Source organism: Streptomyces sp. NPDC029122 (assembly GCF_055569445.1).
On record NZ_JBVHWK010000021.1, the window covers coordinates 1 to 41,936 of the forward strand.

37 protein-coding genes and 3 pseudogenes are annotated in these 41,936 nt (G+C 71.4%); 25 read left to right on the top strand and 15 right to left on the bottom strand.

Annotation, left to right across the window (positions count from 1 at the left end):
* Positions 1 to 21: 21 nt before the first annotated feature.
* The 3 genes from ACZ4WZ_RS22940 to ACZ4WZ_RS22950 all read left to right on the top strand — a co-directional run bounded on the left by ACZ4WZ_RS22940 (position 22) and on the right by ACZ4WZ_RS22950 (position 3,231).
* The gene (locus ACZ4WZ_RS22940; RefSeq protein ID WP_467892973.1) at positions 22 to 360 is read left to right on the top strand and encodes a helix-turn-helix domain-containing protein; all 339 of its coding nucleotides are present in this window, start codon (positions 22 to 24) and stop codon (positions 358 to 360) included.
* Between the two features lie 159 nt (positions 361 to 519).
* Complete coding sequence (locus ACZ4WZ_RS22945; protein WP_467892975.1) at positions 520 to 1,221, top strand: hypothetical protein; 702 nt, start codon at positions 520 to 522, stop codon at positions 1,219 to 1,221.
* Positions 1,222 to 2,412: 1,191 nt separating this feature from the next.
* Positions 2,413 to 3,231 (top strand): lipase family protein, encoded by an 819-nt coding sequence (locus ACZ4WZ_RS22950; protein ID WP_467892976.1) that lies wholly within the window; start codon positions 2,413 to 2,415, stop codon positions 3,229 to 3,231.
* A 132-nt stretch (positions 3,232 to 3,363) separates the two neighbouring features.
* On the opposite strand, the pseudogene ACZ4WZ_RS22955 reads toward ACZ4WZ_RS22950, so the two are convergent.
* A pseudogene (locus ACZ4WZ_RS22955) lies at positions 3,364 to 4,065 on the bottom strand (helicase associated domain-containing protein); the annotation flags it as partial.
* 12 nt (positions 4,066 to 4,077) lie between these two features.
* On the opposite strand from ACZ4WZ_RS22955, the gene ACZ4WZ_RS22960 reads away from it, so the two are divergent.
* On the top strand, positions 4,078 to 4,365 hold the full coding sequence (locus ACZ4WZ_RS22960; RefSeq protein ID WP_467892978.1) for a DUF998 domain-containing protein: 288 nt from the start codon (positions 4,078 to 4,080) through the stop codon (positions 4,363 to 4,365).
* Between the two features lie 11 nt (positions 4,366 to 4,376).
* Here the strand turns inward: ACZ4WZ_RS22960 and ACZ4WZ_RS22965 are convergent, their stop codons facing one another.
* A complete protein-coding gene (locus ACZ4WZ_RS22965) occupies positions 4,377 to 4,712 on the bottom strand; it encodes a hypothetical protein (RefSeq protein WP_467892979.1) in 336 nt (111 codons plus the stop codon).
* A gap of 804 nt (positions 4,713 to 5,516) precedes the next feature.
* On the opposite strand from ACZ4WZ_RS22965, the gene ACZ4WZ_RS22970 reads away from it, so the two are divergent.
* Positions 5,517 to 6,398, top strand: a complete 882-nt coding sequence (locus ACZ4WZ_RS22970) for a helix-turn-helix domain-containing protein (RefSeq protein WP_467892980.1) — start codon at positions 5,517 to 5,519, stop codon at positions 6,396 to 6,398.
* 825 nt (positions 6,399 to 7,223) lie between these two features.
* Here ACZ4WZ_RS22970 and ACZ4WZ_RS22975 read toward each other — a convergent pair.
* Positions 7,224 to 7,508: a chaplin gene (locus ACZ4WZ_RS22975; protein ID WP_467892208.1), complete on the bottom strand. Its 285-nt coding sequence runs from the start codon at positions 7,506 to 7,508 to the stop codon at positions 7,224 to 7,226.
* A gap of 257 nt (positions 7,509 to 7,765) precedes the next feature.
* Here ACZ4WZ_RS22975 and ACZ4WZ_RS22980 point away from each other — a divergent pair.
* Together ACZ4WZ_RS22980 and ACZ4WZ_RS22985 are read left to right on the top strand one after the other, a co-directional pair.
* Positions 7,766 to 8,015, top strand: a pseudogene (locus tag ACZ4WZ_RS22980) (helicase associated domain-containing protein); the annotation flags it as partial.
* Positions 8,016 to 8,192: 177 nt separating this feature from the next.
* A complete protein-coding gene (locus tag ACZ4WZ_RS22985) occupies positions 8,193 to 8,642 on the top strand; it encodes a spore-associated protein (RefSeq protein WP_427708856.1) in 450 nt (149 codons plus the stop codon).
* 188 nt (positions 8,643 to 8,830) lie between these two features.
* On the opposite strand, the pseudogene ACZ4WZ_RS22990 reads toward ACZ4WZ_RS22985, so the two are convergent.
* Positions 8,831 to 8,962: pseudogene (locus ACZ4WZ_RS22990) on the bottom strand (DUF4158 domain-containing protein); the annotation flags it as partial.
* A gap of 172 nt (positions 8,963 to 9,134) precedes the next feature.
* Complete coding sequence (locus tag ACZ4WZ_RS22995; protein WP_467892981.1) at positions 9,135 to 10,502, bottom strand: serine/threonine-protein kinase; 1,368 nt, start codon at positions 10,500 to 10,502, stop codon at positions 9,135 to 9,137.
* 321 nt (positions 10,503 to 10,823) lie between these two features.
* On the opposite strand from ACZ4WZ_RS22995, the gene ACZ4WZ_RS23000 reads away from it, so the two are divergent.
* From ACZ4WZ_RS23000 to ACZ4WZ_RS23010, 3 genes are all read left to right on the top strand, one after another.
* Complete coding sequence (locus tag ACZ4WZ_RS23000) at positions 10,824 to 11,474, top strand: TOPRIM nucleotidyl transferase/hydrolase domain-containing protein (RefSeq protein WP_467892983.1); 651 nt, start codon at positions 10,824 to 10,826, stop codon at positions 11,472 to 11,474.
* 69 nt (positions 11,475 to 11,543) lie between these two features.
* Complete coding sequence (locus ACZ4WZ_RS23005) at positions 11,544 to 14,006, top strand: protein kinase domain-containing protein (protein ID WP_467893168.1); 2,463 nt, start codon at positions 11,544 to 11,546, stop codon at positions 14,004 to 14,006.
* 17 nt (positions 14,007 to 14,023) lie between these two features.
* Complete coding sequence (locus ACZ4WZ_RS23010) at positions 14,024 to 16,330, top strand: protein kinase domain-containing protein (RefSeq protein WP_467892985.1); 2,307 nt, start codon at positions 14,024 to 14,026, stop codon at positions 16,328 to 16,330.
* 189 nt (positions 16,331 to 16,519) lie between these two features.
* Here the strand turns inward: ACZ4WZ_RS23010 and ACZ4WZ_RS23015 are convergent, their stop codons facing one another.
* Positions 16,520 to 17,545 carry a methyltransferase gene (locus ACZ4WZ_RS23015; protein WP_467892987.1) on the bottom strand — a complete coding sequence of 342 codons (1,026 nt, stop codon included), beginning with the start codon at positions 17,543 to 17,545 and terminating at the stop codon, positions 16,520 to 16,522.
* 86 nt (positions 17,546 to 17,631) lie between these two features.
* A complete protein-coding gene (locus tag ACZ4WZ_RS23020) occupies positions 17,632 to 17,784 on the bottom strand; it encodes a hypothetical protein (protein ID WP_467892989.1) in 153 nt (50 codons plus the stop codon).
* A gap of 737 nt (positions 17,785 to 18,521) precedes the next feature.
* On the opposite strand from ACZ4WZ_RS23020, the gene ACZ4WZ_RS23025 reads away from it, so the two are divergent.
* The 3 genes from ACZ4WZ_RS23025 to ACZ4WZ_RS23035 are packed head-to-tail and all read left to right on the top strand — an operon-like array spanning position 18,522 to position 20,797.
* The gene (locus tag ACZ4WZ_RS23025; protein ID WP_467892990.1) at positions 18,522 to 19,055 is read left to right on the top strand and encodes a nitroreductase family protein; all 534 of its coding nucleotides are present in this window, start codon (positions 18,522 to 18,524) and stop codon (positions 19,053 to 19,055) included.
* Positions 19,033 to 19,347, top strand: a complete 315-nt coding sequence (locus ACZ4WZ_RS23030) for a DUF6092 family protein (RefSeq protein ID WP_467892992.1) — start codon at positions 19,033 to 19,035, stop codon at positions 19,345 to 19,347. Before ACZ4WZ_RS23025 ends, ACZ4WZ_RS23030 begins: the two co-directional genes overlap by 23 nt.
* Positions 19,340 to 20,797, top strand: a complete 1,458-nt coding sequence (locus tag ACZ4WZ_RS23035) for a tRNA-dependent cyclodipeptide synthase (protein WP_467892993.1) — start codon at positions 19,340 to 19,342, stop codon at positions 20,795 to 20,797. The genes ACZ4WZ_RS23030 and ACZ4WZ_RS23035 overlap by 8 nt, the downstream gene beginning before the upstream one ends.
* 5 nt (positions 20,798 to 20,802) lie before the next feature.
* Here the strand turns inward: ACZ4WZ_RS23035 and ACZ4WZ_RS23040 are convergent, their stop codons facing one another.
* Positions 20,803 to 21,870, bottom strand: a complete 1,068-nt coding sequence (locus ACZ4WZ_RS23040; RefSeq protein WP_467892995.1) for a methyltransferase — start codon at positions 21,868 to 21,870, stop codon at positions 20,803 to 20,805.
* 347 nt (positions 21,871 to 22,217) lie between these two features.
* On the opposite strand from ACZ4WZ_RS23040, the gene ACZ4WZ_RS23045 reads away from it, so the two are divergent.
* Positions 22,218 to 22,865, top strand: a complete 648-nt coding sequence (locus ACZ4WZ_RS23045; RefSeq protein ID WP_467892996.1) for a hypothetical protein — start codon at positions 22,218 to 22,220, stop codon at positions 22,863 to 22,865.
* A gap of 114 nt (positions 22,866 to 22,979) precedes the next feature.
* On the opposite strand, the gene ACZ4WZ_RS23050 is transcribed toward ACZ4WZ_RS23045, so the two are convergent.
* Positions 22,980 to 23,861: a GNAT family N-acetyltransferase gene (locus ACZ4WZ_RS23050; RefSeq protein WP_467892997.1), complete on the bottom strand. Its 882-nt coding sequence runs from the start codon at positions 23,859 to 23,861 to the stop codon at positions 22,980 to 22,982.
* Between the two features lie 353 nt (positions 23,862 to 24,214).
* Positions 24,215 to 24,649 (bottom strand): VOC family protein, encoded by a 435-nt coding sequence (locus ACZ4WZ_RS23055; protein ID WP_467892998.1) that lies wholly within the window; start codon positions 24,647 to 24,649, stop codon positions 24,215 to 24,217.
* A gap of 344 nt (positions 24,650 to 24,993) precedes the next feature.
* On the opposite strand from ACZ4WZ_RS23055, the gene ACZ4WZ_RS23060 reads away from it, so the two are divergent.
* Together ACZ4WZ_RS23060 and ACZ4WZ_RS23065 are read left to right on the top strand one after the other, a co-directional pair.
* Positions 24,994 to 25,641, top strand: a complete 648-nt coding sequence (locus ACZ4WZ_RS23060) for a TetR/AcrR family transcriptional regulator (protein WP_467893170.1) — start codon at positions 24,994 to 24,996, stop codon at positions 25,639 to 25,641.
* 146 nt (positions 25,642 to 25,787) lie between these two features.
* Positions 25,788 to 26,567 carry an SDR family NAD(P)-dependent oxidoreductase gene (locus ACZ4WZ_RS23065; protein ID WP_467893000.1) on the top strand — a complete coding sequence of 260 codons (780 nt, stop codon included), beginning with the start codon at positions 25,788 to 25,790 and terminating at the stop codon, positions 26,565 to 26,567.
* Positions 26,568 to 26,875: 308 nt separating this feature from the next.
* On the opposite strand, the gene ACZ4WZ_RS23070 is transcribed toward ACZ4WZ_RS23065, so the two are convergent.
* Positions 26,876 to 27,400: an EF-hand domain-containing protein gene (locus tag ACZ4WZ_RS23070; RefSeq protein ID WP_467893002.1), complete on the bottom strand. Its 525-nt coding sequence runs from the start codon at positions 27,398 to 27,400 to the stop codon at positions 26,876 to 26,878.
* Between the two features lie 232 nt (positions 27,401 to 27,632).
* Between ACZ4WZ_RS23070 and ACZ4WZ_RS23075 the strand changes: the two genes are divergently transcribed.
* From ACZ4WZ_RS23075 to ACZ4WZ_RS23085, 3 genes are all read left to right on the top strand, one after another.
* On the top strand, positions 27,633 to 28,172 hold the full coding sequence (locus ACZ4WZ_RS23075) for a hypothetical protein (RefSeq protein WP_467893003.1): 540 nt from the start codon (positions 27,633 to 27,635) through the stop codon (positions 28,170 to 28,172).
* Positions 28,173 to 28,183: 11 nt separating this feature from the next.
* Positions 28,184 to 29,248 carry a cobalamin-independent methionine synthase II family protein gene (locus ACZ4WZ_RS23080; RefSeq protein WP_467893172.1) on the top strand — a complete coding sequence of 355 codons (1,065 nt, stop codon included), beginning with the start codon at positions 28,184 to 28,186 and terminating at the stop codon, positions 29,246 to 29,248.
* Positions 29,249 to 29,589: 341 nt separating this feature from the next.
* Positions 29,590 to 29,883: a hypothetical protein gene (locus tag ACZ4WZ_RS23085; RefSeq protein ID WP_467893005.1), complete on the top strand. Its 294-nt coding sequence runs from the start codon at positions 29,590 to 29,592 to the stop codon at positions 29,881 to 29,883.
* 72 nt (positions 29,884 to 29,955) lie between these two features.
* Here the strand turns inward: ACZ4WZ_RS23085 and ACZ4WZ_RS23090 are convergent, their stop codons facing one another.
* Positions 29,956 to 30,324, bottom strand: a complete 369-nt coding sequence (locus ACZ4WZ_RS23090) for a PRC-barrel domain-containing protein (protein ID WP_467893007.1) — start codon at positions 30,322 to 30,324, stop codon at positions 29,956 to 29,958.
* A 511-nt stretch (positions 30,325 to 30,835) separates the two neighbouring features.
* Here ACZ4WZ_RS23090 and ACZ4WZ_RS23095 point away from each other — a divergent pair.
* Positions 30,836 to 31,093, top strand: coding sequence for a hypothetical protein (locus ACZ4WZ_RS23095; protein ID WP_467893008.1), 258 nt, complete (start codon positions 30,836 to 30,838; stop codon positions 31,091 to 31,093).
* Between the two features lie 697 nt (positions 31,094 to 31,790).
* On the top strand, positions 31,791 to 32,312 hold the full coding sequence (locus tag ACZ4WZ_RS23100; RefSeq protein WP_467893010.1) for a hypothetical protein: 522 nt from the start codon (positions 31,791 to 31,793) through the stop codon (positions 32,310 to 32,312).
* A gap of 346 nt (positions 32,313 to 32,658) precedes the next feature.
* Here ACZ4WZ_RS23100 and ACZ4WZ_RS23105 read toward each other — a convergent pair whose 3' ends face one another.
* The 3 genes from ACZ4WZ_RS23105 to ACZ4WZ_RS23115 all read right to left on the bottom strand — a co-directional run bounded on the left by ACZ4WZ_RS23105 (position 32,659) and on the right by ACZ4WZ_RS23115 (position 37,473).
* On the bottom strand, positions 32,659 to 33,693 hold the full coding sequence (locus tag ACZ4WZ_RS23105; RefSeq protein ID WP_467893012.1) for a YncE family protein: 1,035 nt from the start codon (positions 33,691 to 33,693) through the stop codon (positions 32,659 to 32,661).
* A 321-nt stretch (positions 33,694 to 34,014) separates the two neighbouring features.
* Positions 34,015 to 36,063 carry an NAD-dependent DNA ligase LigA gene (ligA, locus tag ACZ4WZ_RS23110; RefSeq protein ID WP_467893174.1) on the bottom strand — a complete coding sequence of 683 codons (2,049 nt, stop codon included), beginning with the start codon at positions 36,061 to 36,063 and terminating at the stop codon, positions 34,015 to 34,017.
* A gap of 189 nt (positions 36,064 to 36,252) precedes the next feature.
* Positions 36,253 to 37,473: an alpha/beta hydrolase family protein gene (locus tag ACZ4WZ_RS23115; protein ID WP_467893013.1), complete on the bottom strand. Its 1,221-nt coding sequence runs from the start codon at positions 37,471 to 37,473 to the stop codon at positions 36,253 to 36,255.
* Between the two features lie 564 nt (positions 37,474 to 38,037).
* Here ACZ4WZ_RS23115 and ACZ4WZ_RS23120 point away from each other — a divergent pair.
* The 4 genes from ACZ4WZ_RS23120 to glgX all read left to right on the top strand — a co-directional run bounded on the left by ACZ4WZ_RS23120 (position 38,038) and on the right by glgX (position 41,749).
* Positions 38,038 to 38,394, top strand: coding sequence for a hypothetical protein (locus ACZ4WZ_RS23120; protein WP_467893015.1), 357 nt, complete (start codon positions 38,038 to 38,040; stop codon positions 38,392 to 38,394).
* A 215-nt stretch (positions 38,395 to 38,609) separates the two neighbouring features.
* Complete coding sequence (locus tag ACZ4WZ_RS23125; protein ID WP_467893016.1) at positions 38,610 to 39,134, top strand: NUDIX hydrolase; 525 nt, start codon at positions 38,610 to 38,612, stop codon at positions 39,132 to 39,134.
* A gap of 162 nt (positions 39,135 to 39,296) precedes the next feature.
* Positions 39,297 to 39,443 (top strand): hypothetical protein, encoded by a 147-nt coding sequence (locus tag ACZ4WZ_RS23130; protein ID WP_467893017.1) that lies wholly within the window; start codon positions 39,297 to 39,299, stop codon positions 39,441 to 39,443.
* Between the two features lie 167 nt (positions 39,444 to 39,610).
* Complete coding sequence (gene glgX / locus ACZ4WZ_RS23135; RefSeq protein ID WP_467893019.1) at positions 39,611 to 41,749, top strand: glycogen debranching protein GlgX; 2,139 nt, start codon at positions 39,611 to 39,613, stop codon at positions 41,747 to 41,749.
* Positions 41,750 to 41,936 lie beyond the last annotated feature (187 nt).

The window sequence follows — 41,936 nt, forward strand, 5'->3', positions numbered from 1 at the left end:
TGCGTTCCACAGAGAGGTGCAATGACAGCAGACGACTCCTACGGCCGTCTCGACGACGACGACTACCCCGCCTACACCATGGGCCGGGCCGCCGACATGCTCGGCACCACACCGAACTTCCTCCGCGCCCTGGGCGAAGCCCGCCTCATCACCCCCCTGCGCTCCGAGGGCGGACACCGCCGCTACTCCCGCTACCAGCTGCGCATCGCCGCTCGGGCCCGGGAACTCGTCGGTCAGGGCACCCCTATCGAGGCGGCCTGCCGCATCGTCGTCCTCGAGGACCAGCTCGAAGAAGCCCAGCGCATCAACGCCGAGTACCGCTGCGACGCTGAAGCGGCCAACCCGCCAACAGCAGCCTGAAACGGTGGCGCGCCCGCCGGATACCGGCGGGCCCGCGCACGCGCATCGGCTCCGAGCGGGAGACGGCCCTGCTGGTCAGCCTCCGGGCCTGGCCCCTGCTCGCCGTCCGCATGGCCGGCATTGCCCGCGGCCTTGTCGAGCGTGAAGGCAGCGGGGACGATGAAGGTGACGGTTTCTGGCGGCCGGCGGGTGGGGGCACGGGTGTTGGCCGAGGAGTTCGGATATGCGGTGTCGCCGGGCCCGGCAGGCCAGATGCCCGGTGTGATGGAGAAGGTCGTTGGGGGCGACAGGCATTGGCGTAAACTCCGCCGCACCAACGCCGTGTTCGCCAGCCTCGTGTCGGCAGGCGTCTGCGGCGCGCTCTTCAGCGCAGTGCCGGGGATCGCCGTGTTCGCGGCCGTGGCGGTGGGGATCTGCGTGGGCGTCGCCGTGTGGCCCTCCGGACTGCCAGCCCGCCGCCGCGAGGCTGTGGAGATGGTCCGCAGTCGCCCGTGGCAGGTGTGGCCGTGCCGGCTGGCGGCAGTGGGCGGTGACGCGTCCTCGCTGATGGTTGCTGCCGATGTCCTACTGCTGGCGCCGGACCGGAGCGCGGCCGCTGCGCTGCGGGGCTTCATGCCGCGGTCGCACTGGCTTGCCATAGCGGACGGACGCGGACTGCTCTGGTTCTGCGGCGACCTGCGCGTCGGTGGCTGGATTGCGCGACCTGCCGACATCGTGGGTTCGCTGACCTGGATGGACAAGGTCGATGTGCCGGTCCGGGTCCGCCCTGTGGAGTTGACACCCCGTGAAATCGCTTTGGAAGATATCGCGATTCAGGCCGCCACCAGCGAGCCGGCCTGGAGCTTCCTCTTTGACCTGTAGCCGTCCCAGCTGACGATCTCCGACGCTGTACGTCGTGCCGCCCAGAAACCGCGCCAGGGCGAGGAGGCCGGGCTCGCCGAGGGCGAGGAGAAGCTCGCCCCGGGCTGGGCCGCCGCCGCGCTGCGCCCGCCGCGCGACGACCGGGTGCCGGCCAACCCATGGCCCTCCTCGACCAGCGCGGTGTCGACGTCGCCGGGTTCCCCGCTTGAGCAGGTTGGCGGCGATGCCCTGGCGCGGGCGTGTTCGGCGACGGCCAGGCCGTGGATCTTGGCGACAACAGGCTCAGGGCCATGGCCATGGCCCTGGCTGCCGGGTAGCCGTTGTTCATGGCCATGTCGATGGGGGTGCCGGGGGCGGTGGCGGAGAGCACGCCGACGGTGCGGTCCAGAAGACGCGACACCACTGAGGCGGTCGTTGGCGCGATCACGGGCACCCTTGCCCGCCCGCAGCTTCTCGTTCTCGGCCTCCGTGACGCGCACGGCCGGCTGACGGGCGTGCGCTTCGCGGCCACATGGGGGTCCCGCGACGTCCTGGACGCGGTCCTGGTCCGCCCGGAGGTGGTGGCGGAGATCAGAGCGGACCGGGCGACCGACCGGGGCGGCGCCTACCAGCACCCGGTCCGGTTCGAGCGGCTCCGCTGGACGTGGGGCGGAGAGGCGCGCCCTGCTGGAGATCCGGTTCACCGACCACGCCCGGCCGCCCCGCGGAGACCGGGCCCTGCGTGCGGGCCAACGGCGAAACTGCGCTGTCCGCAGTACAGGCACGGACAACAGCTCCGCGAGAACGCCGAACGCTGACCGGGGGCGGCGGACCGGTCCAGGACGAGAGCGTCAGTACCGCACTTCTCCTGCGCCAGCGGCCATGCGAGGTGGCGGGTTGCTGCCAGCGGCCCGGCGTCGCTCGAGGCCTGAACCAGCGGTGCTTGCGGCTATCTAGGTGAGGGGGAATCGTTCCTTCGTTCGGGCCGGACGATGTCTGCGCTGACCGCACCCTGTCTGTCGCTACCGTCACCCCGACACCCGCCCCTCTCCCCGCAGGCAGCATCTCCCGGTGGTCGTAAGGTCCTTCCCACTCGGAGCCCCGCTGGCCGGGCAGATCCGATCGCGATGTCCGTCCGACGTTCGCCCCGGACACCGGACGTCAGGACGGCGCTGCGGGACGGGGCGCAAACGTGAACCGCGAAGGAGTGCCATGGCCCCGGCGACGATCGACCACACTGCCCGCAAGCACAGCCCGCTACTCGCTTACACGATGGTGCAGGCCGCAGCTCTCGCCTACAAGGACGAGCCAACGATCGAGAAGACCGCCAGGGAGTGGGGTTTCGATCGCGTCCGTCACCACCAGACCCGGTTCACGCCGCCGTTCCCGCTGCAGGACACCCAGGCGTACACGATCGCCAGCGACAAAATGATCATTACCGGGTTCCGGGGGACCGAACCGGCGCAGATCAAGGACTGGCTCTCCGACGCCACCACCCCGCCCCACCCGGGCCCCGGCAAGACCGGCTACGTCCACTACGGCTTCGGGCAGGCCCTGGACTCCATCTACCCCACGGTCAAGGACGCCCTCGCCGACCTCCTGGACAATGACCAGAGCATCTGGTTCACCGGACACAGCCTTGGCGGGGCCCTGGCCATGCTGGCCGGCTGCCGCATGTATCTGGAAGCCCCGCACCTGCAGGCTGACGGCATCTACACCTACGGCCAGCCCCGAACCTGCGACCGCCTCCTGGCCACGGCTTGCAACAAGGGCTTCAAGGACCGCCTGCACCGCTACGTCAACAACAACGACATCATCCCTCAGCTCCCTCCAGAGCCGGCGTACACCCATATGGACACACTGCACTACATCGACTCCAGCGGCCGTGTCCGCTCCAGCATGCCGCTGATGGGCGCGCTCACCGACCGGGTCAAGGGCGCAACCGCCGACCTCCTCGCCCCGGCCAGCGACGCTTTGCGCGACCACCCGATCAAGCACTACGTGGCCGCCATGGAGAAGAACCTCACCTGATCCTCCAGGCGCACGTGCACGACCGCTCACCTGCGCCGTGCGGGACACCGTGGGCCCGGGCGGCCGCAGGGGTGCTTGTCCGGAACCTGTTTTCTGCGCCGGGCGGGTCGCTGGCGCAGGACCGGTTCCGGGACCTGGTGGCCGCCGCCGGGCAGCTCCCGCATCCCGCGCGACCCACTGCGTGAGGGCCTTCAGGCCCCGCTGGAATGCCTGCTGCGCCTTGCTCGGCCCCCTCCCGCCCCCGCGGCTGGCCGCGCGGGGGCGGGAGGGGGCGGCTGGCCGGGTCGTATGCCGAGCTTGGTCAGCCGCTTCTGCTGTTCGGGCAGGAGTCGCGTCCAGGTGGCCGGCTGCTTCTGCTGCTGGAGCCACTGTCCGATGCCGTTGCTGTCCATGAGCACGCCGGGGGCGATGTCGGGCAGGACGCCGTCGGCGTCGACCAGGTCGGCCAGGACGCGTTGGCGGCGCTGCCAGTCGAGTGGCCAGGGGCAGTTGCAGTCCTTGTCGATCGCGGCGAGCTGCGCAGCCCGCGTGGCCGCGACGTCCTCGTTCTTCCCGAGCCCGTTCTCGGCGCCCTTGCGGCGGAGGTTGGCCATGTGTTGTCCGATGGGCACCATCTCGTCGTCCTCGCCCCACACGGCGTCCTGTCGCTGCGCGAGGTGCCTGGTGGCCCGCCGGTACGACCTCAGGACGGCGAGCTTGTTCTCCCATGCCTCTTGACCGGGTTCCCACACCATTCCGGTCTCGGGGGGCGTCCAGCAGGGTTTTGCGCCGGTCCTCGAGTTCCCTGGCGCGCAGGGCCTCGCGCTGCTGGTGGACCCACCGTCCGAGGGGGAAGCCGTACACGGGTTGCACGCGATCGCCGCGGGACGGTTCGTCATGGACCCGGTCGACGGCTTCCCCACAGGCGCCCCCGACGCGGAGTCCGCCGCGCTCACGTGGCACAGCTGCGCCCACTTCGCCGCGGGATCGGTCACCTTCACCTCGCTGATCGCCGCCTGCTACGTGCTGGGCCGTCACTTCGGCCACGTCGGTCACCGCGGCTACGCCATCGCCTCCCGCGTCGCCGGAACCGCGCCCCGTACTGAACGGCCATCGACGCGGGACGTGTGCAGCTCGAGCTGCGTGGCCACGTAGCCGTGGATCGCTCAGCCGCTGGTCTGCCAGCGCCAGGTCCCACCTGTGCAGACGAGCGTCGAGCCGCCGTCCCGCACATGGAGAAGGTCCTGTGTGTCATCCCACGTCATCCGGACCTCGCCGTACGGCTCACCATGCAGGACCCGCTTCCACAATGAGCCTGCCGGAGGCTCCGGCGTACGGAACTCCAGCGAGCGCACGTCCTCCAGCACCAGAGTCACCGGGCCCAGCGGACGATACGACTCGGTCGGCGACTCGACATACCCGCCGGCGAACACGAGCTCCGCCCGGAGGGTCTCGCCCGAAGGCAGTACCGTGAGCCGGAATCCCTCCGACTCGATGTCCATCTCCCCGAGGCCCGGAATCCGCCAACCGGTGACCTCCCACCCGGCCAGTCCGGACTCCGCCTCGAGCAACGGTGTGCATGCATGCCACATGGGACAAGCATTCCACCCCGGGAAACAGCGGCTGCGGTGCACCGCCTCTCATCCCCGGCGACAGAGTCCGTCCGTGAGGTGCCGGGGCGTGTGCCCCCCCATCGGACCGGGCCGGCCACGAAGCCACTGTAGTCGCGGCGAATGGATGTGCATGGCTCCGGCGTTGGGGGCACCCCGGGCTCGTCAAGGGCATCGAGCCCTGCCCCTATTGCAGTCCCGAGAACACTCGGCATGACCGGCTGACGGCGGCGTCCAGGCGGCGGGTACGTTCGGAGGTAAGGGGTGCGGCCCTGGCCAACCGACCAGAACGTAGATCACTCCCCGCTCGCAGAGCCCGACTCGGGATGCAGCCTCCATGGCGCGGCTGTCGGCCACACGCTGCCCCGGCGTCTTGGCCCGGGCAGCAACCTCCTCGGTCGCCATACCCGTCACCACCCCGTGCGGGGACGCAATGGCACCCAGTCACGGGCGCCGCCCCCACCAGGGCACCAAGCAGTGCACCCGACCAGCTCAGTCCTTCGCTTCCAGACAGGTGGAAGGTCGTGGCATCCGGGTGAAATCTGCCCGGGCAGTGCACGCGGCTGCACTCGCGCGAGTTGACACTCGTCTACAGGGCCCGTTGATCATCACTGCGCGGCGGATGCGTTCGCCCGGGGCCCGGCCGCGGCAATTCCCGTGGCTGACAGTCAGTCCCGAGCCGGAGGTAGACCGCCCGTGGCGGTGAGCGGAAACCCGACCGTCAGACGACGCCGGCTGGGCGCGGAGCTGCGCCGGCTCCGCCTTGCCCGTGGCCTGACCAGTACGCAAGTGGCTGAACGCCTCTTGATCTCCCAGCCCAAGATCAGCCACTTGGAGAACGGCCGCCGTGCCATCAAGCCCCGCGATGTGCGGGACCTGTGCGCCCTCTACGGAGTCACCGACCCGCAGGTCGTCGACGCGTTGAGCCAGATGGCCACGGAAGCGGACCGGCAGGGCTGGTGGGTCGCCTGCGGCGAGGTCCCGTACGCCGCCTACATCGGCCTGGAGACGGAAGCTTCCTCTATCCGCTCCTACGAGCCCCTGCTGATCCCCGGCCTGCTGCAAACGCCCGCCTACGCCCGGGCTGTCATCGAGGAAACCATCCCTCAAGCGACGCCTGAGCAGATCGCCTTGCGCCATGAGGTCCGGCTGCGCCGCCAGTCCCGGGCCCACCACCCGGCCCGCCCCTTCCGCCTATGGGTCGTGCTGGACGAATCCGCCCTGCGCCGCGTCGTCGGCAGCCGGCAGGTCATAGGTGAACAGCTCCAGCACCTGAACCGTCTCGGCGCGCAGCCGCACATCACGGTGCAGGTCCTCCCACACGACGCGGGAGCCCATCCGGGCATCTCGGGACAGTTCTCCATCCTCGACTTCCCAGACGCCGCCGCGGGGACGGTGTATCTGGAACGGTTCACCAGCGACCTCTACCTGGAGAAACGATCCGACGTGCAGCACTACAGCGTCATGTACGAACACCTCCAGGCCCAGGCCCTGAACCCGGAGCACACCCGCCACTTCATCACCACCCGCGCCGCCCAGGAGCTGACGGCCGCCGCATCGCTGCCCGGCCGGCGGTGACCACCACAGCCGGAGGTCACTGCGTCGCGTACAGGCGCGCGCGCAGGTACAGCAGGGCGGCGGTGTCCGCAGCGGCGGCCAGGTCGGCAGCAGGGTACGGATGGCCGCGTCGTCGCCGTCGCGGACCGCCTGGAGGACCTGCTCAACCGTCTCGCATATGGACGGATCCATGCCGGCCGGACCGGCCGGAGCCGAGGCCGAACGGTCCGGCAGCCTCGCCCGGCCCGGCGCCCGCCGGGGAACCTGGCACTGCCCTCACGTCATCCCCTAACCGATCGCCCGCCTCAAGTCGCTGCCCACACGACAGGCCGGCGAAACCGGCACGCTCGCGTGCACCGGTAGCCCCGCCAGCGCGGAGAGCACGGTGCCAGATGCTGACGCGGGAGAGGGATCCGCGGGGCCGGGTTCTCATGGAAGGGGCAGTGTCAGCGTCGGGCGTCAACGCTAGCCTCCGCGTTTCACACAGGATGCCGAACTCTGTGGTTGTGCTGCGGGGCGCTGGCCGGCCGCGGATGTGGTCGGGCGCAGTCCGCGCCGATAAGGCGTGCGCGGGCGAGGCCCGGTGACCAGAGCGCTCTGGCGGCAGTAACACCGGGCCGCCGCACGCGACAGAGGTCCGGCACGCGGACCGGGAGGAGCGGAACCCGCTCCGCGTGGCCTGGCTCGGCTGGTCGGCTGGCTGCACGAGCTGGCCCCGCCATCAGAACGGCCTCCCCTTGGAGGACGAGGGGAGGCCGTTCTACCGGCTGTGCGCTGCGGCTGGTTCAGATGACGGTGCTGGATGTTCCGGGGCGACGAGCGCGCCGGGTCCAGGCCCTGGTGCTGTCAGTGCTTGCCGTGGTGGTCGGCCTTGTGGTGCCCGTCGGAGCCGCCGTTGTTGATGCAGGTGTTGCCGAAGGCGGGGTTGAGGATGCCGACGATGTTGACGGTGTTGCCGCAGACGTTGACCGGGATGTGGATGGGCACCTGGACGACGTTGCCGGACAGGACACCCGGAGAGCCGATGGCAGCGCCCTCTGCCGTGGCGTCGGCGGCGGCCATGCCGGCCCCGCCTGCCAGGACGGCACCAGTGGCGGCGGTAACGGCTACGGCCTTGGCAATACGGGACATCAAGATCTCCTTGAACTCACTCTGCCGCAGGGAGGTACGGCACGGACGACGACCCCCACAACGGCCGCAGGCGCCCGCCCGTCACGGACGATGGGCCGAACCGGTGAACTCGAGAAGCATCCGTCCAGCCTGACCCAGGCCACGACCGCCGAGCCGGCATCCGCGCCGCCATCGCCTTGCGGGCCTGGCTGCGCGGGCAGGACGTCGAACTCGCGCGATGCACCCACGGCTGGGCATCCATCCCGTCTAGGCTCGGAAAGGCGTTTCCCCTCGGGCGGTGGGTGCACCAGCAGCGCAAAGCCCTGCGGGCCGGGGAGCTCGAGGACCGGCGCCAAACCCTGCTGGACGCGCCGGAGGCCGGGATGGTCTGGGAGCCGGGTGAGGAGGCGTGGGAGGCCGAGCGCCGCGCTCCGGTCGTACCGGCGGACCACCGGCCACCTCACACCCCGGCAGGAGGCAGTATGGGGCGAGGACGACGAGATGGTGCCTGTCGGGCAGTCCATCGCGGCAGGGCCGAGCGGGTGCGGCTCCCCGGGTGCGGCTGTCGGAGGCCGTCCGTCGGCCGGCGGGCGGGGTGGTCAGGCGGCACGGTCACATCTTTTGCGGGCGATGCGCAACCGTTCCGCCGTCCTGCATGTCACACCATGCAGGAGCGACCAACTCCAATGACCAGCAGGGGGAAACATGAGGTTCACCCGTTCCGTCGTCACCACCACCGCATTCGCAGCCCTGGCGCTGGGGGCCACGACCGCGCTGGCGGCGCCCGCCACCGCCGCGCCCAACACCACGCCGCAGAAGGTCTGCGGAAGCGCCTACAAGACCGTGAACTCGGCCGCCATCGGCTCGCTGGGCACCGTCTACCTGACGTACAACGCCTCGAACGGCAAGAACTGCGTCGCGACCATCCGCAACAACCCCGGTGCGGCCGTGGACATGGCCCTCTGGATCGAAGTCCCCGAAACTTGGGAGCGGGGCGAGGACTACGGCCGGTACACGTCGTACGCGGGCCCGGCCTACGTGTACGGCAAGGGCCACTGCGTCGACTGGGGCGGGGGCATCAGCAACGTGCACGTGCAGGTGTACAACTCCAACTGTGGCGCGCGCAAGGAGCACCGGGTCACCGAGGTCCGCTGACCCGAGCTCCTCCCGACCGCGACTGTGCCGGCGTGCGGTCGTCGGGGGCAGGACCGACGGCCCGGCGGCCGCGCGGAGCCGCCGTGGTCCGGCTCGCTCCGGCAGACTCGCCGAGTTCTGCCGGGGCGAGGGCGCGTCCGGCCTCCTCCCTCGGGTGCGCGGCCGTCCGGTCGGCGTGTCGCCGCAACACGGACCACCGTCTCCGGGACCACGGACAGGTCCTCGGTGGGGAACACCCCGAGCATCCGTACGCAGCCCCACTGCACCGCCCACCCCAGCCGGTGCGCCGGCGCCCGCTTCGACCGCGCCGCCTCCAGCGCCTGCGCGCCGAGCTGTGGCGGTAGCTCGCGACGCCCCGCCTTGGCGAGCGTGACAGCATGCGGTCATGCGGCCCGCACCCACATGGCCGCTACGCGATCACCGCGATGTACTCGCCCACGTTCGGCCTGAACCAAGCCGGTCCGGGCGGGGCTTCTGCCATGAGCTCACCGTCTACTGATCGCGGACCGGGATCTTCCACCACATCAGCCACGCTCCGGTGCCCATGATCAGGGCGTTGAGCAGGATGGGCACCACCCCGGCATAGCCGGGTCCGCCCAACGCCCGCGACCCGGCGAACAGCATCAGGTCGAGCAGCACGGCATACCCCCAGACGACCGCCGGACGCAGACGGGGCCGGGGGAAGGCGTTCAGGCACGCGATCACGAGCATGGCGAGGAGGCCGATGGCAGTGATGCCCTTCATGTTCCACGGCAGCAGGAATCCGATGGCCGCCAACCAGGCGAAGCACCCCACCAGCCGGAGCCACCTCGCCTGGTTCGGGCGCATCCCCGTCCGCGACGGCCGCGGACCGCTTGACGCCGAGGCCGCGGGTGCGCCGGGGGTGTGTTCCGGCGGGCCGGGCAAGGCCGCCGCGCTCACGGTGAGGGCATCGGGCGCAGGCCCGTGGCCGGGCGGGGTGGCAACGGGTACGGGCCCGGCGCCGGCGCGTGTCCGGCCGGGTCGTTGAGCGGCCGCCGCCGGGGAGGGCCCTGGTGTGAAGGCGGGGGCGGCACCGGGGTCGACCTGCGTCGGGAACGTGGGCTGTGCAGGGTGGGACGGAAGCGTCGCGCCGCCCAGTACCCCAAGCAGCCCCATTCGCGCCTTTGCCGCGTCCGCGCGGGTTTGTGGGTCCTTCGTCAGGAGCCTGGCGAGCAAGGGGCCCAGGACGCCGGCCCGTTGGGGCGGGCGCGGCTCCTCGGTAGCCACGGCGATGCACAGCGCCGTGAAAGTCTCCGCGCTGAACGGAGGCTGCCCCTCCACCGCGCTGTAGAGCGTCGCGCCGAGCGCCCAGAGATCCGTCGCCGGCTCGGGAGGCCTGCCTACCAGTTGCTCGGGGGCCATGTACGCCGGTGTACCGATGATGGTGCCCGTGTGGGTGAGCGACATGGTGGCGTCCGCCATGTGCGCGATGCCGAAGTCCGTGAGGATCACCCGGTCGTCCATGAGGAGGACGTTGTCGGGCTTGAGGTCGCGGTGGACGATGCCCGCCGCGTGGGCGCGTTCGAGTGCCTCCAGTATGGCGACGCCGATCTCCGCGACCCGCCTCACCGGCAGGCCCCCGTCGCGCGCGATGGCTGTGGCGAGCGAGACCCCGGTGACGAACTCCATGACGATGACCGGTGCACCCGCGTGCTCGACCACGTCGTGCACAGTGATGATCCCAGGGTGGTTGAGCCGCGCGGCGGCGCGCGCCTCGCGCATCACGCGCTGGAGGAGTACCTCGCGCTGTTCGGCGGTGATGCCCTGGGGCAGCAGCACCTCCTTGACAGCGACCTCTCGCCCGAGGGTCTCGTCCAGGCCCCGCCAGACCTGGCCCATACTCCCCGGCCGATCAACTCCTGGAGCCGGTAACGGCCCCCGATCAGCACCTCGTCCGCTTCAGCCACGTGGCTCACCCTAGGACAAGGGGACGGGTGGAGTGCCGTCATCAGTGCGGAAGTCACCTCCCTCACTAGCGGTGATTCCGCCGGAGAAACCGGCCCCGGGCGACACACTCCTGTTCTTCACCGACGCCCGGCCGAACCGGACGGCCGACGTCCGGCCAGGCACCGATAGCCGCATCTTCCGCACCCGCGTGAGCGTCCCCGGGGGCGGGGAAAATGCGTGCCGGCCCGCCCCGGGGTGCAGCAGAATCACCGCATGACAGACAGAGGAGTGTTCCGGAACGCGGTAGCAGACTGGGCCGCGGGCGGCCCCGGCGGGCAAGCCGGGGAGCTGGCCGCGGAACTGGGGGTCGCGGCGGTGGTGCTGGTCGAAGGGCCCAGCGACCTCGCCGCCGTCGAGACCCTGGCGGCACGCCTGGACCGGGACCTGGCCGCTGAGGGCGTCTGCGTCATCTCCATGGGCGGAGCGATGAACATCGGCCGCTACGCCCGGCTCCTGGGCCCGCCCGGACTCGGACTGCGCATCACCGGGCTGTGCGACGAGCAGGAGCAGCCGTTCTACGACCGCGCCCTCCGCCAGGCCGGCGCCCCGGCCCACGACGTCTTCGTCTGTGTGAAGGACCTCGAAGAAGAACTCATCCGCGCGCTGGGCGTGCCCGGGGTGGAAGAGATCATCGAGGCCGAGGGCGACCTCGTCCCGTGGCAGACGTTCATCCACCAGCCCGCACAACGCGGCCGCGACCCGCACCACCGGATGCGGCGCTTCCTCGGCACGAAGAAGGGCCGCAAGATCCGCTACGGTCACCTCCTCACCCAGGCCCTCGACCTCGACCTCGTTCCCGCGCCCCTCGACGCCCTGCTCACCACCCTGCGCCACGCGGAAGGCGCCGAACGCGGGATACGTTGACCCGTCGCGGTGACCGATGGGTTGCGCGACCGCGCGCAGGCGGCAGTGGCGGCTGACGGGCCACCGACGGTGGGGGCAGCCACCCCAGCCGCACCACCTGAAGGAATCCCCCTCCCGGTCCGTCACCCTCCGCAAGGCCCTACGGCTGAGGCCCGGCAGCGGCTACGCTCGTCTGCCGGGGAGCGATGGGGGGCTTCGGCTTTGGGTGAGGAACAGGCGGAAGGCGGGGCGGCCGGGTCCGCGGCACGCCGCGTCGGGCCGTACGTACTCCAGCGATTACTCGGGGAAGGGGGCATGGGGCGGGTCTACCTGGCTCGGCTCGCGAGCGCGCCCGACGGTCCCCCGGCCGCGCTGAAGGTCGTCCGGGACGAGCTGGCGCGCGATCCTGAGTTCGCTGCCCGGTTCCGGCGTGAGGTCGCCGCCGCGCGGGCGGTCGTCAGCGACCACGTCGTGCCGCTCGTCGACGCCGACACCGAGGCCGCCCCACCGTGGCTCGCGACCGCCTTCGTGCCCGGTCCAACGCTCGAGGAAGCGGTCACACGGTCGGGGCCACTGCCCCAGGAACAGCTGTACCAGCTCGCCCGGGCCGTGACGGGAGCCCTGGTCGACATCCACGCCGCAGGCCTCGTCCACCGGGACCTCAAACCCTCCAACGTGCTGCTTGACCCGCGCACCGGCCCCCAGGTGATCGACCTGGGCATCGCACGGGCGATGGAGGGGACGCGGCTGACGCGGACCGGCCTCGTGGTCGGCACGGCCGGTTTCATGGCCCCGGAGCAGTTGAAGGGGACCGGGGCGGCGCATCCGTCCGGCGACGTGTTCTCGCTCGGCGCACTACTCGCGTACGCCGCCACCGGCAGGCCTCCGTTCGGAGTGGGACCCGCGCACCGGGTCGGCTACCGGACGATGACGGAGGAACCGGATCTGGAAGGGGTGCCGGCCGGCCTGCGTCCCCTGCTGGTCTCCTGTCTCGCCAAGGAGCCCTCCGAGCGGCCGGCTCCACAGCAGGTGAGGGACGCCCTCGCGGGCCCTTCCGCGGGCCAGGCCACGCGTCCGGCGCAGGTGGTGCGCCCCGCCCGTCGGCCCGCCCGGCGCCGTTTGCTCCGCATCGGCGCGCTGATCGCCGTCGCCGTGGCCGGCGGTCTCACCGCCGTTGCCCTCGCACTGCGCGACGACTCCCCCGGCACCGACGCGCGTGACCCGTCGCCATCCGGTGCCTCGCCTTCGGTTCCGCCGCTCGCCGCGCCCGTCGGCGCTCTCGGTCCGGCCGCACCCGTCGGCGTCTGGACGTCCGCCTGGCAGGACACGATCATCTGGCAGGAGGAGAACGGGGCCGAATACGAGAAGGCGACGGCGGACGGCAACCAGTACGCCTCCGAGGTGTGGCTCACCGACGCGGTGCTGGTCCGGGTCCGGCCCACCGGAGTGGAGGGGCTGTCTCCGGACACCGGCCGGGTCCTTTGGACGCTCAAGCCGCCGACACCCGGAACGGTCCCGTGCGCGGCATCCCGTACGGCTCCCGGTGGCATCGGGGCGGTGCTCTTCGGAGCGGTCGAGGAGGGCGACGTCCCGCGCCCCAGCAGCGCCGCGTGCAACCGCGTCGTCGCCGTGGACACGGCCAGGGGTGCGGTGCTGTGGGAACGCTCCCGGCCGGGTGAGCCCGGTGTGTCGTTCGGTGTCGACTCGGACGTCGTGGGCGTCGCCGCGGACCGTGTCATCGTCAAGACCGGTGACGGGATGCAGGCCTGGCGGCTGCGCGACGGGGCGCCGGCCTGGTCGCACGCGGGTCGGCAGGACACCTGTCACCTGGACGCCATGGCGGTCGGCCAGTCCAGCCTCGTCGAGGCGCTGACCTGCCCCGCGGCAGAGGGTTCCCAGTACAAAGCCCGCCCCACCACCATCCGTTCGGTGAACGCCGTCGACGGCAGCGTCCGCTGGACCTCCGCGATACCGGGCGACGTGCCCGCTACCCACATCGAGACGGCCGAGCCTCCCGCCCTGAGCCTGGCGGGGCCACCGGGCAGCGGCGGACCGCTCCTCGTCTTCGACAACTCCGGCAGGCCCGCCCCTCAACTGCGCGAGGCGCAGCCCCTCGGCACCCTCGGTTCCTCGTCGCGCAACCGCATCCAGCTGTCGCCGACGGTCCACGGGTGGCGCGACACCGTGATCACGCTCACCGCGCGCGACTCCATCAGCGGGACGGGAGGGGACGAGGTCGTCGCCATCGACTCCCGCACGGGGAAGATCCGCTGGCACCGTCCGGCGCCCCTCGGCACGGACCCGGTGATCGCAGGAGTCGACGAGCGGGGCGTTCTCGTCGTCCACGAGAACACCCAGGGTGCGACCACCCTGGTGCGGTACGCCGTGGACGACGGCGTGCCCTCGGCCGCCGGCTCGCTTCCCGTACTGCCGGACGGTGCGGCGTTCAGCGCCGTCCGCGCCCACGGAAGCCGTATCGCCCTGCTGACGGACCGGAACAACCTGCTGACGAAGGGTCTGATGATGTTCCGTGCCCCGGACGGTCCGCGGTGAACGCGGGTACGACCCCGTTGGGCCCCAGTGACCCGGAACGCGTCGGCGGTTACCGGCTGGTCGGACAGCTGGGGCACGGGGGAATGGGCCGGGTGTTCCTGGGTGAGGACGCCGAGGGACACCGGGTGGCGGTCAAGCTCGTGCACGAGGAGTTCACGGCCGACCCCGAGTTCCGCATGCGTTTCCGCCGCGAGGTGGACGCGGCCGGGAAGGTGCTGAGTTTCTTCACCGTGCCTCTGGTGGACGCCGACGCCGACGCGCGGACCCCGTGGCTCGCGACGCAGTACGTACCGGGACCCTCCCTCAGCGCCGCCGTCCACCGGGACGGGCCGCTGCCGGCCGAGCGGCTGTGCTCGCTCGCGGCGGCGCTGGGCGAGGCTCTGATCGTCATCCATGCCGCGGGGATCGTGCACCGCGACCTCAAGCCGTCCAACGTCCTGCTGGCCGAGGACGGTCCTCGGGTGATCGACTTCGGTATCGCCAGGGCCGCCGAGTCGGACGAGCTGACGCGCGCGGGCCGTGTGCTGGGCACCTTCGGCTACGCGCCTCCCGAGCAGGTCGTGGCCGAGGAGACGGTCGGCGCGGCAGGCGACGTCTTTTCGCTGGGGTGCGTGCTGGTGTTCGCGGCGACGGGCCGCGAGCCGTTCGGTGAGGGGATTCCGGCGGTGCTGGCGTACCGCACGGTGCACGAGGAACCGGACCTCGCCGGCGTACCCGCGCAGTTGTCGGAGCTCGTGCGGCGCTGCCTGTCCAAGGACCCTGCGGACCGGCCCGCCCCGCGCGAGGTCATCGCCGCCGCGCGTGCCGCCCAGTCCCGGCTGCCCGGCCGCGGGCGGAGGGCTCCTGGAGGTGCGGCCGGCGAGCCCACCTCGTATCGTCTCGCACCGCCGTCACCGGCCTCTGCGGAAGCTCCCTTACGGAGGCCCGCCCCGTCGCACGCGCCCGGCCGCGGGGCGGCGGCGCGGCCTACGCCTCCCCGCCCGGCGCGGTACGGCAGGGTGCGCGCCGTCGCCGCGGCGGCGACCGCGGTCGCCGCCCTGGCCGTCGCGGGACTGGCGTACCTACCGGGGCTGTTCGACGACCGTCGGGGAAACGCCGACGGAGCGTCCGGCACTCCCGCCCCGGTGCCGGCCCCTGCCGCTCCGGGCGGTGCCGACCCGCTGCCCGATGTCGTCGCGAAGGGCGACCGCGGCGCGGTGTGGACCGCTCTGCCCGGCGCCTCGGACGCGTACATGGACGTGTTCGGCGCCTGGCTGACGCCCACGGCCCTGGTCCGCGTCGATGCCTCGTCGGTCCGGAGCTTCGACCCGCGCACCGGAGCCGCCCGGTGGACGGTCGATCCGCCGGCCGAAGGTCTCGTGCCCTGTCGGGCCTCGGACGGTTCGACGGCGACCAGCGGCGGGGTGGGGCTGGTCATGTTCGGCAAACCCCACACCACACCGGCCGTCTGCGACACCGCCGCGGCCCTGGACACCGCCACCGGCAGGCTCCTGTGGCACCGCCAGGTGGGCGAGGCCAGGCGTCCGCTCGCGGCGGCGTCCCGCGACATCCTCGTGGCGGGCGGCGAGGAAGGCATCATGGGGCTGAACCGGACGACGGGCGAGCCGGTGTGGACGTACCGCTGGAGCCAGGGGGGCTGCACCGTGGACCAGGTGCTTCCCGGCTCGCGGACGGTCGTCGTCGCCCAGACGTGCCGGACGGCGGACGAAGGCAGTTCGGCGCACCTCGTGGAGGTCGACAGCGCCAACGGCACGGCACACGACCTGCTCGACTTCGGCTACACCCTCGGCGGAATGTCCCTCGTGGCGGCCGAGCCGGTGATCGCCGGATACTCCGACGCCTCCGGCGCGAACCACATGCTCATCCTCAGAGCGGGCGGCCAGAAGCCGCTGGACCTGCTGACGACCCAGTCCTACGGAACGTTCGACGTCCATGCCCGCAGAACGCTCGCGGGCAGCGGGGTGCTGGTCCTGCGCGTGGAACAGCGCGGCATCGGCGCCACCGGTCTGGCCGCGGTCGACCTCGCCACCGGGACGGTCCGCTGGCACACGCCGGTCCGCGAGGACAACGTCATCCCCGAACTGCTGCGGATCCAGGGCGATTCGCTGTACACCGTGGAGAGCGAGCGGGTGCAGGGCGTGAGCGGGCTGACGTACACGGTACGCCGACGGTCCCTGGTGGACGGCCGTGTGACGGAGACCGGCGGCCTGCCGGCGGGCTACCGGGACGGCCACCCCGAGCGGCTGCTCGCGAGGGGCGGACTCCTCGTCCAGGTCAACGGGCAGGACCGGCACGGCCTGGTGGCTTTCGACACTCCGGCTTGAGGTGGAAGTCCTCGCCTCCCTGCGGGCCGCAGAGGGGCGGAGGGGCCGGCACACGAAGACCACGGTCTCCGGCGTCGAACTGCCCCGCGTCGCGAAGCCGCTCGTCGCCCCGTTCCGCACCTCCTTCGGCGTCGAGAGCGGCGCCGGCGCGCGCCGTGTCCAGCCGCGACGTCCTGCTCGTCCGGGTCGTCACCTCCGACGGGATCTGCGGGCTTCGACGACGCTGCACATGTCGGTCGCGTGATGGGTGCGTACGAGGACGAGGCCCGCCTGATCGCAGAGGCGGGCGAGTTCCTCCTCGGTGCGCTGGCGGCCCTTGCAGTTGGCGAGCATGGAGAGGTCGAGCAGCCGGTGGTGGAGCGCTTGGTCACCGGACGGGGGGAGGATGGCTTCCGCCATCAGTACGCGGCCGTGCGGGGGGATGGCGTCGCGGCAGAGGGCAAGGACGTGCGCGGCCTGGGTGTCGTCCCAGTTGTGGATGACGCTGGCGAGGAGATAGGCGTCGCCTCCCTGGGGTACTTCAGCGAGGAAGTTCCCGCCGATGACGCGGCAGCGGTCGGTGACGCCCGCTTGCTTGAGCACGGCGGGTGCCTGTCCGACGACGTCGGGCTGGTCGTAAAGGATGCCGTGGAGCTCGGGGTGGGCCGCGAGGACGGTGGCCAGGAGGCGGCCCCGGCCGCCACCGACGTCCACGAGGGTGCGGTGGACCGAGAAGTCGTACGCCTTCACCACGTCGGCGGTGATCTGGGCCGAGATGTCACTCATGCCTGCGTCGAAGACGGCCTGGACGTCGGGGTTGTCGCGCATGTACTCCCAGGCCGGCTTGCCGTGGGCGCGTTCGAAGACGGCGTTCCCGGAGCGGACGGCCTCGGCCAGGTGGGCGGTCGAGGCGCGCTCCGTCGGACTCCCCACCCATCGCGCGAAGCCGCGCATGGAGTCGGGGGCGTCGCTCCGTAGGGTGCGGCCCAGGTCGGTGAGGGAGAAGTGTCCTCCGGTATGGCTCCGGAAGAGGCCGAGAGCGGAACCGGTGGCGAGCAGTCTGTTGAGGCTGTCGGTATCGGCTCCCAGGTGCCCGGCGAGGGCGTCGGCGCCGCACGGGGCGTCGGTCATGGCGTCGGCCACACCCAGCTCGGCGATGGCGCCGACAGCCGCGGAAAGCCAGCTGCTGGTGATCATTTCGTACATGCGGGCAGCGGGCGCGGGAGTGGGGATCATCGGGACGGTCCTTTCGGAAATGGTGGTCCGTACTGCCTCGGCACGGCGCCCCATGAGACCTGCCTGCGGCCGACGGGCCTCTGGGCTCAGGTGGGCTCCCGTCGTACCAGGACGCGGAAGTCGGTCGCGGTCATCTCCTGTCGGAGGTTCACGGCGGGCGCCGGCGCCCGCACCGTCGGCAGGGGCAGGTCCTTGATCTCGGCGAGGGGAACGTCCTCGCGGACCAGGCCGAAGGTCACGTGGGGCCAGAAGTCCTCCTCGGCAAGGGCGGGCTTGTTACGAGCGGCCGCTGCCGCGAAGGTGCGGGCGGTTCAGGTTCGTGATCCCGAGGCGGGCTGCTGCGGTCGTTCCCTGGATACCGGCACGCGGCGGGGCGGGCGCGGGGCCCCGCCGCCGCGCTCACCCGGGTGGGGGGCAGGGATCACCGAAGAAACGTTTGCCCGGGAGGCGGCGGCCCCGCGCGCCGCGCGGGCGCGGCCGTCACCGGGGCGACGCCCTTGTCCTGACCGAGTGCCGGGCGACGGCCGGCCGTACGACCGCCTGCCTCCTGCGCCGTCCTTGCCCGGCGGGCGTTGCACCCCTCGGGTGACGGTGGATCGTTCCTGCTCCGGCGTCCCGCCGCGCCCCACCGGGCCGCGCGGACCCGGTCGATAGCATCCCTGCCCACGACCCCGCCCCGTCGGCAGCCGCCTCCCGGGTGAGAGCCTGCCGGCTGCGGTGCGGGCGGAAACGAACTGCTTCAGGAGGAGCACCATGCCCGCGCGGACCGGCATCGACCGCAAGCACAGCCCCTGCTCTGGCCCCGGCTACGGCATCGTCCGGACAAGGATGAGGGCACTACTCCACGGCGGCGGGGAAAGTGCGACATCATCGCGGCAACACTAGCGTCGACAAGGTGACCAATCGACTCGTGTCCGGAGATTCCGCGCTGAAAGGGTCGCGTCCTGACCTGCGCGAAGGCCGGGCGCAGGAGGCAATGCGGGTACTCCTGACCCGCCACGTGGTGCGGCAGTACACGCAAGAGCCCGTGGAGGACGCCGCGCTCGCGCTGATGCTGGAGGCGATGCTGGCGGCGCCCACGGCCTCGAACAGGCAGGCGTGGGGCTTCGTCGCCGTACGGGAGCGGCGGACGTTGCGCTCGGTCCGTGCATTCGCTCCCGGCATCATCGGTTCCCCGCCGCTGATCGTTGCCGCGTGCTTCGACCGGTCGAGAGCCGCACGCCCGGACCAGCCCGGTGCGGACGGCTGGGACGAGGGACTGCTGTGCGTCGCGATGGCCGTACAGAACCTGCTGCTGTCCGCGCACACCCTCGGCATGGGCGGCTGTCCGGTCGCCAGTTTCCACAAGCCGGCCGTGCACACGCTCCTCGGACTGCCGCCGCATTTGGAACCGGTGCTGCTGGTCCCCGTCGGGCATCCCGCCCGGCCCCCGGAGCCCACTCGACGACGCGTTTGGACTGAGGTGATCCGCTATGACTCCTGGCGAGATGACGCTGCGGCAGACGGGTGAAGAACTGGTCCTCCTGGCCGCCTTCCTGCTGAGCAGCGGCCACGGGCTGCTGACAGAGCCGGCTTCCTACGGGCCGATGCGCTGTCTGGACGCCGCTCGGCGGCTGCTGGCGCTGGCAGCAGGCCTCGGCTTAGCCGCCGGTGACGGCCGGGCGCTGGAGGATCTGCGCGGCGGGCTCGAGGACTTCATGAGCGCGCCCATGGGGGAACGCGATCTCGGGGCGTTCCTCGACGATACGTGCCGCCGGCTCGCCGTCCTCTTGCAGGAGGGAGAGGTGATCGGCCGTGACTGATCCGTGCAACCGCCCTTCAGCGCCCCCCGACAACGCCCCGCACGATCCGCTCACGGTCGACCCCTTCACCCCCGCGTCCCACGTGCTCCTGGAACGCGGGGAGCACGCCCTCATCGGTGTCAGTGCGGGCAACAGCTACTTCACCCAGGAACGCCTGGTGGCCCTGCTGGGATGGGCCCAGCGCACGTTCGCGCGCGTGGACGTCGTGTATACCGACCTCCACCTGGACACCATGCACGTCGCCGAAGGCGTCCCGCCGGCGAAGGCCGCCGCTCGCGCCGCGCGATCGGTGAGGGACGTTCGGCGCCGCATCCGCCGAGCGGTCGAGCAGCTGCCCGACGTGGTTCCGCTCGGTGTCCACGCGTTGTCCGAGTGCGCGGACAGGCCCGGCTACCGGACGGTGCGCCGGCGCCTGGACCGCGCCTTCGAGGCGGATGACCGGCTGGCCGAGGCTCTGCGCAAGCACTGCCGGATGGTCGTGCGGGCCGGACGCCCGGATCCGGCGGACGGCCGGGACGAGGCCCGGCAGCAGGCCGCGCTGGACTATCTCCGGGCCGAGCTCCCCTTCCTCCTCAGCACACCCGAGGTGATGGGCGTTCCGTCCTCCGTGACCTGTTACCACACGGTGCTGCCCGTCCTGCGCGACCTGCGCGACATGCCGGAGTACTGGCACCCGGCCCAGGGCCACGTGGTGGTTCGGCAGGGTGCGCAGGATGCCGGAACGGCACAGAAGGGCGAGGACGATGTGGCCGCACGGTACGACGACATCGCGGGACGCGTCGCCGAGATCGAACGGGTGATCGCCCCCTACCGCCACCGGGTGGAGATCCCGACGGTCCTGGAAGCGGTCGGGCCCCTCGAAGGCGCCGCGGTCCTCGACGCCGGGTGCGGAGCGGGCGCCTACACTCGCCTCCTGCGCCAGCGCGGAGCGGCCGAGGTCATCGGCGTGGACGCCAGCCGAGCGATGGTGGCCGCGGCACGGGGAGTGGAGGCCCGCGAGCCGCTGGACATCACCTACCGGGCGGCCGACCTCACCCGTCTGGACGTGGTGGGGAACTTCGACGTGGCCACGGCGATCAGCGTCCTGCACTATGCCGAAACCAGGGACTCCCTGCACCGGATCTGCGAGCGGCTGTACGCCAACCTCAAGCCCGGGGGCCGTCTGGTCGCCGTCGTGGGGAACGCCGACCTGCCGTCCGACACGGTCCGTGACGCCTTCTCCATCGAACGACCCACACCCGTCCGGGACGGCGACCTCTGCACCCTGAACATCCACACCGCACCGCCGGTCCGGTTGCCGGTACGGCACTGGAGCCGGACGGCGTACGAACGGGCCCTCGACGCGGGCGGCTTCACCGACGTGGACTTCACCCCCATCGGCTCCCGGGACGGCGAAGCCGACGCGGAACCCGTCAACCTTCTCCTCCGCGCCAGGCGGCCCGGCGCGTAGGGCGTTCAGCAGGGAACCGCGACCACCACCGCGATCCCGCCACCGGCCCGGCACGCCCGTTCGGGGTGCAACCCGGCCCGGGCGAGCAGGGCGGCCATCTCCTCGCGCGTGCGGGTCCGGCCACCCAGCAGCATCAGCATGAACAGGTCATGGGCCGGAGGGACCGCGGTGGACTCGTCGTCGCCGCCCGCCATGGGCTCGACGACGAGGACGCGGCCGCTGGACGGAACGGCGTCACGGACACGCCGCAGGATGCCCACGGCATCGTCGTCAGCCCAGTTGTGCAGGATGCGGCTGAGGACGTAGACGTCCGCCCCAGGAGGGAGCGGGTCGAAGAAGCTCCCGCACGTCACCCTGACGCGATCCGCGACCCCGGCAGCCGCCAGGTGCGGGCCCGCGCCCTGCACGGCGTGCGGCAAGTCGACGAGGACACCGCGCAAGTGCCGGTGGCGTAGCAGCACTTCGCCCAGGAGCGAGCCGTGCCCCCCGCCCACGTCCACGACCACACCCGCGTCCCGGAAGTCGAAGGCCTCCCACAGCGCCTGGGCCGACGACGTGGTGCTCATCGCGTCCTGGAAGAGCCGGGCCAGTTCCGGACGCGTCCCGAGATGCTCGTAGAACGACCTGCCGAACACCCCGTCGAAGCCGGCCCTGCCGGTACGCAGCACCTGCTCGGCCGCCGTCCACGGCAGCAGGAACTCCGGTGTGAGCGACAGCCGTAGATACCCGTCGGCCGATCCGGCCCCCTCCGGCATCAACGCCTCACCGAGGTCGGTGACCGCGAAGACGCCGGGCTCCGGCTCCTCCACCACCCCCGTCACCGCTGCCGCGCGGAAGAAGCGCGCGAGCGTGCCGGGGTCACAGTCGCACAGCGACGCCAGATCGCCCACGGCCCGGGGTCCCCCGCCGGCCAGGGTGTTCATCACCCCGGTACTGGTGAGCGCGGCGAGCGCGAGCACGCCCCAGCCGACGCCCATCACGCGGGTCAGCCGGGCATGGGCCGGCACCGCCACGGCGGGGTCCACTTCACTCCAACCGCCCGAGGACGGCCTTGCGTTGGTATCAGAGGTCATACCGGACAGTGTTCGCCCCGAGCCGCGCTCCGGCCGCCCGCCCCACGCCGCCGCTCGGCCGTGTCACCCGGAGCGACCAGTGCGCCGTGCCCCTTCCATGACCAAGGTGGGTTCGCAGGCCCCGCTTCGGGCCCCTGGGCGGTGGTGGCCGGGGGTGAGGCTGTCGTCCTCTGAGCGGAACAGGATGCTGGATACTCGGTTGGCCGCCCCATGACCTCCGTATGCCGCACCTTTCCCCCTGCGATCGAGTGAAAGCGGGGAGCGCCCGCTGCCGGCACCGCACACGAGGATCTGCCTGTGCGAGCGTTCCGAACGTCACCGAACAGCTCAGGATGGGAGACGGGCCGATGAGCGCATCCGTGTGGAAGCGGCGTCTGCTGGCAGCCGGTACGGTACTGGCGGTGGGGGGCGTACTGCCTCTGACCGCAGGGGCCACGCCCGCGTTCGCACAGGCGTTCCTGCAGATCGAGAAGTCCCACACGGGCACCTTCGTCCGGGGTGGTACGGCCATGTACACCCTCACGGTGACCAACGGTTCTCAGGACACGACCACGGGCCTGGTGACGGTCACCGATGTCATGCCGGAAGGTCTCACGCTCGCCGGGGTCAGCGCCGATGTGGGGTGGGACTGCACCCAGTCCAGCCTGGAACAGGCGGTGTGCACCACTTCCATGCCGTTGTCGATGGAGACACCCCAGACGCTCGACCTCTCGGTCAATATCGCCGAGAACGCTCCTTGCAGCCTGGTCAATTCGGCTTCCATCTCCGGTGGTGGCAGCCCCGCCGATTCCGACAGCGACCCCACCGTCGTCACGGGGGGCACGTGCAACGGGGGCAATGGCGGTAACGGCGGTAATGGCGACGGGGGATCCCTCCTGGGCATCAAGCTCAGTGGTCTCCTCCCGATCTACAACAACATCAACACCCAGAACAACGTTCTCAGCCCCGGCGCCTCCAACAGGTCCCGCCAGAACCTGGACGTGAACGCGCCCTGAGCTTCCCGCGCGAAGGCGTACGCCCGCAGTGAACGCGGGCGGACCCTGCTCGTCATCAGCTGCTTGCGGGCGCCACGGTCGAACGCCGGCCGCGCTGGCCCTGGGTGGGCTGGTCTACAGGTCGAGCTGGTATTCGTGGGCCGTGTGCGTCGGCAGGTAGCCGAGGGCATCGTTCACGCGGCGCATGTACGGGTTGTTGTCGGCGGTGTCGGTCAGCAGGCCGCCCAGGCGTGGATGGAGTTCGCGAGCCCGGAGGATCGAGGCGGCCTTCATCCACCGGGCGAGCCCGCGGCCGCGGTGCTCGGGCAGCACCGCCGTGCCGTAGTGCTGGGCGTCGCCCGTCCCGCTGCCGGGCACGACCAGTTCGGTGAAGCCGGCGATGGCACCGGACGACCGCTCGACGGCCGCCACGGTGTGGAGGACATCGCCGCGTGCGGCGACGGCGTCGGCCGCGGCCCGTACGCGAGCGAGGTCCCAGACCACGGTGCCGTAGTCGACTGCGCCCATCGGCATGTCGTCCATGGCCCGGCGCGACGCGACGAACGTGTCGGCGAGTTGCTCCGGCACCCGCCCTTCCCACGCCGTCAGCTGGTAGCCGTCGTGCGGGCTACCGACCAGGGAGGAGAGAGCGGTCAGGTCCGCTTCGGCCAGCGGAAGCCTGGCGTAGGTGAGGGCCAGGGCGGCTCGGAAGCCTCGGGCCCTCAGGAAGGCGGCGCCGGGGGATCCGGCAGCGGCCTGGGCGATGACCGTGGTACGGCCGTCGTGGCGGGCGGCGGTCACGGCGGCGTCGAGCAGCAGGCTGCCCGCCCGTGTACGTCGTTCGCCGGGGTGGACCTGTACGTCCAGTTCGGCGAGGTGGCTCTGGCCCTCCTTGGTGAACAGGCGCAGGAAGGCGTAGCCGGCGGGGTGGCCGTCGCAAGTGGAAGCCAGCCAGGCCAGACGGCGCCCGGCCGGGGTCGTCTCGGGGTCGGTCAGGGCGGTGATGCGCAGGGACAAGCTGTCTCCGTCAGGATGAGGGTGGGGGAAGGTCGGGGGTGGTGTCGGCTTGCTGTTACCGGGCCCCGGGCAGAACCGTGAGCCTCGGCGGCTTGGGCGTGGCGCGGCACGTGGGGCGGGAGGCCGAACGTCCGCCCTCCCGAGATCTTCTCGGTGCGGCCGGCGCAGGTGACGTCGAGGACGCCGGTGGCCACGTCCAGGCCTGATCGCGGGGGACGACGGGATCGGGGGCGCTCCGGCCGACTGTCATCGCGGCGGTCCAGGTGCTGAGTTCGGTGCTGCCTCGGACGGGGAGGGCCGGAACGGTCACGCGGGCGTCCGGGGGCTCGGGGACGCCTTCGCGATGGTGGTGATTACGCGCATCCGGTCTCCTCCGGCTCCTGGGTGTGTGTCGTCTGTGCGGTCTGGTCCGGGAGGGCCCACTCGACGAACTGGACGACGATCCCGTTCGGGTCGGTCAGCTGGAACAGTCGCTCACCCCACGGCTCTTCGCGCAGCGGCATGGTGATCGGAGCGCCCTCCGCGCGCAGGCGCCGCTCCTCGGCCTCGATGTCGGTAACGGTGAGGGCGAAGATCAGGCCCGTGGCTTGCTGGTGGCGCTGCTCGGGCGGGAGCACCTCGCTGCCGCGGCGGAGCAGCACCACGTCTGCTGCGGCGTCCCCGCGGGTCAGGGAGGCGAATCCGTCGCCGGCCATGGCGGTCCGGTAACCGAGGTGGGTGGAGAAGAACTCACGCGAGGCGTCCACGTCGGCGACGGTGAGGGAGACGGTGGTGGTCGTGACCTGCAAGGTGACTCCTGGGCTGTTGGGTTGAAGAGGCGGTCAGCAGGTGCGGCGGGGTGCGCGGTAGGGGTGGGGGCGAGGGGTCTTGTCTCCCTTGATGCGGGGCGGAGTTTCCGACCGGGCACGGTCCACCGGCCGGCGGTGGGGCAGGGATGCAGATCCCCGCGGGGAGATGGGGGCGAGGCCCTGAAGCGTGGTGGGCGCGGTGATGGCCGTCAGATCTGCGGTGACGCGCAAGCGGTGTCCTTACGTCGAGACTATTTTTGCAACGAACGCAACATTAGAGAGGGCGGGTCCGGCCGTCAAGAGTATTTTTACAACCGATGTAAGATTCCCTCATGAGTAGCGAGATGGGGCTTCGCGAGTCCAAGAAGCTGGAGACCAGGCAGCTGATCTCCGACCGCGCCACACAGCTCTTCCTTGAGCAGGGCTTCGAGCAGACGACGATCGCCCAGATCGCCGCGGCGGCGCGGGTGGCCAAGAAGACGGTCACGAACTACTTCACACGCAAGGAGGACTTGGCGCTCGACCACCACGAGCACTTCACGGCCGCGCTGGCCCGGACCGTGGCCGAGCGGCATCCCGGCGAGGCGCCCCTGGCCGCGCTGCGCCGGGCGTTCCACACGACGCTGACCGAGCACAGTCCGGTGGCGGGGTTCACCGGGGCGGCGTTCGCGCGCATGGTGGCCGAGAGCCCGACACTGACCGCGCGCCTGCGGGAACTGCACGAGCAGCAGGAGGAAGCGCTGGCCCAGGCCCTGACCGAGGCGGCCCGGGAAGCCGGCGGGGCACCGGGCATCGCACCCCGTGCCGCCGCGGCCGTGATCGCGGCGGCGAACCGGCTGATGTTCCGCCGCATCCAGGAACTGACTCTGGCCGGCCGGACGGACACCGAGATCGAGGCCGCCCTGACCCCGGAGGCCGACTACGTGTACGGCCTGCTCGCCGCATCCGTCGGCGAGTTCCCCGAGGGAGGCGGCGAGCAGGCCGGGCACTGAGGGCACGCCGAGCGTGGGCAAGCCGCGGTCTCGTCGTGGCCGCACGCAGCGGCGGTGCGGGCACAGCCCCGGAAGAGCCGGGTCTTGGACACCCTCCTTTCCTTCGGCAGACCGGAGCTTCGGATCCACTCGTCTAGAGTGCGGGGATGACCTCGCACAGCTACGTCGCGGAACTGTTCTCGCTCAACGGCCGGGTCGCCGTGGTGACGGGTGGCAGTTCGGGCATCGGCCGGGCCATCGCCAGGGCTCTCGCGCGAGCGGGCGCGAGCGTGGTCGTCGTGGCACGCAAGGAGCCCGAACTGGCCGCCACGGTCGACGAGCTGGCGGCGGAGGGCTGCCGGGCGGCCTGGGTGAGCGCCGACCTGGGCACCCGCGAGGGAGTGCGCGCGGCGGCGGAGCGGGCAGCGGAAGTGTTTGGCGAGCCCGACATCCTCGTCAACAGCGCCGGAATCAACCTGCGGCCGCCGATGGGCGAGCTGGGCGAGGAGGTGTGGGACGCCACGATGGCGGTGAACCTCGAGGCGCCCTACCTGCTGGGCCAGCGGTTCGGGCCCGGCATGGCCGAGCGGGGCTTCGGGCGGATCATCCACATCACCTCCCAGCAGGCGCACCGGGCGTTCGTTCAGAGCGGCGCCTACGGGGTCTCCAAGGGGGCCCTGGAGTCGCTGGCCCGCTCTCAGGCCGAGGCATGGTCGCCACACGGCGTCACCTGCAACGCGCTGGTCCCCGGCTTCGTCCTGACGCCGCTCAACGCGCGGTTGGCGTCCGACCCGGAGAAGGTGATGGCGCTGGCCTCGCGCACGATGGTCGGGCGCAACGGCGTGGCCGAGGACTTCGCCGGCGTGGCGGTGTTCCTGGCCAGCCGCGCGTCCGGTTACGTCACCGGGCAGGCGATCTTCGTCGACGGCGGGTTTTCCGTTCACTGAGCCGCGCCGAGCGGTCTCGGCCGGGCGCCACACGGGGCTTCCGGGTGCGGTCGCCCTGGCGGTGGGGGGCGGGTGACCGGCGGCCCGGCCGGCGGTGGGGGCAGGCACGTGCCGTTCCGCGAGCATCACCCGAGGCCGGCACGCTGCGAGCGGTCTGCGCGATGCGGTGTCACACCTTCATCGAGGCCGATCACCCGGCATGGATCTCATGCGTGGTGCGGGCCTTGCCCTCGCGTTGTGCGGCCGGGTGGGGGCTGACGACGCGGCGAGTGCGTAGCGCTGGGCCGATCTCCGCCAAGGCGTGGTCGTCACGCCGGGATGTCGGAGAGCGGCCTGCTGTACAGCGCCCTGCCCATGGGAGAGCCTTCGCCGGTGACATGAGCGCGGATGGACGCGATGTAGTCGTCGCGGCTGATGCGGCCGGCACCGTTGGTGTCCAGGGCCGTGAACGCTGCTTCGGCGTTGGTCGCCGGGTTGTTCAGTGCTGTCCGCAGGGCTGTGAACTCGGCGAGGTCGAGGGCGCCGTCATGGTCGGTGTCGGCGAGGTCGAAGAGCGCTCCGAGGACGGGTGCGCAGACGGTGTCGAATGCCTCGGCGCCGGCCCATGCCGCGTACTGGTCGAAAGTCATCTTTCCGTCGCCGTCCGCGTCCATCGACGCCCATGCGCGCTCGCCGAGGGTGCGTGCGGTGACGACGAGCGGGTCGTCTTCCCTGAGCCCCGCGGCCAGCGCCACGTTCTTGGTGCGCGCAAGGTACTCCTCCCTGGAGACGGTTCCGTCTCCGTCCGCGTCCAGCATGGCGAAGATGAGCTTCTGGGCGACTGTCTGGTTCATCGTGGTTCGTGGTTCCTTGCGTTGTGGCGTTCGAAGGTGAGTGCTGCGTTCCGAAGTGGCTGTCCTACCCCTCGGGCTGAGGATCAAGGCACCCGTTCGGGGGGCGTGGGCGTGATTGCCCACGTGCGCTGTGCGTCGTGCGCGGGTGGTGTGACTCAAGGAGCCGGCGACGGCAGGAGCGGCCCGGGGGTAGAACCAGCCCTGGTGGAAGATCGAATTCCGTGGAGGATGGATGTTCAGCAGGCACGGCGCGGCAGCGGCGCTGAGTTCCCTGGCCCTGGTGGGTTCGTCGGTGGTGTGGGCTCCGGCGGGTCAGGCCCATGAGCCCGCGCACCGGGAGAGCGCTGTGTGCACGGGCTCCAGCACCAGCACGTACGACCCGCCCCTGACTCTGCTGCCGCGGCAGACCCGCGTCCGGACCCATGCGAGCTACACCTGCGGCGTGGCTTCCGGCCGGACGGTACCGGCCACCGGCTACCTGGAAGGGACGTCGCCCGCGGCGTCCTGCATCACGGTGAACAGCCCGCGGCTCGGGGAAGTCGTCCAGTACGCCGACGGGAAACGGTCGTCGATCACGTACGACAGCAGCACCAGTGTTCGTGTCGCCGGCGTCCTCGTGGTCAGGCTGTCGGGCCGGGTCGTCGAGGGCCGGGGGGAGGGGCTGGCGGCGCACAGGACCGTTGCAGCGCTGCCCGGTGAGCTGCCCACCGCGTGCCTCTTGTCGGGGCTCAGGGGCAGCAACGGTGAGGCGCAGCTGGAGATCGGGGCATGAGCCAGGCCACGGTGGGCATTCCCACCGAACCGATCGGCAGCATCCCGCGGCCCGCCCACTTGCTCGCCGCCATGGCGGACCATGCCGCCGGCCGGATCGGGGACGAGGAACTCGGCGCCGCCCAGGACGCCGCGGTCCGCGATACCGTCCGCCGACTGGAGGAGATCGGCTCACCGGTAGTCACTGACGGCGAACAGTCCAAGCCCAGCTTCGCCACCTACCCCCTGACCGGCCTGGACCGACTGGCACCAGACGGCGTCGTCATCCCCTTTGCCGACGGGCACCAGCGGCAGCTCCCCCGCCTGACGGCCGGACCGCTGCGCTACGGCGTGTACGCGGACCGCTACCTGCGCACGGCGCTCCGGCACGCGGCTTCGCCGGTGAAGCAGGCCGTCATCGCGCCGTCGGCGCTCAGCCTGCTCTACCCCGCTGACGGCATCGACGGGTACCCCCGCGAGGCCTTCCTCGACGACCTCACCACCGAGGCCGAGGCCGACATCCGCCGGTGCCTGGACGCCGGTGCCCACCGCGTCCAGCTCGACTTCACCGAGGCCCGTCTCGCGCTGAAGCTCGACCCGAGCGCAGGCCTGCTGGATCAGTTCATCGCCCTCAACAACCGCGTCCTGGAACGCTTCTCCCCGGCTGAACAGGACCGGATCGGAATCCACACCTGCCCCGGCGGCGACCAGGACTCCACCCACAGCCTGGACGTCGACTACACGGCCCTGCTGCCCAGACTCCTGCAGCTCAAGGCCGGCGCCTTCTACGTCCAGCTCTCCAGCGAACCGGAACCGGACCGGGTCCTCGCCGTCCTCGCGGAACACCTACCCGACCGGGCCCGGGTGTTCATCGGCGTCACCGACCCCATCGACCCGCGTGTCGAAACCGCCCAGGAGGTGCGCGACCGCGTCCTGGCCGCCGCCCGGCACCTGCCCCTCGACCGTTTGGGCACCTGCGACGACTGCGGCTTCTCCCCCTTCGCCGACGACACCTCCACCTCCCGCGAGACCGCCTTCGCCAAGATCAGCGCCCGCATCGAGGGCACCGCTCTGGCCACCCGCGAACTCCTGGGCTGAGCCACGGACCCGGGCAGCCGCCGGAGCGTGTGGCTGAACCGGCGGCCTACGGCAGCGCGGCCCGCACGGCCCGCTGGGTTGCGCGCATCCGCACCTCCTCGTCCGGGTCCTCCCTCAGCTCCGCCGCCAGGTCCGGTCCCAGGTCCGGCGGGGCGGCGACCGTCGTGCGAACCTTCGCCTCGGGGCGGCGGGCGAGCCGGGTGAGGGCGTCGCAACTACCTCCCTGCAGGCGAGGGGATCTTCCTGATCCGCCAGACGTTCAGGCCCCAGACCGGCTCCGGTAGGGCAGGGTATGACGCGCGGTGAACTGTAGCGCTTCGCCACGAGCGGGGGGGTGCCCGATGGGAACGTTCGGCCGCGAGCCTGCTGAGGTACGGATACCGCGTGCGGCCCTGGACGCCATGGCCGCGGCGCTGAGCGTGCGCACGGTGGCGATGCGCACCTGGCCCGACGGCATCGAGTGGATGTACCCACTGGGAACGTGGGACGAGCCGCACCTGGAGGTGGCGCTCATGCCCGGCGGGGACGAGGTGTGGTTGCGCATGTCCTCCGACCGCTCGAGTTTCGCCGTGTGTACCATCCAGCAATGGCTGGGCTTCGCCGGAGAGGCGCTCGGAGCGACACCGCCCCACTGAAGCAGACCCCGGCCCGTCGCCTGATCGGCGAGGCGGTCGCGGGCGCCGAGCCCCAGCCGGTGGAAACGGGGGTCAGGCTGGACGGCCGCCGAAGGGGGCGCCGGTGCTGTAGTAGGTGCCCAGTTCCTCGCGGTAGCCGGCGTCGCCAAGGTGCTTGTCGCGGTGGAACTCGGGGGCGTCCTTGATCTGCCCCCTCGTGCGGTCGACGAAGACCTTGCGCTCCTCCGGGTCGATCGAGACGACCGTGCTCGCCGGGAGCAGGACCTCCTTGCCGAAGATCCAAACGCCGGTGTCGACCACCAGGTAGGCGTCACCGACCTCGTCGGAGTGCTTGTCGACCTTGCCGACGCTCCCGTCGGTCGCCTCGACCTTGTATCCGGTGAGGTCCGTGCCGGCCAGGGGGCCAGCGGTCGACTTGTAACTCCACACATGCTCAGTCACGCGAAAACAACTCCTCCGATTCATCGGGAGCGACGAGGAAGTCATCTCCGTCATTCCCTGCGCGCACTCGCACGGCGGGGGTGCGCTGTTCGTTCCGCCTAGGGCGCACGTGCCCGGCATTGTCACCTTCACGCATTCGCCATGGTTTCGGGGTCCGGGAGACGGCCGTCGTCATTGGAGGTGAGCAGGTCCCCTGCACCGCCGTGCGTGTCTGATCTGTGCTTCTGTCGGCCACGCCCGCGGCCACGGTAGCGCCGATGCCGAACCTGCGCCTTGACTCACCGCGTTCCCGGTGGAGCCCGGATTCCCGACGCTGTCACGTGGAAAGGAGGACTCCTCGTACGGGGATCGAGTGCCGGTCACCGTGGCACGGCGGGACGGCTCCGGCTGGCCCTGTGGGGTGAACGGTGTACGTCGGACGGCGGCGGGAACGGGTGGCAGCGGTGGCGGCCGACCGGGGCGGGTCCGAGGCTCGTGGTCGGAGACGAGCGCGAGGGAAAGGCAGGAGCCGATGCCGCAGGCCGAGGAGGAAGGCCTCACCGCGCGCCCGGTCGGTGGGGTGGCTCAGCGTCGGAGCGGAGCCGGGCGCCTGAAGACCGTGATCCGGCGGACCAATCTGCTTCCGGCGTTCTTGGTTCTGACGGTCATGACGGTGGCCCTGTGGCTCATGGGTATGCCGTTCGTCCAGGCCCTCACGATTTCCACCGGGGTGAAGATCGCGGTGGCGCTGCTCGAGCTCCGCCGGTTGCCGGATCGTTCCGAGAGCTGAGGACCGCGGCGGTACTGCGGTTCCGTTGCCCGGTGTGAGGGGGCCGCCCGGCGGCGGGGCCTCACCCGCCGCTCCGCGGTTCTGGGCGCGGCGATGGCCACGCCCGAACGCCGCGCGCTTCGTGTCCGGCGAGAAGGTGCTGGGGGTCGTCGGACCCCTCAACTCCGGTGTCGCCCGGAACCTGGTGGCACCGCTCGCGCGGGCGGACGTGGTCAACCCTGTCACCGGGCAACACCGACCCCGTGCTGACGCTGGACCCCGACTGGACGGCGGGGACCATGTCGCGTCCGCACTCCACCTACTTCCGCACGGTCGCCACGGACGTCGCCCAGGGGCCGTTCGCCGGGAGGAAGAAGGCCACGCGCGGACTTCCCGAACGACACCGCAGCCCTGAAGGGCGTATACATGGCGATCATGTCCCTGGACCCCACGGCAAGGGCCGGGCGTCCTTGGGGCGCCCGGCGATCCAACCGAGCCTGATCACCTGGTCGAAGCGGACGCGGTCGGACGCCCAGGCCGCCTGGTCCGGGTGGACGTCGGGTAACTCGACGTCCCGCCAAGGCGGTTCACCCGCGGCAAGGAAGGACCACAAGCTCAGATTCTGATCAAGAGCGTTGTAGCGCCGATCGGACCGTGGCTAGTTTGGGGAACCGCTCCGCTACTGACCAAGCCGGAGCCTCACAATGGGGGAACCAACATGCGCACTTCTGTCCGCACATTCATGACGGCCACCACCGCGTCGGCCGTACTCGCCGGCGGACTGATCGGACTGTCGGCGACGCCCGCGTCCGCAGCCGAGATCTGTGACGACGTCTACAAGCGCAAGTACACGGAGATCTCGTCCACGTGGCACAAGGTGGTCGCGTCGGGGGTCATCGACAACCGCGACAGCGCCGCCACCACGCGCGAGAGCGTCACCGGGCAGATAAACGCCAGCCTGACGGGCACCGTCAGCGGCGAGATCGGAGGCACGCTCAACCTGGCCGCGGCGGAGATCAGCTCCAAGCTCGGAGTGTCCGTCGAAGCCAGCGCCTCCATCGCGAAGGGCAAGACCGTGATGATCGAGGTGCCCGCCCGCAAGCGCGTGAGCTACAAGATCGGTATCAAGAAGCGGGAATACCAGGTGTTCGTCACGCACCAGACCCGGAACTGCCGCGTCACCAACACCTGGGCGAAGGTCACGGTCGCGGACTCGTACACCGAGACCCGGAACATGTGAGACGTCCTGCGAGGGCAAGCCGCCGGGCCGACCCTCGTACGGTCCCGCCACACCCCGCAGCGGCCTTGACCGGATCGGTCAGCGCAGGCCCTGAAGTTCCGCTCTCGAGGTGCTGCCGCTGCATGACCGACCCCACGGGCCGCTAGAACACCGCCGCCGCTGCCTGGACCCCGTCCGGACAGCGGCGGCCCCGCTCCACCCCGTACTCATCGGGCCGCGCGCACCGCCTCCGGGTCGGCGGTTTCCACCACCGCCCGCGCCCATCCCGGCCGGCGGGGCCAGGCCCGTACCGGCCGTCCGGCAGGAAGCACCTGCCGCTGGATCTGCCGGGCCGCGCGTGTCGCCGTCACAGCCGGCCGACCGCTACCCCCATGGTGTCGCCGGCGCCGACGGTGATGGGGGTCACCGCGTGGGTCTCGGTGTTGATCGCGAACACCGTCCCCTGGGGCGTCCCGTGGCCGTAGGAGCCGACCACGTAGGCGCCCTTCCCGTCGGGGGTGACGGCCACCTCCGCGGGGAGGAAGTACCTGCCTGACCCGGTGCTCGGCGGGATGTCGCCGATGGGGACGGTCTTGGTGACCTTGTCGGTGTTCAGGTTGATCACGGACACCTTGCCCTGCCTGATCTTGGTGTCGACGCCGACCACGTAAGCCCGGTTGCCGTTGGGGCTGATCGCCAGCCCGCCCGTGCCGGCGCCAGGGATGGTGCGGACGATCTTCCGCTTCGTGAGGTTGACCACCGAGACGGTGCCGCTGTCCCCGGTCACGTAGAGGCGCTTGCCGTCAGGGGTGACCGCCATGCCGTTGGCCGGTTCGTTGAGCCGCATGGTGGCGATGGCCTTGTTGTCGACGGTGCTGATCACGGACAGGCCGCCCTTGCTGTCGGACACGTAGAGGCGTTTGCCGCCGGGATTGATCACCACCTGGTCGGGCCTGTTGACCTTGATGGTGGCGGAGGCCTGGTTGGTGGCGGTGTCGATCACCGACACCTTGTCCCCGTGGAAGGGATTCTGGACGGCCACGTAGGCGTGCTTGCCGTCGGGGGCGACGGCTTCTCCGTAGAGGATGTCGGGAGAGAGTTCGCTCGTGTCGTAGGGGATGTTCGTGACGGTCTTCTTTGCGATGTTGACCGCCGACACGTACTTGAAGGCGTTGGTCACGTAGAGACTGGCGCCGTCGGGGGTGACCGCCACCTTCTCGGGGCCACCACCGACGGCGGTGGTACCGATCCCCAGGACGTGGTTGCTCCTCGTGTCGATCACGTACACGTGGCCGTCGAGGCTGGTGACGTAGGCGTAGACCTGCCGGTGCGGCTTCGGCGGGTGCGGGGCGGCTGTGACGGGCGCGGGTGCCAGCAGCGCCAGCCCTGCCGCTACGGCCACCGCGGCGATGACTCGCCGTACAGCGGATCGCTGAACGTGCACGTAGACCTCCGGATCGACGTGATCATCTCTCGAGCACCCTGTGTACCGCCGTGGCTGACCGGCCGTCAGCGGATCTGTACGCCAGTCACCCGGAAGTGTGCGGGTCTGAACAGCACGCGCCGAGGAATGGCGCCGGTGCCTCGACCATCACCTTGATCGCACCCATGGGAGCCCGGCCCTTCGGGGCGCCGCTGTACGGCCCCTCCCCCGGTTGATGCTCCCCGTGCCCCTCCGCGGCGCGCGAGGAAGGCCCTGACCCGGGGTGGCGGACAGCGACGGTCAGGCGGGGAGGAGGTCGGCGACGAGGGCGGCGAACTCCTCGGGGTCGAGGATGCGGATTCCCAGCTCCTCGGCCTTGGTGCGCTTGGAGCCGGCCTTCTCACCCGCCACCAGGAGGGTGGTGCGCTTGGACACCGACGACGATGCCTTTCCGCCGGCCCGCTCGATCAGCTCGTTCGTCTCGTTCCGGGACAACGCCGCGAGGGGGCCGGTCATGGAGCCGGTCACCACGACCGCCTGCCCGGCCAGCGGGCCGCCCACCGGGGTCTGGCCGTCGTTCGCCCCGGTCGCGGGCTTGTGCTGCGGTTCGGTGACCTGGGTGCCGACCCGCTGGGCCTGGAGCTTGTCGAGGAGCGGGGCGAGTTCGGCGAGCTCGGCCGCGATGACGCGGGCCTTCTCCGTGCCGATGCCGTCCACCCCGGCCAGCGTGTCCGCGTCGGCGGCCCGGATCGCTGCCATCGAGCCGAAGTGCGCGGCGATCCGGCGGGACATCGTGCGCCCGGTTCCGCGGACGCCGAGGGCGCAGAACACGCGGCTCAGTGCGGCCCCGCGGGCGGTCTCGATCGCGGCCAGGAGGTTGGTCGCGCTGGTCTCGCCCATCCGCTCCAGGCCGAGGAGCCGCTCACGGTTCAGCGTGAAGAGGTCGGCGATGTCCTTGACCAGGCCGGCCTCCACCAGCTGTACCGCCCGCGTGCCGCCGAGGCCTTCGATGTCGAGCTGGTCGCGGCCGGCCGCGTAGATCACCGAGGCCACGGCCTGGCAGCTCCTGCCGCGCACGCACCGCCACCTCTGCTCGGAGGTGTCGATCGCGTCGCCGCAGCGGGGGCACGCCTCAGGGAAGACGATCGGGCTCTCGGCGCCGGTGCGCTGGTCGGCCAGCGGTGCCTCGACCCGGGGGATCACGTCCCCGGCCCGGTACACGAACACCTGGTCGCCGATCATGAGTCCGCGGCGGGTGATGTCGGACGGGTTGTGGAGCGTGGCGTAGGTGACCGTCACCCCGTCGATGACCACGGGCTCCAGAACGGCACGCGGGGCGATGATCCCGGTCCGGCCGACGTTCCACTCCACCGCCAGGAGACGCGTCACCTTGTGCTCGGCCGCCAGTTTCCTGGCCACCGCCCACCTGGGGGCGCGCGAGCCGTTGCCCGCCTGTCGCTGGTCCTCGGCCGCGTCGGCCTTGACGACGACACCGTCGATCCCGAACGGCAGCTCTGCGCGCAGGCCGGTGATCACGTCGATACGTTCCTGCACCTGCTCCACGGTCTCGCAGCGCATCGGGGCGGCGGCCGTGCTGGTGGCCGTGTTCGCACCGAGCGCGGCCAGTGCCTCCAGCAGGGCGAGGTGGCCGAGGTCGCCCAGGCCGATCGCGCTGTAGGCGAAGAAGGTCAGCTCGATCCGGTAGGGGCGGTCCTTGGCCCGCAGGGTGCCGGCCGCTCCGCTGCGCGGGTGCGCGAAGGGCGTGGCCTCGTGGGAGAGCCGGATCCGGTTGGCCTCCTCGAACTGGGCGGTCGTCAGCAGCACCTCACCGCGCAGTTCGACGTCGACCGGCTCGGTGAGCACCGGCGGCAGACCGAGGACGGCGCCGGCGGCATGGGTGATGTCCTCGCCGGCCAGTCCGTCACCGCGGGTCAGGACCTGAACCAGGCGGCCGCCCCGATAACGGGCGGCCACGGCGAGGCCGTCGAGCTTGGGCTCCACGCACCACCCGGCCACCGGGCGCCCGAGACGCCGTTTCAGTCCGGCGGCCCATTCAGTGAGCTCGTCGGCGTCGAAGACGTTGTCGAGGGAGAGCATCGGCACCGAGTGCGGCACGTCCCCCTGCACGGCCCCGCCCGCCACCTTCCCGGTCGGCGACTCGGCGAGCACCTCGTCCGGGTGGGCCCCCTCGTAGGCAGCGATGGCGCGCAGGAGCCCGTCGTACTCGTCGTCACCGAGCGGGGTGGCCCCGGCGCCGTAGTACGCGGCCGACGCCGCCATGGCGGTGGTCACGGCTTCCGCGTAGGCGACAGGGGAGAGCAGGGCACTGTTTTCGGTCATGAAGGTCATCATGCTGCCCAGCACTGACAACGGCACCGGCCTGGCGTGGCCGCGGTCTCCCCGCTCGAAGGACAAGTCGTCCCACGGCGCGCTGAACCGGAGGCGGCTCGGGTAGGACCCGGCGCAGTCGTCTGTTCCGCCCAGGCGACTGTGACGGGCCGCGGCGCCATGGCCCCGGGGGCTCAGGGGCTCAGGGGCTCAGGGGAGGAACGTCACGGCGGGGAAGGCCGGGGACGGTCCGTCGAGCAGGTGTCCCCGGCGGTGACGCAGGTGTTCGTCGAAGAACGCGAGGGGGTACGCCTGCTGGATCTTCACCGCCTGGTCGGGATCGAGGGTGCCGATCACGTCCTGGAGCTGCTGCCCGCTCCATCCGAACAGCTTCGCCACCTGGGGGAACAGCGCCTCGTTGTCGCCGTACGAGATGTGGGCGGCGCCCTGGGCCTGGATGTCCAGCCGCCAGCCCCGCAGGTGCGACCAGAACGCGGCGGCCGCGGGAGCCGTGGCCCGGGTGAACTCGGCGGACATCATCATGAACGGCCGGTCCAGGTCGCCGGCGAGCGGCGGGTTCATCTGCATCGGACCGTCGAGGCTCAGACCGGCCCGGATGCGGTCGTCCGCGAGCGCGGCGCAGGCGGTGGCCGTCCCGCCCTTCGACCAGCCGAACGCGCCCATGCGCCGCGGGTCGAGGGAGCCGAGCAACCCGGCCGGCAGCGCCCGCCGGCCGACGTCCGGATTGCGCCCGGCGGCGAGCTGCTCGACGCAGCCGAGGGCGAAGCGCAGGTCGGCGGCGAAGTCCCCGGGCAGCGTCGGTGCTTTCCGGTCGTAGAGCGGGACGGCGACCCGGCCGTCCGGGAATTCGGTGTAGGTGTCGTACTGGTGAGCCATCGTCACGACCGCGTACCCATGGCTGGCGAGCTCCTGGACCATGACGGTGTGGTCGCCCTGGTGGCTGTGCGCGCCGTGCGAGAACACGACGACGGGCAGCCGTCTGCCCGATCGCCGCACCGGAGCGCCCATGCGGCCGGCAGTGAGCGGTGCCAGGGGGACCAGGCCGCTGAGCCCGGCGTCGGTGAGGAACGCCTGAAGGGCGCCGGCCGGCATCCAGGGCGCCACCGGGTGGTGCTCGACGTCGCGGGCGGGATACCAGACGGCGGCCATCAGCTCCCGGAAGTGCCCGGGGCCCGCTATGTCGTCCGGGCGTGACCGGTCGACGAGGTGCAGTGGGACCGTACCGACCGGGTACGGACCGGTGGGCGCGGGCAGAGCGAGCCGCTCCGGGGCGGGACCGGGACTGCCCGGGTCCGCCCACGCGGGGCTTGCGATGGCGGCGAGGGGCACGGCGGCCCCGGCGGCCAACCCGGCCCCCAGCATGCGGCGGCGTGTCAGGTTCGTGTGGGCGGTGAGCGGCGAGACGGTCATGGGACCTCCGTGTCACGGATCGTCAATCGTGGCGCCACGGCGGGTCCGTGGTCACAACTGAACGCTGTCACATGCCCGTCCGTACGGCATCGGCCCACGGGTTTAAATCCCAGGGTTGATGCGGTCGACGGCGCCGTCCTCCCGGTCCGGGCCAGCAGCCGACTGTCCGCGCCGCAGCGGGGCACCCAGTTGGAGCAATCCGACCCGTTGGGAACTGGCCGGAGATGCTGGTCAGCCAGAGCGACGAGACCGAGCACAAGTACGGCGTGGGCCAGACCTACATCTGGGCCACCAACCCCGCCACCCGCCCGAGGAAGGGGAGGCCCGGCTCTACGACGCGGACCCCCGCCCGGCCCGCGAGGCGGACATCACCACCTGGACTGCCGCCCTGAATGACGCGCGATAGGCCGCCCCGGACTTTGCCTGACCCTGACGCCCGTAGAGCCTGATCCCACAGGCCCCGCCACGCCACGGGATCAAGGAGGATCGATTCGCCTGTCGGTGCCCCCCTAGGGTCGTGCCCGCAATGCCCGACCCGCCTTCCCGGAAAGGTGCCCCTCCCCCATGAAGCTCCGCACCACCACCGCCGCTGCCCTGGCGGCCTTCGCCCTGGTCCTGTCGCTGCCCGGTTCGGCCCTCGCCGCCGAAGGCTACTTCCACTACAAGTACGTCGACGGATACGGGCAGGAGCAGCACGTCACCCTGCACGACCCGCACAGCGGCAAGTGCGTCAACCTCCACGCCGTCAGCGACGACGACGAGCAGCCCGGCTACGGCCCGCACAACGACACGGACTCCGCGGTGGTCGTCTACGCCGGCGCCAACTGCGAGGGCCCGGAGTGGAAGCTGCGCGCGCACGGCAGCCCGGCGCGCGACGACCTCCTGGTCCGGTCCGTGCGCTTCGAGGTCAACCCCGGTTAGTGTCACCGGTGTTCGAGCCCGATGAGGCCCGGGGCGGCCAACCGCCCCGGGCCTCAGGCCACCCACAGCACCTCGGCCATCAGAGTGGGTGGCGGTGCCGTTCGGTCCGCACGGCTCCCCTTCCCCGCGTCGTGCCGGCGGGCGAGCCGGTGGAGCATCGACGAGCGGCGCATCCGGGCGCTCTGAGTGATCCACAAGGGAAGAAGGGATGGCAGATGACCCACGGCGATGCCGCCGCGTTTCACCAGATCAAGATCCGTGTCGCGGGCCTGGTCCTGGACGGCCAGGATGTGGCGCTGATCCAGCGGACCAACGGCCGAGGGATGGTCCACTACGCCCTGCCGGGCGGCAACGTGGAACCCGCCGAGCCGCTGCCCGCCGCTTTGCGGCGTGAGCTTCGGGAGGAGCTCGGTCTGCTTCCGGAGGACCTGGCGGACGCACCGCGCTTCATGTGGCTCCTGGACGCCATGGTGAGCCGGCCGGGGTCCACTCCCCCCAGGAAGCTCCACCTCGTCTACCGGGTCCGTCTCCGGCCGGGAGTCCGTCCGAAGCTGAAGGCGTTCGAGGACGATGACGCGGTCGGCCGTGGGGTGGTCGTCTGGGTGCCGTTCGACCAGACAGGTGACCTCGCCCTCTTCCCGCCCGTGCCCCTCGCGGGTCTCGGGTCGTCCGACGCGTGCGTCGACGCCGGATCGGCCATGCTTCCGGCCGTGGACGACAGCAGCTACCGATGGCTGTGACCAGGCAGCGGGCTCTCCCGCACGTCAGCGGGACGATGCCGGCACCGGCGGGTGCGGGCGGCACGGTGCGCCTCGGGAGGCGGCGTGGGTGCGGCCCGCGGTTTGGAGGGCGGGGTGCGGGGCACACGACGTGGCGTCAGGAGGGCTACATCGGGAGGGTTCATGTCCGGACTGTTCGCGAAGATCAAGCGGTTCAGCCGCAGCCCGCAGGGGCAGCGGACGATCGCCTCCGTGCGGCGCGCGGCTTCCGACCCGCGCAAGCGGGAGCAGGCCCGCGGAATGCTCAGGCGCCTTCGGGGCAGCCGCTGACCCGCCGGCCTCGGCCCGGCCCCGGCGATCGTGTCCCGCTCGCGACGGTCCCGGGGCCGGTACGGCGCCGGTCGCGCGTGGGGCGCATCGCCCGGCGGCCCGGCGTGGCGCCGCCCGGGGCGAGGGACCAGCGGGCGCCGGGGCCGCGCCGCCAGTAGCGTGACCGCATGCGTACATGGACGGGCAAACCGTACCCCCTGGGAGCGACGTACGACGGCTCCGGAACCAACTTCGCACTGTTCTCCGAGGTCGCCGCAGGCGTGGACCTGGTCCTGCTCGACGACGCCGGGCGCGAGACCCGCGTACCGATGACCGAGATCGACCGGTCCGCCTGGCACATCTACCTCCCCGACGTGGGTCCCGGCCAGCGGTACGGCTACCGCGTCAGCGGGCCCTTCGACCCGGCCGCCGGGCACCGCTGCAATCCGGCCAAGCTGCTGCTGGACCCGTACGCGACCGCGATCGACGGCCGGCTCGACCACCACGAGTCGCTCTACGGCCACCGCTTCGCGGACGGCTCCGAGCCCAACGAGCTCGACAGCGCGGGCCACACCATGCTGTCGGTGGTCACCGACCCCAGCTTCGACTGGGGCGACGACAAGCCTCCCGGTCACACGTATGCGGACAGCGTCATCTACGAGGGCCACGTGCGCGGTCTCACGCGCACCCACCCCGCCCTGCCCGAGGAACTGCGCGGCACCTACGCGGGCATCGCCCACCCCGCCTTCCTCGAGCACCTCACCAGCCTCGGGGTGACCGCGCTGGAACTGATGCCGGTGCACCAGTTCGTCCAGGACGGCCACCTGGCGGAAAGGGGACTGTCGAACTACTGGGGTTACAACACCATCGGCTTCTTCGCCCCGCACAACGCCTACGCGGCCACCGGGGGCCGCGGAGCGCAGGTCACCGAGTTCAAGCAGATGGTGAAGGCGCTGCACGCGGCGGGCATCGAGGTGATCCTCGACGTCGTCTACAACCACACCGCCGAGGGAAACCACAACGGGCCCGTCCTGGCGTTCAAGGGGATCGACAACGCCGCCTACTACCGCCTGGCGGACGAGGACCGCTCCCGGTACTACGACACCACGGGCACCGGCAACAGCCTGCTGATGCGCCACCCCAACGTGCTGCAGCTCATCATGGACTCCCTGCGCTACTGGGTCCAGGAGATGCACGTCGACGGCTTCCGTTTCGACCTGGCCGCCACCCTCGCCCGCCAGTTCCACGAGGTCGACCGGCTCTCCGCCTTCTTCGACGTCATCCAGCAGGACCCGGTGATCAGCCGCCGCGTCAAGCTCATCGCCGAGCCGTGGGACCTGGGCGAAGGCGGCTACCAGGTCGGCAACTTCCCACCCCTGTGGTCGGAGTGGAACGGACGCTACCGTGACACCGTCCGGGACTACTGGCGCGGCGCCGAGGGCGTCCTCGGCGAGTTCGCCTCGCGCATCACCGGTTCCGCCGACCTGTACGAACACGACCGGCGCCGTCCCCTCGCCAGCGTCAACTTCGTCACGGCCCACGACGGGTTCACCCTGCGCGACCTGGTGTCATACGACCACAAGCACAACGGGGAGAACGGCGAGGACGGCCGGGACGGCGAGGACCACAACCGGTCCTGGAACTGCGGGGTGGAAGGGGAGACCGACGACCCCGGTGTTCTGGCGCTGCGGGAGAGGCAGCAGCGCAACCTGATGACCACGCTGATCCTCTCCCAGGGCATTCCGATGATCAGCCACGGGGACGAGCTGGGCCGTACCCAGGGCGGCAACAACAACGCGTACTGCCAGGACAATCCGACCACCTGGATCGACTGGAACCTCGACGAACGCCGGCGTCGGCTCCTCGAGTTCACCTCCGGTCTCATCCGGCTCCGCCGCCGGCATCCCGTGCTGCGGCGCAGGCGCTTCTTCTCGGGTCGGGCGGTCGGACACTCGGGCCGCCCGCCCGCGGACGTCGAGTGGTTGCGTCCCGATGCCACGCCGATGCAGGACGAGGACTGGACGGCGCCGCGGGCCGGCGCGCTGACCGTGTTCCTGAACGGTGAGGCGATCACCGAGCCGGACGCCTACGGGAACCGGGTCACCGACGACTCCTTCCTGCTGATGTTCAACAGCACGGACAGGGCTGTCGACTTCCGTCTTCCCGGCGACCGGTTCGCGGTCCGCTGGGCACTGCTGGTGGACACCGCGAGCACGGACGCCCCCGACGAGCGGGAGCTGAAGGCGGGCAGCGCGCTGCGGCTGGAGTCGTACAGCACCGTGGTGCTGTGCAGTGCCCGGGAGGGCGCGGTGCCGGAGGAGATCTGACGCCTGGTGCGTGCGGGCGCGTCCGGCGGTGGGCAGGGCACGCACGGCGAGGGCGGCCGGGGAGCTGCCCGGCCCGTCTCTGTCCCCCCTTCCCGCCCCTTCCCCCCGGAGGGGGACGGGGGGGGAGGCCCCCAGAGGCGGGTCGGTTGTGGTTTTTGTTGGTCTGGGGGGGGTGGGGGTTGAGGCG

Coding starts and splice junctions, on each gene's coding strand:
- ACZ4WZ_RS22950 (WP_467892976.1), top strand. CDS start 2,413: ATGGCCCCGGCGACGATCGACCACACTGCCCGCAAGCACAGCCCGCTA.
- ACZ4WZ_RS23065 (WP_467893000.1), top strand. CDS start 25,788: ATGACCTCGCACAGCTACGTCGCGGAACTGTTCTCGCTCAACGGCCGG.
- ACZ4WZ_RS23100 (WP_467893010.1), top strand. CDS start 31,791: ATGCGCACTTCTGTCCGCACATTCATGACGGCCACCACCGCGTCGGCC.
- ACZ4WZ_RS23045 (WP_467892996.1), top strand. CDS start 22,218: ATGAGCGCATCCGTGTGGAAGCGGCGTCTGCTGGCAGCCGGTACGGTA.
- ACZ4WZ_RS23015 (WP_467892987.1), bottom strand. CDS start 17,545: ATGATCCCCACTCCCGCGCCCGCTGCCCGCATGTACGAAATGATCACC.
- ACZ4WZ_RS23000 (WP_467892983.1), top strand. CDS start 10,824: ATGACAGACAGAGGAGTGTTCCGGAACGCGGTAGCAGACTGGGCCGCG.
- ACZ4WZ_RS23040 (WP_467892995.1), bottom strand. CDS start 21,870: ATGACCTCTGATACCAACGCAAGGCCGTCCTCGGGCGGTTGGAGTGAA.
- ACZ4WZ_RS23095 (WP_467893008.1), top strand. CDS start 30,836: ATGCCGCAGGCCGAGGAGGAAGGCCTCACCGCGCGCCCGGTCGGTGGG.
- glgX (WP_467893019.1), top strand. CDS start 39,611: ATGCGTACATGGACGGGCAAACCGTACCCCCTGGGAGCGACGTACGAC.
- ACZ4WZ_RS22985 (WP_427708856.1), top strand. CDS start 8,193: ATGAGGTTCACCCGTTCCGTCGTCACCACCACCGCATTCGCAGCCCTG.
- ACZ4WZ_RS23125 (WP_467893016.1), top strand. CDS start 38,610: ATGACCCACGGCGATGCCGCCGCGTTTCACCAGATCAAGATCCGTGTC.
- ACZ4WZ_RS23025 (WP_467892990.1), top strand. CDS start 18,522: ATGCGGGTACTCCTGACCCGCCACGTGGTGCGGCAGTACACGCAAGAG.
- ACZ4WZ_RS22965 (WP_467892979.1), bottom strand. CDS start 4,712: ATGGACATCGAGTCGGAGGGATTCCGGCTCACGGTACTGCCTTCGGGC.
- ACZ4WZ_RS23115 (WP_467893013.1), bottom strand. CDS start 37,473: ATGACCGTCTCGCCGCTCACCGCCCACACGAACCTGACACGCCGCCGC.
- ACZ4WZ_RS22975 (WP_467892208.1), bottom strand. CDS start 7,508: ATGTCCCGTATTGCCAAGGCCGTAGCCGTTACCGCCGCCACTGGTGCC.
- ACZ4WZ_RS22940 (WP_467892973.1), top strand. CDS start 22: ATGACAGCAGACGACTCCTACGGCCGTCTCGACGACGACGACTACCCC.
- ACZ4WZ_RS23060 (WP_467893170.1), top strand. CDS start 24,994: ATGGGGCTTCGCGAGTCCAAGAAGCTGGAGACCAGGCAGCTGATCTCC.
- ACZ4WZ_RS23075 (WP_467893003.1), top strand. CDS start 27,633: ATGTTCAGCAGGCACGGCGCGGCAGCGGCGCTGAGTTCCCTGGCCCTG.
- ACZ4WZ_RS22995 (WP_467892981.1), bottom strand. CDS start 10,502: ATGGGCCAGGTCTGGCGGGGCCTGGACGAGACCCTCGGGCGAGAGGTC.
- ACZ4WZ_RS22945 (WP_467892975.1), top strand. CDS start 520: ATGAAGGTGACGGTTTCTGGCGGCCGGCGGGTGGGGGCACGGGTGTTG.
- ligA (WP_467893174.1), bottom strand. CDS start 36,063: ATGACCTTCATGACCGAAAACAGTGCCCTGCTCTCCCCTGTCGCCTAC.
- ACZ4WZ_RS23130 (WP_467893017.1), top strand. CDS start 39,297: ATGTCCGGACTGTTCGCGAAGATCAAGCGGTTCAGCCGCAGCCCGCAG.
- ACZ4WZ_RS23070 (WP_467893002.1), bottom strand. CDS start 27,400: ATGAACCAGACAGTCGCCCAGAAGCTCATCTTCGCCATGCTGGACGCG.
- ACZ4WZ_RS23085 (WP_467893005.1), top strand. CDS start 29,590: ATGGGAACGTTCGGCCGCGAGCCTGCTGAGGTACGGATACCGCGTGCG.
- ACZ4WZ_RS23120 (WP_467893015.1), top strand. CDS start 38,038: ATGAAGCTCCGCACCACCACCGCCGCTGCCCTGGCGGCCTTCGCCCTG.
- ACZ4WZ_RS23030 (WP_467892992.1), top strand. CDS start 19,033: ATGACGCTGCGGCAGACGGGTGAAGAACTGGTCCTCCTGGCCGCCTTC.